Below are 41,019 nucleotides of genomic sequence, written 5' to 3'. Positions count from 1 at the left end.
CCCAACCAGGTCAACAACGTGCTGGGCTTTCCCTACATCTTCCGCGGGGCCCTGGACGTGCGCGCCACCGAAATCAACGAGGCCATGAAGCTGGCCGCCGTGAAGGCACTTTCGGATCTGGCGAAGGAGCCAGTGCCGGATATGGTAAACAAGGCTTACGGTGACAACACGCTCACCTTTGGTCGTACCTACCTCATTCCCAAACCCCTGGACCCGCGCCTGATTACGGCGGTCAGCCCGGCGGTAGCCAAAGCCGCCATGGAAAGCGGCGTGGCCCGCGTGCAGATTCCCGACTGGTTTGCGTATGAAGATGAGTTGCGTGCTCGTCTGGGCGTCAATCAGAAGCTGATGAACCGCATTACGCAGGCCGCCCGCAACAACCCCAAGCGCGTCGTATTCGCCGAAGGCGACACCTATAAGATTCTCAAGGCGGCGCAAATCCTGCATGATGAAGGCATTGCCTTGCCCATTCTGTTAGGAAACCGCCAGAAGATTGAGCGCTTGGCCCTTGAAAATAACCTCGACCTAGAGGGCTGTCAGATTATTGATATTCTGCAGGAAGAAGCTAAGCGGGAGGAGTACGCTGAGTTGCTGTACCAGAAGCGCCAACGCCGCGGTATTACGCTCTACGAAGGCCGCCGCCTACTACGGGAGCGGAACTACTACGGCTCAATGATGCTAGAAACCGGCGAAGCTGATGCTTTCATCACGGGTTTGAGTAAGGACTACGGCAAGAGCATTGTGCCGGCACTGCAAGTGATTGGTGTGGCCGATGACGTGAAGCGGGTAGCTTCCATGTACATTATCCAGCACAAGAAGGGCCCATACTTCTTCGCCGATACCACCGTGAACATTGACCCTTCGGCCGAAGAAATGGTGGGCATCATTGGTCTTACGGCGGGTGCCGTGCGGTTCTTCGATGTGGAGCCCCGCGTGGCGGTCATCAGCTACTCCAACTTTGGCTCGAACCCCGGCGACCTGCCTGATAAGGCTCGGCGGGCAACTGAGCTAGCCAAGCAACGCTACCCCGAGCTGATTCTGGATGGCGAGATGCAGGCCAACACCGCTCTCAACCCCGAGCTGCTACGGGAACAGTACCCCTTCTCGCCTTTGGCTGAAACAGGTGGCGCCAACACGCTCATTTTTCCGAACGTGATTAGTGGCAACATTGCCTACAAGGTAATCCAAGAGATTGGCGGCGCCGAAGTAATCGGGCCGATCTTGATGGGCATGCGCAAACCAGTGCACATTCTGCAGCTCGGCGCCTCTGTACGCGAAATCGTGAACATGGCTTCCATTGCCGTGGTAGATGCCCAGCAGCCCGGCGGCAAAGGGTTGTAGGCAGTAGTAGACCTGCACAGCGCGAGGAATCTGAGTTGGCCTTCTCTCAAGAAAGGCCATTCAGGTTCCTCGCGTTTTTGTTTGCGGCGCGGTGGCTGGCTTCCCTCAACTTGCAGAGCAGCACGTAATCGTTGTATTAAGTTTCTCTCTACTCTTATCTGAGCAGTACCTACCCTACTTCGACTACCAGATGTGAGGACAGGGAATAAGAACCTCAAAGCGCACCTGCTAGCCGCAACGTGCCTGCTGTTCTTCCCCGAGGCCGTGCTAAAAGGCGTTGCTATCCTTTGCAGTCTATTAGCGCAAGTAGAAGACAGCCATATAGCTACTATACAGTCTGTTACATCTAGCATAAGCACCTCCCTATTAGCCTCTTATTACGCAAGAATACTCAGGTTGGCGAAGGCGACGATTCTTTGGTAAAACCAATTTCTTTGAGCAAAAAGCCAGTAGATTTGGGAAAGAATCCGGGGTACGCGGTGTTGCTTATACAGACCAGTACGAGGCTCTTGCCTGTACTCCAGGTACTATTGTTGTGCGGCTCCGGACCTTTGGAGCAGTGCCTGCCCTTTACACATATCTTGCATGATTGCCTACATCGACGGTACGCTCGCCTATAAGGACCACGCCCAAGCCATTCTTGACGTCAGCGGAATTGGCTACGAAGTAAAGATTTCTCTCGCCACCTACTCTAAGTTACCCGCCGAGGGTGAGAAGGCGAAGCTGTACACGTATCAGCACATCAAAGAGGATGGCCAAACCCTGTATGGCTTCCTTGATCCTAACGAGAAGGCTCTGTTTTTACAGCTGATTTCGGTGTCGGGCATTGGCCCTGGTACGGGCATTGTGATGGTAAGCAGCATGAGCGTAGGTGAGATTCGCCAGGCCATTGTGCAGGAGGATGTGCGCGCCATTCAAAGCATTAAAGGGGTAGGCCCCAAGACGGCGCAACGCGTAGTGCTGGAGCTGAAAGACAAGCTCCGCAAAGACGAACTATTGGCAAAAGCCGGCATCGATACGGTGCCGCTGGCGAAGGCACACAATACCAACCGCTCGGAAGCGTTAGCCGCATTGGTAACACTAGGCTTTGCGCGAGCAGCGGCCGAGAAAACCCTCGACCAAATTCAGCATAAGCACGGTAACGACCTGAGCGTAGAGGAATTGATTAAATTTGCTCTTAAGTCTCACTAGAAAAGTAGCGGCCGTGGCAGGTTGTTGTTGGCTTTGCACAGGGGTGCCTTGGTGCCCTTGCGCAGAACCCGACTGCCTGCTGCAAACCGAACTTCCCTCCCCTTTCCCGACGGTTTATTGACTCTTGAATACCGGTAAGAAGTCCCTAGCTACCTCTATAGTGGCGGTTGTGTCGTTGGTGGCCTGGTGGTCGCAGGCAAAGCCGCTCGACTCGGGAGCCCAGCCGTTTGCCATGCGCCAGCTTTGGGCATGGTTGCCTGGTTCGCAGCGCAGTACCCGGTTCTGGCCCATCATGCCCGATACCCCGCGCACCGATACCACTCGCTACCAGCCTAGTTCGCGGCCACGCGTGGGCCCTCAGGACCGCATTGGCACGCCGTTTTCGCCGCAACGGCGCCGTTCTCCGCTGGTGTTGCCCTTGCCGAACAACGTACAGCTAGATGTGCGCCCCGATGACAGCCTCAAGAACTTCGACGTACAAGAGCGGGTAGGGCAAGAAGTAGACTTCCGGGACCCCAGCCGCATGACGTTCGAGGAGTACTCGCGCTGGCAGCAACAACAGGCAGTACGTAATTACTTCCGACAACGTTCGGCCGGCGGAGTAGCTGGTGATGCAAATACGCCGCAAAGCCGCCGCTTGATTCCCAAAATCTACCTCGGCCCCATGGCCGACCGCATTTTTGGGGGGAGCTACGTAGACATCCGGCCCCAGGGCTCGGTGACGTTGCGCATGGGCGCGCGCTTCAACCGCAACGAAAACCCAACCCTCACCCTTCGCCAACAGCGCATAGGTGACTTCCAGTACGACCAGAACCTTAACCTCAACCTGACGGGGCAGATTGGGGAGAAACTGAAGATTACCTTTAACTACGACACCCGCGCGGCCTTCGATTTCGAGAACAACATGAAGCTCGACTATACGGGCTACGAAACCGATATTATCCGTAAGGTGGAGCTTGGTAATGTATCGTTGCCGCTCAACAACTCGCTGATTACGGGTGGCCAGAACCTATTTGGCATCAAGACCCAACTGCAATTTGGTCGTTTGGGGGTGACGGCAGTAGCTAGCACCCTACGCGGGCAAGCCGATGAAGTGCGCATACAGAATGGGGGACAAAGCCGGCAGTTTGAAATCAAGGCCAGCCAGTACGAGCGAGACCGGCACTACTTCCTGTCGCAGTATTTCCGCGACCGGTACGATGCGGCCTTGCGCAGCCTGCCTACGGTGCAAAGTGGCGTGGAGATTACGCGCTTGGATGTATACGTAACCAACGACAACCGCCAAAGCGACAACCTACGCAACGTAGTGCCGCTTATGGACTTGGCCGAGCCCTCGCGTACTTACCGCGGCACCTACCTGCAAACGCCAGTTCCTGGCCCGAATGCGCCCGCTCAGAACTCGGCTAACAACCTGTTTAGCACGATTCTGGCAAATCCGCTGCAAGCTCGCGGTGACCTGACGGTAGATAGCTACCTGAATACGCTGGGCCTGCAGAAAAACGTAGATTTTGAGCACGTGCGGGCCCGCAAGCTTGATGCGCGCGAGTACACCTACAACGCGCAGCTGGGCTACATATCCTTGAACACCCAACTGTTGCCTGAGCAGGTATTGGGCGTTGCGTACCAGTACATCTACAACGGTAAAACCTATCGGGTAGGTGAACTGCTAGATGACAACAGCGGCGTAGCCCAGGACCAGGTAATTTTCCTGAAGCTGCTGAAAGCTACTAACCCTGCTGTAGGACTGGTTTCTACCTCCGACCCCAGCGTAAACCAGAATAACGCCAACCTGCAGACGCGCAACCTGCCGACCTGGGACTTGATGATGAAAAACATCTATCCCCTGAACGCTAGTCAGCTCAACCGCGACAACTTCCAGCTGCAGATAGTTTATAAGGACGACGTAACCGGCGTAGACCAAATTTCCTTGAAGGAAGGGGCGCGCCTCCAAAACCGGCCGCTGATCGAAGTCTTCAACCTCGATAATGTAAACCCGAACAACGACCGGAACCCAGACGGTAACTTTGACTTCTTTCCGGGTATTACCATTGATACTGAGCTAGGCAAGATCATCTTCCCTGAGGTGCAGCCTTTTGGCAATTACCTGGCGTCGCAGTTTGCGGATACGGTTTCCAACTCCGCCGAACGCGACCTAGCCCGCAAGTATGTGTACCGGGAGTTGTACACGCAAGTGCAGAGCGACGCCCAGCAACGGCAGGAGAAAGACAAGTTTTTCCTGCGGGGCCGCTTTCAGGCTACTGCTACCAACGAAATTAACCTGCCGGGCATTGGCATTGCCCAAGGCTCAGTTCGAGTGTACGCCGGTAGCACCTTGCTTACGGAAGGCGCCGACTACCAAGTATTCTACGACCAAGCCATTGTCAAAATTCTCAACCCCAGCTACCTGAACTCAGCCAATGAGCTCCGGGTGCAGTTTGAGAAAACAGCCCTGGTGCAAGTGCAACCCCGCAAGCTGCTGGGAGCCCGCTTTGATTACCGCTTGAATTCCGACGTCAACTTTGGCGCTACGGTATTGCACCTGACGGAGAACCAAGCCCCTGGCATCAACCGGGTAAACATCGGCGACGAACCCGGCAACAATACCATCTATGGTTTCGACGTGAATGCCCGCCGCGAGTCACGAGCCATCACGAAGTACCTGGATATGTTGCCCCTGATTTCCACCAAGGAGCCATCGTCGGTGGCGTTCAGCGGGGAGTTTGCCCAGTTACTTCCCGGTCAGTCGAAGCTTGGGCGCGGCGAAAATGGAGTTTCTTACCTTGATGACTTTGAAAACTCCCGCACTCCCTACGTTCTGGGTGGGCAGAACGCCGCTACCGTGTGGCGTCTTGCCTCTACCCCACCAGCGTTGGGCGGCACCCTACCCGACCGCACCTCGGCCTACAGCCGCGCCAAACTGGCTTGGTACACCATTGACCAGACATATTACACCGGTGGCCAGAGCCGCCCGCAAAACATTGGCACCGGTGATTTGCGGAACCACTTCATCCGGGGGGTGCAGCGCACGGAAGTGTTCCCTAACCGCGACGTAGGTACCACTGGCAACGCCTACGAGTACACCCTAGACCTGGCATATTTCCCCGATGAGCGCGGGCAGTACAACTACACGCCTGACGTGGACCCGGCTACTAACGGGCGACGCTTCAGCAACGTTAGCCCATCGGCCAATGCCAGACGCTACGGGGGCATCTCCCGCGAAATCACTTTCGACACGGACTTTGACAATGCCAACGTAGAATACCTGGAGTTCTGGCTCATGGACCCCTTCATTGACAGCCCGGACGGATTGGCCAATATCACGGACTCCGATGGCCATGATGCCCCTAATACCACCGGTGGCGACCTGTTCATCAACCTGGGTTCGGTATCGGAAGATGTGCTGAAGGACGGCAACCAACACGAGTTTGAGAACGGCCTACCCGTAACCGATACTCCTAACCCCGACGACACGAACCCGACGCCGTGGGGACTAGCTACGCGCCAGCAATTCCTGACGGATGCCTTTAATGCGGCATCGGGTGCCCGCGCCCGCCAAGACGTTGGCCTGGATGGTATCAACAGTGCCCAAGAAAAAGCCCTGACGGGAGTTGCTCCTACCTACGCGGGGTTCGACGACCCAGCCGCCGATAACTTCTTACACCACTTGGCGGAGGCCTATGACCAGGCCAACGCTAAAATTCTGGCCCGCTACAAGAACTTCAACGGGTTAGAAAACAACTCGCCCGAGGGCAGCCAGCTTAGCTCTACTGCTTACCCCGACAAAGAAGACCTGAACCGCGACAACGTGATTTCTGACACGGAGCGGTACTACGAGTACAAGCTCTCGGTGCGCAAGCAGGACCTCACGGTGGGGCAAAACTTCATTGTGGATAAGATTACCCGAGAGGTAAACGGTGACCAGGTAAGCTGGTATCAGTTCCGGGTGCCAATTCGCCAGCCGGACGCCGTTGTGGGCAACAACAACCAAAACTTTGGCTACAAGTCCATCCGCTTCCTGCGCATGTACCTCACCCAATGGCAGCAGCCCGTGGTACTGCGCATGGTGCAGCCTCAGTTTGTGGCTAATCAGTGGCGCCGCTACCTCAACAAGATTACTGATCCTTCCCAGCCTATCATCAGCCCCGACACGGATGCTGATGCCTTCGATATTTCGACGGTAAGCCTTGAAGAGAACGGTAGCACGGATGGTAACACCACCGATGCTATTCCCTACGTACTGCCGCCAAACATTCAGCGCGACCGGGAGTATGGCTCGGGTACTGTGAACCGCGAACAAAACGAGCAAAGCCTACGCTTAACAGTAGATGGTCTCCGGGATGGTTTTGCCAAAGCGGCCTACAAAAACGTAAGCCTGAACCTGCTCCGCTACCAAAAGCTGCGCATGTTTATGCACGCGGAAAGCAATGACCGTAGCGTACGGAGTGGACAGGTCCGGGGCTTTGTGCGCATTGGCACCGACTACACCCAGAACTACTACGAGTACTCGGTGCCCTTGGAAATCACCCCTCCCAACGCCACTGCAACAGAGGTAGACAGAATTTGGCCGGTAGCAAACCGCATCGACCTCACGCTGCAAGACCTCATCGATACAAAAGCCGCACGCTCTGAAGGGGCGGCAAGCTCGGCGGCGTATGCCGTGCCGTTCGTTCGGACGCTGCCCAATGGGGCTACCATTACGGTGGTGGGTAACCCTGATCTTTCGGCAGTGCAGGGGGTAATGATTGGCATGCTGAACCCGCGCGACGATAATGCTCCCAAGTCGTTGACGTTGTGGGCCGACGAACTGCGCGTGTTTGGCTTTGAAAATGAAAAAGGCTGGGCGGCCACGGCCCGCTTCAATGCCAAGCTGGCCGATCTTGCCAACGTAACGGCCAGCGGCAGCTACATCACTACCGGCTTTGGTGGGCTTCAGGACAAAGCACAGCAACGCTCCATCGATAACATTGCCCGTGGAGATGTGAATGCCACAATTGCGGCCGACAAGTTCTTCCCTGAGAAGCTTGGCTTGCGCGTGCCAGTGCTCGTGCAGGCGGGGGTAGAAAGTCGTGCGCCGAAGTACGACCCCTTGAATCCTGATACCAGACTCGACCAGTCGTTGCAGAAGTTTGAGACGCAGAGTGAGAAAGCTGCGTACCGCAAAGAAGTCATCGACCAAACCAGCCAGCGCAGCATCAGCCTGCTGAACGTACGTAAGGAGCGCACGAACCCCGATAAAAAAGTACGCCCCTACGACGTTGAAAACCTGGCGCTCAGCTACTCCTACACCGAGCGCCTGCACTCCGACATTAATACGGACCGCGACTACACGCGTACCTATACGGGGGCGTTGGCCTATGTGTACCAAACAACGCCTAAGAACTACACGCCGCTGGCGAAGGTAAAGGCCTTCGACTCGCCCTACCTGAAGATGTTGCAGGAAGTGAACTTCACACCCTTGCCTTCCCGCTTCTCCTTCCGGGCCGACTTGGACCGCCGCTACAACGAACGGTTCTTGCAACGGGCACTAGAGCCGGGCCAGGTACCTACTACTGATGGTATTGCTCCCATCTTCCAGAAGTCGTTCTTTCTAAACCGGGTGTATGATATGCGCTGGGACTTAACCCAGGCCCTGGCCCTGGACTACACGGCCACGAACCGCTCGGTGATTGACGAAGGACTGGGCCGCTCTATTGGCGACGATGCTATTTCGCGGCAGAACCGAGACATCATCCGCGACAACCTGCTAAAGGGTGGGCGTACGACTAATTTCTTCCAGACCGTAGCGGCTACCTACCGGTTACCACTGGAAAAATTTCCCCTCACCGATTGGCTTTCGTCCGATATTCGATACCAGGCCAACTACACGTGGCAGGCGGCATCTACCGCTCTCATCAACCCCATTGACAGCACCAACCTACGGCTGGGTAATACTATCCAAAACAACGGGGAGCTAACGGCCAATGGCAAGATTGATTTGGTGAAGCTCTACAATAAAGTGCGCTTCCTTAACATCATCAACAACGCGCCGGTCCCGGCGCCACGGGGTCAGGAGGCAGGCGTAGCCAAGCAGCCGGGGCGTACTCCTGGTCAAGCACCAGGCACAGCTGCGCAGGACTCGGCCAAGGGCCCGGAGCTACGCGTGCTGAAAGCTATTCTTCGCTCCCTAATGACAGCTCGCTCGCTCAACTTCACGTATGCGCGCAGCAATGGCACCTTGCTCCCGGGCTACCTACCGGGCACTAGCTTCTTTGGGATGAACCGTGATTTCAACGCGCCTGGCGTACCCTTCCTATTAGGCAGGCAGTACGATCTTGACGCACTGTATAACCGCGCCAGCGACAACGGGTGGTACACGCGCGAGAGCCAGTACCTGAACACGCCGCTTAGCTCCCTACTTACCGAAAACCTCACGCTACGCACTACCCTAGAGCCCATTCGCGACTTCAACATTCAGCTGGATGCTCGCCGTAACTTGGTGCGCAACCGGGAAGTTTTCTACCGGCGAGTGGTAGATGAAAACACGCTGCTGCCCATTAGCGACGAGGCCACGCCAAGCAGCCCACTAGGGTCAGGCACGTTCAGCACTTCGTTCATTTCCATCCAAACGCTGTTTGGCGACTTGAGCGCGAATGGGGAAACGTCTAAAGCCTTCCAGCGCTTCGTTAATAACCGGGGCACCATACAGCAACGGCTAGAGAGTGAGAATACCAATCCCGGTTCCTACAGCTTCAATTCCCAGGACGTACTTATCCCAGCTTTTATAGATGCCTACCGGGGTAAGTCTTCGGATGGGTATAAGGCGAAGGGCTTCGACCCGTTCTCGTTGCTACCCATCCCCAACTGGAATATTCAGTACAACGGACTAGCCAATCTGCCCTTCATGCAGCGCTACTTCCGCTCCATTGCTATTAAACATGCTTACACCTCCAACTATAACATCAATGGCTATAACACAGCCGCTGACTATACAAACGAGCTGGATGGAGACGACTTCCCTTACTTAACGAATAATAGCGGGCAGTTTATCCCGTACTACGTAGTAGGCCAGGTAACCATTGCGGAGCGTCTTGCCCCTCTCATTGGTTTAAACTTCCAGACCAACGGCAAAACCACGGGCAACCTAGAATACCGCGTTGACCGGACAATTGGCTTGAGCACGACCAATGCGCAGGTAACCGAGCTCCACTCTTCTGAAATTATTGTAGGCTTTGGATATGCCACCAACCGCCTCAAGCTGCCCTTCCGCATTGGGGGCGAGCAACGGGTACTTCGCAATGAAATCAATGCTCGTCTGGACCTCAGCATCCGGGACACCTACACCGTGCAGCGTACCATTCTCGATGTGACGACTACTAGCGTTGGCCGGGCCTCTAGTCAAACCACCAACGGCACCCGTCAGCTACAGCTACGTCCCACTATCGATTACATCTTGAATCAGCGCCTGAACCTGCAGTTTTACTTCACCCAGAACATCACTACGCCGCGGGTGGCTAATGCCTTCCGCAATACGGCTACGGAGGGCGGCGTGCAGTTGCGCTACAGCCTTTCGCAATAAGGCTTTTAGAGTAGCGACAACCAAACAGGCTTCCGGGAAACCAGAAGCCTGTTTGCTGTATAGTCGGGTTAGTAGTTTACTCCCGCACACTTGGTTCAGGACTACTAATAATTCCGGGCTCAACTATTTCGGCGGTCAGGTATTTAAGTTTTACTTTTGACCCACGCGCCAGAGCGCAACTCACCCCAACTTCTCCAAACTCGCACCCCATGAACTTGCCCGCTGACCTGAAATACACGAAAGAACACGAATGGATTCGTGTAGAAGGTGACGTTGCCTACGTTGGCATCACTGACCACGCTCAGAGAGAGCTCGGTGACATTGTGTACGTAGACATCGACACGCTTGATAAGGAAGTAGCTGAGAATGAAGTATTCGGAACAGTAGAGGCCGTAAAAACGGTATCCGACTTGTTCAGCCCCATCAGCGGCACAGTTCTGGAAATCAACGACAAGCTGGATGGTAGCCCTGAGCTAGTGAACTCTGATCCTTACGGTGATGGCTGGATGATCAAGATTTCGATAGCCAACCCAGCAGAAGTAGAAACGCTGCTTACCGCCGAAGCGTACGGCGAACTAGTAGGCGCCTAAGCTTTCCGGCTATGTTCATTACCGCGCCGCCTACCTCCCGCCGACCTTTCATGGTTCTACCGCTGGGGTGGGCGGCGCTGGTATTAGTGCTAACCCTCACTCCGTCGGATGAAATGCCAGAAACGCCCCACTGGGAGCTGCTGGCATTTGATACTGCTGCTCACGCGGCCGTCTTTGTTGTATTGGCCGCGCTGAGCGTCTTCTCGCTGCGGCGCCAGCTTCAGTGGCCAGCATTACGCCGTTGGGCCTATAGCTTCGTGCTGCTCACCAACATAGCCTTCGGCGCTCTGATTGAGTTTTTACAGATGACAATGGACCTAGGCCGTCATGGTGAGTGGTCTGATCTTCTTAGCGATTCACTAGGAGTAGTAGCTGGCCTAGCTGGTATGTGGCTGCTGCGTCGGTGGTGGCAGTAGTAACATTCTTTTCCCAATGGCTCTTCTATCCTGCGGCCGCCGCTACCAACGAGTTGTAACGAGCGTTGGTACCGCGGGAGCAGTGCTGGCACTTGCTACTGCAGCAGCGGCGCAGGATATGGTTCGCGTCCGCCAGACTATACAGAGACTAAGTTCGCCGGCCTTTCATGGGCGCGGCTACGTACACCAAGGCGACCATATTGCCGCTGATTACCTGCGGGCTCAGTTTTCAGCTTCCGGTCTTCAGCCACTATCTACTAATTATACCCAAGCCTTTCCGCTTCCTATTAATACCTTCCCCGGCCGTGCCAGTTTACAGGTCGGTAGCCAACGGCTTACGCCAGGTATCGATTTTATTGCGGATCCAAGTTCGGGTACGGGTCATGTCAAGGGCAACATTCTCGCCTTTGATACTCTCTTGTTTTCTCACCCCGAGCGCCACTCCGCTTTCTTAGCAACGGATTTATGCCGCCGGGTACTAGTGCTACGGCAGCACGACGCAGCGCGACTGAGCCAACTACCAGTGGCCCTGCAGGCACATGTTCTGACGGCAGCTGCCCGGGTTACCTTACTGCCGAGTAAGCTCACAGCTTCCTTAGCCAGCAAACAAGACCCTCAACCCCATTTACAGGTACTAGCTAGCAAGTGGCCTGCGAAGGCTCGAACTGTCATAGTCCATCTAGATGCTGTATTTCAACCAGCCTACCCAACGCAAAACGTCATTGGGTACCTACCTGGTCGCACCCAACCCGATTCGTTTCTGGTAGTCACAGCCCATTACGACCACTTAGGTAGGCTCGGCCGCAGCACTTATTTTCCGGGAGCAAATGATAATGCCAGCGGGGTAGCTATGTTGCTGGAGCTAGCTAGACACTTCTCCCAACCTCAAAACCGGCCGGATTACTCCTTGGTGTTTATTGGTTTCGGAGCCGAAGAAGCTGGGCTGGTTGGGTCACGCTACTTTGTAGAGCACCCATTGTTCCCCTTGGAGCGCATTCACTTTCTGGTGAATCTGGATTTGGTAGGTACGGGCAGCCAGGGAGCAACGGTAGTCAACGGCAAGATATTCGAGCCTCAGTTTCAGTTGCTCACTCAGTTGAACTCAGCCGGACATTACCTGCCTAGTTTGGTAGCTCGCGGCCGCGCAGCCAACTCTGACCACTACTTCTTTTCAGAACATGGAGTCCCCTCCTTCTTTCTATATACGAGGGGAGGACCTACCGCCTACCACGATGTGCAAGACCAAGCTGACGCGTTGCCGCTCACAGCCTTTCAACAGGTGTTTGCCTTACTAAGCGAGTTCCTTTTGCACCTCTGATATGTTTTAGTGTATTAGTAGCTACTCACTGCACTAATGCTAAGCAGACTTTTCAACTAGCTAAAACACAACAAACCCAGAATAATACGATTCAATTCGTATTATTCTGGGTTTGTTGTGTTTTAGCTAGCGAAGTAGCCCTAACCGTTTGTCTTGAACGAGCTCATGATTTGCTTTGCTACGTTCTCCCATTCAGGCTTCTGACGGTCAGCGCAAGTGAAGTTGCACATGAGCAATTTACCTTCTACATCCGTGAAAAACACGAGGTTATATACTTCATGGCCGAGCTCAGGCTTCATGAGTTCTAGATAACCAATTTTACGGCCGTTCACTTCTTTTACACCGTGGTTGAACCACTTCGCCTCTTTGAACTGCTTGGTGTAGGTCTTGTAGAAATTATCGGCATACATGTCGATCATGTCCTGATCGGCCGTGTTATCTGTGTATGAAAAAGCAATACTAGCTTCTTTGCTGTTGGTATAAATAACGCTAGGACGGCTTTGTGCTTTGGCGTAATTGAAGTCCATCTGCTGCTCGCTCATCACCTCAAACCCCTTAGGGATAAGGATTTCTACACGCTCGCTAAGAACGCGCTTCTTGATCAGCTCTACTTCCGCGAAGGGACGAGCAGCCATCAGCAAAAGCATCAGGCAGAAAACGGGGGCAACGAGTAGTACTTTTTTCATAGTCGTAGCTGAAAAAAGAGTGAAAATCAGAAGGAGTCAGTAACTAAGCAACCGAGAGGTGTGCTGTTTGGATAACACAATTTACGCACAAATACCGAAGACGCAAGTTGTTTACCCAAAAATAACACCTAACTCAAAATGAGAAAGCGCCAATAAGCTACTAAATCATACGTAGCAATGCATATAAGCGGTTTCACTACGATAAAATTAAAATGACATTTTCAGTGCAATTTCTAAAATTCTCAATATGGGATTAAAAATACCCTATCCAAGATGTTATTCGTAAAGTTCAATTTACAGCGCTTTTGGCTCTACTACCTATATACTGGACTTAAAGAATATTGTTGATTTGTTCCTTGATTTTCTCAAGCTCTTCTTTCATCCCTACCACTAAGTGTTGAATGGTTGAATCGTTAGCTTTTGAGCCAATCGTATTTATTTCCCGGCCTATTTCCTGCGAAATAAAGGCAAGTTTCTTTCCGGTGGGTTCGGGTAGGTATACCGTTTCGGTGAAGTAGTGCAAGTGGTTGACCAACCGCACTTTTTCCTCGGCGATGTCAAGCTTCTCAATGTAGTACAGCACTTCCTGTTCGAACCGAGTAGGGTTAAAGTGCTCATTACTGGTTAAGTCAGCCAGATGTCCTTGCAGGCGCTGTCTTACTTGCTCAATACGTGTAGGGTCGTGCCGCTCAACATCCGCAAGAAAAATCCGGATACGGTCGATGTAACCGACTATCTCGTTGGTTAACGCTTGTCCTTCGTCGCGTCGAAACTGATTAACCCCTTGCAATGCCTCCTGTAATAAAGGAGCCAACTCTTCCCAAGGAATATTCTCTTCTTCTTCGGTAGCCGCCGTGGCATCGGCCGGAATGCGGAGAGAACCGGGTAGGGCATGTGCAATGGCAGTTAGCTGCTCTAAAGTGGCACCAGTGGTATGCGTAAGTTCCTGTAGCTCACGGAAGGCCAGCGCTACCGCATCTTTGTTCACTATAGAACCCTGCGCGCCCGTCGCGCGCGGGCGCGCGAAGTCAAAGTTCAGATTGACTTTACCGCGAACCAGGCTCTTAGTAACCAAGTTGCGGATTTCTAGCTCTCGATCCTGCAGGAAGCGAGGCAAGCGCAGGCTCAAATCCAGCGTCTTGGAATTGAGCGACTTTATTTCAACGGTGGCGGTGTAGCGGTCGGTATCGCGGTGAGCAATTCCGTAGCCGGTCATGGACTGAAGCATAGCAGATTTTGGGAAAGTGGGCGCAAAAGTAGCGGTTTCTAGCAGACGGTGAGTTGGTTAGCTAGGCCGTAACATAAGCATAATGATGGGGCAATATTAGCATAATAGGCTCGGTCTAGCTTTGCGAAACCATAAACCAACCCGGTATGCGGCGTTCATTTTTACTGTTGTTTTTCCTGACGCTGAGTCACTTACTCTTAGCCCAGCAAGGTACGCTGACTGGCAAAGTCACGGAAAAGAAATCTGGCGAGGGAGCCATCGGAGCCACTGTGCTAGTGACGGGTACCACGCAAGCAGCGCCAGTGAATATTGATGGCACTTACCTGCTGCAACTTACTCCTGGTACCTACGGCATCACCATCCAATCTATCGGGCTGAAGCCACTCACCTTCACCGGCATCGTTATCAAAGCCGACGAGAAGACGGTACTCAACGGAGTATTAGAAGAAAGCGCCCAAGCACTGAAAGAAGTAGTCGTAACCGGTCAGAAGCAAACTGGGACGGAGGTAACTATGATTCAGGACTTGAAGAAGTCTGAAGTGGTAGTAAGTGGCATGAGCAACGACCAGATAGTGAAGACCCTGGACCGCGATGCTGCCGAAGTAGTAAAGCGTATTCCGGGGGTAACGGTGCAGAGCAATAACTTCATTGTTATTCGGGGGCTAGCCGAGCGGTACAACACAGTGATGCTGAACGATGCCTTGACGCCTTCGGCCGAAGTAGATACTCGTTCCTTTTCGTTTGACATATTACCCAGCTCGGTAATTGACCGCATTCTGATCTTTAAGTCTGGCTCGCCAGAACTGCCCGGCGAAATGGGTGGTGGAGTCGTGAAAGTATACACCAGAAACTCAGTGCTTGAAAATGCGACGAGCATTAGCGTGTCGGGGTGGGCGCGGAGCAGCACTACTTTTCAGAACAACTACCAAGTAAGTCCTGGCCGTAGCTCCGACTGGCTAGGCTTCGACAATGGCAACCGCCAGTTGCCGTCTAATCTGACGGAGCAAATGACTGCGACGGACCAGCCAGCTTTCCGTAATGCGTGGCTTCCCTTGCGTATCAATGCACGCCCTGACTTGCGTTTGTCCTTCGGCCTAAGCCGCAAGTTTGATGTAGGCAAGGCGGCGGTCAGCAACGTCACCTCTGTTTCCTACTCCAATACGCACGAGCAGAACAATATCACCCGCAGCCGCTACCTCATTGAGGAAGATCCTTCTACGGGCTTGCCACGCCAGCAGTACCTATATAATGATGAGCGTGCTATCACGGGTACTCGCTTGGGCATTGTTCACAACTGGCAGGTGCGTCTCAACGACCGTAACCGCATTGAGCTGCGCAACTTCCTGAACCAGTTTGGCACTGACGAAGTAACGCACCGCACCGGCCAGACCTTAGACCAGGGCTTTGACCGCGACGACTACGCCCTGCACTACCAGAGCCGCACCATCTACTCGGGCCAGTTACAAGGCTCTCACGAGGTAGGAGCAGACCTACGCACGAACATCACTTGGGCCGCTGGTTACAACTATGTATTCCGCGACGAGCCGGACTATAGCCGCTACCGTAGCCAACGCATTACGCCCCAACCTGGCGAAACGCCGCGCCCCTTCCTGGTAGTAGTTCCTCCAGATGGCAACCCCTACGACGCTAGCCGCTTCTTTTCTGATCTGAAAGAAAACACTTATATGGCTAGCGGCCAGTGGGAACGTCGGTTTGCCGGCCGCGACACAACTAAGGCAAACGAGTTTAAGCTGCGGGCCGGTTTTTACACGGAACAAAAGGAACGTAACTTCCAGAACCGCTACTTCTCTTACGTAATCGGCAACGGCAGCTCGTTCTACCAAGACCCTGAGCGTGCAAACCGCCTGCTCACCTTGCCCATCGACCAAATCTTTGCTCCCGAAAACCTAGACCCTAAAACAGGCTTCGTACTGGACGAAGGCACCTCTCCGAAAGACCGTTACTCGGCTGAAAATACTCTGGTAGCTGGTTATGTAGGTGGTGTAGCCCCTATCTCGGATCGGTTCAGCCTATCGGGTGGTGTTCGGGTGGAGTACAACCGGAAGTACCTGAAAAATGGCGACCCACAGGATACTGCCTACTTGGAGCGTCGGGTTATCCCAATGCCTTCTTTGAATGCTACTTTCAACTTCAACCAGCGCTCCTTACTGCGCTTTGGTAGTAGCGTAACCGTGAACCGCCCCGAGTTTCGCGAGATTGCCAACTATCCGTACTTCGATTATACCATCAACGCAATTATCACCGGTAACCAAAACCTGAAGACGGCTACCATCTACAACGCCGACCTGCGCTACGAGTTCTACCCCACGCGCTCAGAAATGCTGTCGGTAGGCGTGTTCTACAAGTACTTCCGCGACGCCATTGAGCAAACTACCCAGTCAGTTTCAACGGAGCAGATGTACTTAACCTATCAGAATGCCGATAACGCGTACGATGTAGGCATAGAGGTGGAAGCTCGCAAGTCGTTGATGGAGCTAACGGATAACCCAGTGTTGCAGCGCTTCTCGCTGGTTCTGAATGCTTCACTCATCAAGAGCCGCGTAACCCTAGCTGACAATGCAGTTAACAACAACTTCGCTCTCTCCGACCGTGCGCTGCAAGGCCAGTCGCCGTACGTTGTGAACACGGGTCTATTCTATCAGGACGACGAAGCGCACTGGCAGGTATCGGCCCAATACAACGTAGTAGGCCAGCGCATCCAGTTTGTGGGCGACCGTCAGTTCAACTACTCGGTAATCGAAATGCCCCGCCACGTAGTTGACCTGGCCGTAACCAAGGGCATTGGCCAGCACCTGCAAATTAAGGCAGGTATTCAGGACATCCTGAACCAGAAAGTACGTCAGTACTACGATTTTAACCGAAACGGTAAAATCGGCAGCAACGAGCGGGGCGCCTTTGGAGAGTACCGCCGCGGTACTTACTCTACGCTTGGCCTGACCTACAATTTCTAAACAATACGGTAACACTAGCACAACGAAAGCATAACGCCCATCCTTACGGATGGGCGTTATGCTTTTGGACCTTTGCCTCGTTCAAACTGCCTTCCTCACAAACACCCTATAGACGCATGAAAAAGATTCTACTCCCTGCTTTACTGGCTTGTGCTGTAGCCGCAGTGGCGCCTACCTCTCAGGTGGTAGCGCAAACGGTCTGCCCTGCTGCCCCGACAGCTACAACAGTGTCAACTGACATTACGCAGAACACGACTTGGACTAGCAACAACGTCTATCTGTTATCGCGCTTTATCTATGTGCGGGCAGGAGCTACGCTTACGATTCAGCCCGGCACTATTATTAAAGGAGATAAAACTGGTAAAGGCACGCTGATTGTGGAGCAAGGGGCTCGCCTCATTGCTGAAGGCACTGCCAGCCAGCCCATTGTATTTACGTCTAACGAACCAGCTGGCTCACGGGCACGCGGCGACTGGGGTGGAGTTATTATCTGCGGCCGCGCACCCGTAAACCTCACCGGCAACCCCGTTGTGGAAGGTGGTGTGGGCTCTGCGTATGGCGGCACCGATCCAAACGACAATTCAGGCATCCTGAAGTATGTGCGCATTGAATTCCCTGGTATTGCATTTCAGCCTAACTCCGAAATCAACGGACTGACGCTGGCCGGTGTAGGTGCGGGCACGCAGATTGATTATGTGCAGGTATACGGCTCCGGCGACGATTCCTTCGAATGGTTTGGTGGTACTGTGAATGCCAAGCACTTGGTGGCTGTGGCTGCTACGGATGATGACTTTGACACCGATAACGGCTACCAGGGTAAGGTGCAGTACGGCCTCATTGTACGTGAGCCAAACACCGGCGACGTATCAGGCTCCACTGCTTTCGAGTCGGACAACGATGCGGGTGGTTCTTCCAACTTACCCCAGACGGCTCCTGTTTTCTCGAACGTGACGGCTTTGCTGCGCACGCCCATTGGGGCAGCGGCCAATTTCACCCGGGCCATGCACCTGCGTCGTAACACGGCCATTTCTATCTTCAACTCAGTACTAACAGGCTGGCCTACGGGCTTGACTCTGGACGGTGCCCCTACTCAAGCTAACGCCACTAGTGGTAGCCTTGTGTTGAAAAACAACGTGATGGCTAACATGACGACCCGCAATTTTGAAGCGGCTGGGGTAACCACCTTCGACGTAGCTGGTATTTGGAATAATGCGGCCAATACCTTGTTCACAACGGCTGGCGAGCTTGGCCTGAACGCTGGTAACTACAGCCCTGCCTCCGATATCGTATCGGACTTCACCCTGCCCACTGCTTCTCCCTTGAACACGGGCGCAGGTTTCTCAGATGCGAAGTTGGCGGATGCTTTCTTTGAAAAGACCGGCACCTTCCGTGGTGCTTTTGGCACCAATAACTGGGTGGCTGGCTGGACCAACTTCAATCCTCAGATCACGTGCTACAACCGCCCTGGTCAGACGCTAGCGGCCAAGAGCTCTTCCGATCAGTTGCAGCAACTGGCAGTGTTCCCGAACCCCACGGCTGGCTCCGCTTCGATATCGTTTGAGTTGAAGCGCGGAGGTCAGGCTTCGGTACGTATACTGGACGTAACGGGTCGTCAGGTAGCCACGGTCTTGGCAAACGGCAAGCTCTCGGCTGGTCAGCAGCAGATTGCGTTGCCTGCCAACCTCAAGGCTGGGGTATATGTAGCCACCGTAACGACGAACGAAACAACCCAGTCGGTTCGCTTTGTCGTAGCCAAGTAATTACTGCTGCATCGTATTTGCTTGCTTAAGGGAAAGCCTGTTCCGGGAAGCCGGGGCAGGCTTTTCTACTTCAACCTTACTAGGACACCCGCCTAAAACGTCTAGCTTGCAGTTAATGAAGCTCCGCGTCCTGCATTTGCCCAAGTGGTACCCCAACCGCTACGATAATCAGGATGGTGACTTTGTGGCCCGCCACGTGGCCGCTATTGCACCGCACACTACGGCTGCTGTGCTCTTTGCCACCGTAGCCCGCGGCCCGCTTCCGTCGCTTATTGACTGCGAAGCTGCTCTCACGGGTTCTACTCCTACTCTGCGCTACTACTATCGGGCCCGCATTACGGGCCTTGCTCCGCTAGACAAACTGCTAAAGCTAGGGCTGTACTTCTGGTGCCTGGGGCGGGGCTACCGGCAGTTGGTTCGCTATTGGGGTGGGCACCCGCAACTCGTGCATGTGCACGTATTGTTGCGCACAGGGCTGTTTGCGTGGTGGCTGCGGCTTACTCGAGGCCTACCTTACCTCATCACAGAACACTGGACGCTTTACCTACCCGAGCGGGCCAGTAACATTGGGCGAATACGCCGCCTGCTTACGGGTAGGGTGGTGCGCCATGCAGTGGGCCTGCACACCGTATCAGCTAGCCTACGCGATGCTATGGCCCGCCTTGGCTTCGTGCATCCGCACACAGCCGTCATTGCCAACGTAGTAGACACCGCTGTATTTCGTCCCACGGAACGGCCACGCACAGCAGGGCAGCTCTTGGTGGTGGCTGCATTTCACGATGCAGTAAAAAATATCTCTGGGGTCCTACGCGTGGTAGCGCAGCTGCACTCCTGCTACCCTCATATGCGCCTACGAATTGCGGGCTACGGTCCTGATGAAGCAGTCTTACAACAGTTGGCCGCACAGTTGGGCTTGCTGGAGAATGGCATCGTCACGTTCCTAGGGAAGCTTGCTCACGACGAAGTAGCCCGCGAAATGCAGCAGGCCGCCGCCCTGGTCAGCTTCAGCCGGGCCGAAACATTCGGATGCGTGTTCTTGGAAGCCCGTGCTACCGGATGTGTGGTGGTAGGGCCGGCCACCGGTGGAGTACCCGAGTTGTTTCAGCCGCCCAACACTTTCGGGTTGCTGGTCCGGCCAGATGATGAAGTAGCCTTCGGCGCGGCGCTGATGGCTGTTCTTGATGGCTCATGCACTTACCACCCCGCCGTGCTACGCGCCGATGCTGAGGCGCGCTGCTCCTACCCCAATGTCAGTGCACAATTTGCGGCCCTTTATGCAGCGGTACTACCCGGTGTACCAAGCCGTACTGGTCCAACTGCATTCTAACGGCCTACTCTGCGCCAATTCATGATCCGCCGAATCCTTCACAACGTTGCTACCCGCCTGGCTACAGCCCTGCTAAGCTTTGTAGTGGTGTGGCTTACGGCGCGCTATTTGGGAGCCGCTGGCCGCGGAGCCGTAAGTCTGTTCGTGACCGACTGCGCGGTCTTGCTGCTTTTCATTGGGCTGGTTGGGGGCTCTTCCTTGATTTACTTGGTGCCCCGCCGTAATGTTTGGCATTTGCTACTACCCGCCTACGGATGGGCCACGCTGGTGTGCCTGATAGGTACGGGGGCAGTAGCGCTACTACGTAATGCACCAGGTGCTTACCTGGGACACCTGTTGACCTTGTCTTTACTACAGGCTTTTTTCTCTATCAATTCCTCCTTGCTCCTAGGTCGCCGTCGCGAGGGCATTTACAACATGCTTGCCGCTGCGCAGGTCGCTTTGCTAGCGGTGGGTTTATGGGGTTGCTTTGGCGGTCTGGGCTGGCGCGAAATACCGGTGTACTACTACGCTGCCTACGTTGCGTACGGCTTGCCTCTACTGCTGAGCATCCGGGCACTGCTGCATCTTCCCGACCGGCGCCTACGCCACGGCCGCCGCCTACGAGCAACTACCCGCGAACTAGTACGCCACAGCCGCGGGGCTCACCTTTCCAATATTCTGGCCTTTGCCAACTACCGCCTGGGCTACTACTTCGTAGCGCATTATGCCGATGCTCGCTCTGTGGGCATTCTGTCGGTGGGAGTAGCCTTGACGGAAGCTATCTGGCTGATTCCGCGTAGTACTGCGCTGGTACAGTACGTTGATCTGGTGCATGCGCCAGACCCGGCTGCGTTAGCGGGTGAGGGGCTGCGCGTTGCCCGACTTACGCTACTAGCTACCACGGCCGCTATGGCCGTACTAGCCTTGCTGCCAGTCGGCGTGCTTACGGCCATCTTCGGGCCCGAGTTTGGCCCCGCACGGCCCGTTATCGGGCTACTAGCTCCGGGCGTCGTATGCATAGCAATCCAAATTCTTTGCAGTAGCTACTTCGCCGGGCTGGCCCGCTACCGAATCAACAATGCGGCTTCTATAGTGGGAATGGGAGTGACCATCATGGCCTGCTGGCTCTTGGTTCCGCGGCTAGGTATCCGGGGGGCAGCTTTGGCCAGCACCGCCTCCTACGCCGCTTCCACAGTCTTTTTACTTTATCATTTCTGGCGCGCTACGGGCGCTACGCCCTGGGCGTTCCTACCCACCCCTGCTGATGTATCCTACGGTTTGAGCCTGCTTCGGCGGCAGAAGTCATAGCCTCCGCACTATACCGCTTGTACCGTTACAGCAAAATGCGGGGTTGGGTCCGCGAGTGGCATAGGCTGTTTCGTTTGCAGGAGCTTGGGCGAGTAAAGAGCACACAGTGTATTTTCAACCTGTACCAACTGGCCGCGTGCCGTTGCGGGCAGCCCGTCTACAATGCCGGCTAAGACTTCCCAACGGGGCTGGCCAGGCTGCCGATTAGCGTCGTGCCATACCACTACCGTATCCGGGCCCACCAAGTGCTCAAAAACGCGGCGCGTATCCGTACGCACGGCGTCGTACGCATGGTCGCCATCGATAAAAATTAGGTTGAAGTGCCCCAACGTAGCAAAGTCGAACGTAGCGGAGTTCCCGTGCAAGTGCGTTACGTTGGATAAGGGCTTGGAGAAGAATCCATGCAGTTCCACGTATCGGTCGGGTAGGCCCAGTGCCCGTATTTCGGCTGCCGATAAATTTAGGGTGTGCACGGAAGCTGCCACGGCAGCTACGTTAGCTGCACTTTCGCCGCGCCACGTTCCAATCTCAAAATAACGGCACTGGGGAATTTGGCGCGCCAGGCCTCGCAACAATGCAAGGTCCGTTGGCAGTGAGCCGCCGTCCCGAAACGCGAAAGGGTGTACCGTTTCTCCATGAGCTGGTAGCAACGGAGCCAAAGCCACTACCGGCAATCCATCGGGGGTCACTCCTCGTTGGGAAGCATGCCGCAACGCCCGACGCTGCCACGCAGCTGTGTCTGCCGCCAACACATGGTTTAATAGCCAGGGGTTGCGCACTAGGCTTCCTAAGCCGCGAAGGGTTTTGGTAAGTCGAGACAAGCAGAGAAGACGAATCGTGAGAATGGAAATGTGCCACTTTGCCCCTGGCCCCTTATGGCCTAACCGAGCCACCTTGGTAGGAACTACCTAGCTTAGCTAATCGGCACTTTGCGCAAAATAGCTTCAATCAGGTCCTGGGTGCGAATACCGTCGGCTTCGGCTTCGTACGTGAGCAGAATGCGGTGGTTGAGCACGTCGCCCGCTACATCCTTGATATCCTCGGGCAACACGTAGTCGCGCTCATCCAAGTAGGCTACAGCTTTGGCGGCGCGGTGCAGCGCAATGCTAGCGCGAGGGCTCACTCCAAACTGCACGTACTGCTGAAACTCCGGCAAGTCGTAGTCGGCGGGGCGGCGGGTGGCAAATACCAGCTCAATTATGTACTTCTCTAGGGTCTCCGAAATCTGCACTTGATTAATTTCCTGGCGGATACCAAACACGTCTTCCTTCGTCAAAATCGGGCTTACCTCTCCCACGTAGCTCATGTTGGCCATGCGGCGCATCACTTCTAGCTCGTCGGTTTTCTTGAGGTAGTCCACAAAAACCTTCATCATAAAGCGGTCTACCTGGGCTTCTGGAAGGGGGTAGGTTCCCTCCTGCTCCACGGGGTTTTGGGTGGCCAACACCAGAAAGGGCAGATCGAGCGGGTACGTGGTTTCCCCAATGGTCACCTGTTTTTCCTGCATGGCTTCCAGCAGCGCGCTTTGCACCTTAGCCGGGGAGCGGTTCACTTCATCGGCCAGCACTAGGTTGGCGAATATCGGCCCCTTCTTTACCTCGAATTCCGACTGGTTCTGGTTGTACACCATAGTGCCTACTAGGTCGGAAGGCAGTAGGTCCGGCGTGAACTGCACCCGTTGGAAGTGCAAGTGCAACACCTTAGACAAGGTACTGATAGTTAGTGTCTTGGCTAGGCCTGGCACACCTTCTAGCAGGATATGCCCACCGGTAAACAGCCCAATGAGGAGCCGCCCTACCATGTACTGCTGGCCCACGACAACCTTGCCTACTTCGGCAAAAACCTGCTTAATCTTCTGCTGGTAGTTGGGAGGGGTGGTTGGGGTAGAGGAAGAAAGCGGCATCATACGCGCAGAATCAAGGAAGAAGGCTAAAGGTAGCCAAACGATGGATTTTGTGCCGACAGTACACGGTTTCTATTTCGCGAGGCAAAAGCGCGTGGTTCTAGTACGAACGTCAGGCGCAAACTACTGGGCCTCTCATCTCCAACCCAACAAAAAGGGCTTCTACAACCTGTAGAAGCCCCTAGTACCAGAGACGGGACTCGAACCCGTACGTCCGTGAAGACAAGGGATTTTAAGTCCCTCGTGGCTACCATTACACCACTCTGGCAGCATATCTGTCTACTTCCTGCGGTAGCTAGTCTACCGCGCCCAACAGGTGGGCAAAGTAACTGTAAATTCTCCAAACGGCACATCCTAAGACCAGCATTTATCTTAGAAGCACCTCCGTTTGGTGCCAAATAGCTTAATGGCTACAAGAACTCAGTGCCTAGCTGTGGCAACTGATTCACCTGCGACCAATGAGCCAGCTATATAAACCAAAAGACCCTACCATGTGGCAGGGTCTTTATGGAGCGGGAGACGAGGTTCGAACTCGCGACCTCGACCTTGGCAAGGTCGCGCTCTACCAACTGAGCTACTCTCGCTTTCGATCTTGGCGCCGTAGTGGCGTTTTGATGTGACAAAGGTACTACAAGAATCCTCAGTGTCAAGAGCTGTCCCTAAAAAAAACTGCTTTTACTTTCCTACCATGCCCTTTTTGACTGATTTTCAGGGAGAAAAATTTTCATCAAAAAAGGAGTTTGGTACAGTCTCCTACTAGTTGCAAGCTCTTCTGCGCTCATAACAACCCCGCCTTTTGGTAGCTAGGACTGGTAAAAATCACTCCGTAGCTGCTGAAAGGCGGGGCATACGATGCTACTTGCTACTGGCCGCTAGCTTTAGCTCGTTCAGCTTTAGCAACGCCTCGATTGGGGTGAGCGTGTTTACATCTAGCTTGTCGAGTAGTTCGCGGAGCCGTTCCAGAGCGGGGTCGGCAGGCTCGAACATGCTTAGCTGCAGGCTAGGGCGCGGGGCCGAGTGCATGGCAGCCGCAGGCTGGGCCTTAGGTCCGCGCGCAAAGTGGTCTGTGGTAACTCCCGGCCCGCTCGGCTTTACGTCGAGGCCAGCCAGCACTTCGTCGAACTCGGTGGGAGCTTCCGTATCGAGGCTAGCGCTGGTGCGCTCCTGCTCCAAGTGGTGCATGATTTCATTGGCCCGCAATACCACCGAGGTAGGCATACCAGCCATGCGGGCTACGTGAATGCCAAAGGAGTGCTCGGAGCCACCCTCTTGCAGCTTACGCAGAAATAGAATGCGGCCATCGGCTTCCTTTACGGCCACGTTGTAGTTGCGTACGCGGTGGCAGTCTTCCGCTAGCTGGTTCAGCTCGTGATAATGGGTAGCAAACAGCGTTTTGGCGCGGGCCTTGGGCGAGTTGTGCAGGTGCTCCACAATGGCCCAGGCAATACTAATACCATCGTAGGTGCTGGTGCCGCGCCCAATTTCATCCATCAGTACCAGGCTCCGGTCGGAGAGGTTGTTGAGGATGCTGGCCGTCTCGGTCATCTCCACCATAAAGGTGCTTTCGCCCTTACTTAGGTTATCAGAAGCCCCTACGCGGGTGAATATCTTGTCGATAACACCAATGGTAGCCGCGTCGGCTGGTACAAAGGACCCTATTTGGGCTAATAGTACAATCAGGGCTGTTTGGCGCAGCAAGGCAGATTTGCCGGCCATGTTAGGTCCCGTAATAACTACTATCTGCTGATCTTCCTGATCGAGGCGGATGTCGTTGGGGATGTAGGCTTCACCAGGCGGTAGCTGACGCTCAATAACTGGATGGCGCCCGGCCGTGATGTCAAGCAAGGTGCCATCATTCACGATGGGCTTCACATAGCGGTGTTGGCGGGCCGTGGCAGCAAAAGAAGCGAGGCAGTCTGTTACGCCAATGGCACGGGCATTCTGCTGAATCTGGGCAACGTACTCGGCGGCAAACAGCACCAAGTCGTTGTAAATATTCTGCTCGATGACAAACAGGCGCTCCTCTGCGTGCAGAATCTTCTCCTCGTAGGTTTTCAGCTCCTCCGTAATGTAGCGCTCGGCATTCACCAAGGTTTGCTTCCGAATCCAGGTAGTAGGCACCTTGTCCTTATGCGCATTGGTCACTTCAAGGTAGTAGCCGAACACCTTATTGTAGGCCACCTTCAGGGAGCTGATACCCGTTTCCTGAATGGCCCGCTGCTGCATCTGAAACAGGTAGTCTTTGCCCGAGAAGGCCATACTACGTAGCTCGTCCAGCTCTTTATCCACGCCATCATTCAGCACCCCGCCCTGGTTTGTAAGCAACGGCGCATCGGTCTTGATTTTAGCCACAATCTCGTCTCGGAGCGCGGCGCAGGGGTTGAGCTGGTCGGCTAGCTTTTGCAGGGCCCGCACACCAGAACTGGCCAGTTGCTCGCGCATGGGGGCAATAGCTTCTAAAGCCCGCGCCAGCTGAAGCAGCTCGCGGGGGTTGATGCGGCGCACCGCTACCTTGGAAATCAAGCGCTCCAAGTCATTGATCTGACGCAGATTCTGAAGCAGATTACCCAGTAGCTCTGTATCGTGGAGCAGGGCCTCCACGGTATCTAGGCGGCGCTGAATTTGAGCGGGCTCCTTCAGTGGTAGCACTACCCACTTACGCAACAGGCGGGCGCCCATGGGCGTCACGGTTTGGTCGAGGATGTCGATAAGGGGCACGCCGCCGGGGTGCTGAGCATGCACCAACTCCAAGTTGCGCACCGTGAACCGGTCGAGCCACACGTACTTATCTTCCTCAAGCCGCCCGATGCTGCCAATGTGACCCACATCAGTATGCTTGGTTTCGGCGAGGTAATGCAGAATGCAGCCAGCCGCCGTGATACCCTCCCGGAGGCCATCAATGCCATAGCCTTTGAGAGAGGTAGTATTGAAGTGGCGCGTCAGCGTATCGTGGCAGTAGTCGAACCCGAACACCCATTCATCCAGGGCGAAGTGGCAGTAGTCGGGCCCGAATTGCTCCTCAAACTCCCGGCGGCTTTTCTTACAGAACAGCACTTCGGCCGGCTGAAAATTTTGGAGCAGCTTGCCGAGGTACTCCAGGGTACCCTGAGCCACCAAAAACTCGCCCGTGCTGATATCAAGGAAGCTAATGCCCGCGTCCTGCTTGCCAAAATGCACGGCGCAGAGGTAGTTGTTGCTCTTGCGCTCCAGCACGTTGTCGTGCAGGCTCACGCCGGGCGTGACCAGCTCCGTGATACCGCGCTTTACTAGCCCCTTGGCTTGCTTGGGGTCTTCCAGCTGGTCGCAGATGGCCACGCGCTGCCCCGCTCGCACCAGCTTGGGCAGGTAGGTATCGAGGGCGTGATGCGGAAAGCCCGCTAGCGGCGTTTCGGCGGCGGTGCCGGCCCCGCGTTTGGTGAGCGTAATATCGAGGATGCGGGAAGCCGTGACGGCATCCTCGCCAAAGGTTTCGTAGAAGTCGCCCACCCGAAACAGGAGCACGGCACCAGGGTGGGCCTGCTTGAGTTGGTAGTACTGCTTCATCAGCGGCGTATCAATCACGGGGGCGGGACCGAGAGAGCCGTGCGTGCGGATGGGCTTTTTCGTAGGATCAGCGACTTTCGTTTTCACTAGCAAGAAAAGTAGCGCGTCGCTCCAGCGGCGCGTAACGTGGAATGCGGGGTGCAGGCGCAGCAGCACTACTGGCTGCCGGGCCCGAAGCTGGAGCTTCGCGCGGCGTTTCCCCCCATTCAGTATTGAGCCCAACAGCCGCAGCATGCAGACGCGTTCCTACCTTTGCAGGATGCGCAAACTCTCTATGGAAGAGCTGAACCGGCTGACGGTGGCAGACTTCAAAAATACGCAAAAATTCCCCCTCTGCCTGGTGCTCGACAATGTGCGGAGCCTGCACAACGTGGGGGCCGCTTTTCGCACCGCCGATGCGTTTGCCCTCGAAAAAATCTGGCTCTGCGGCATCACCGGCCGTCCTCCCCAACGCGAAATCACCAAGACTGCCCTGGGCAGTACCGAGTCGGTAACCTGGGAGTACGTGCCTACTACGGTAGAGGCCATTCACCAGCTCAAGGCGGCGGGGTACGTGGTCATTGCCGTGGAGCAAACGACTAGCAGCCTCGCCCTACCGGGCTTTCAGCCCGACCCGCAGCGGCGGTATGCCCTCGTCATGGGCAATGAGGTGTTTGGCGTAGAGGATGAGGTGCTGGCGCTGTGTGATGCTGCCGTGGAGATTCCACAATTTGGAACCAAGCACTCCCTGAATGTAAGTGTAGCAGCCGGGGTAGTGCTCTGGGATTTCATCAGTAAAACGGGCTGGGCTACATCTCAACAATAAATCTGCCTTGCTATTGAAAATCAGGCAAGAAAATCGCCAACTCCTCAGTAAATTTGAAACAGGCCGCTCTGCTGGAGCGGCTTTTGTTTTGCTGGTCTGCTTACTCACTACTTCTACCGCGCCTCTTTGATGCACCTAGTCGCTTCTAAGCCCGCCGCCCGGGCCTTACTTTTCGCTGCTAGCCTGGTCATCCCAGCCATAGCAACTGCCCAACAAGCACCCTTCAATCGGGCCATCCAAGTATTGCAAGCCCGTCGGGCGGCGTATGGGCTGGGAGAGCAAGATGTGACCAATCCGGTGGTTACCAGCCAGCATACTGATGCGCACAATGGCGTTACGCACCTGTACTTGCGCCAGCGCCACGCCGGCATAGAGGTATCGGGTGCCGTAGCCGACGTGCATTTGACAGCGGCGGGCAAGGTAGTGAGTATGTCTAGCAACTTTGTGCCAGCGGTGGCTACTGCTGCGCGCACGACGGCGCCAGCACTTTCAGCCGAGCAGGCAGTAGCTGCCGCTGCCCGCGCCTTGGGCATGCCGGCTCCGCGCAGCCTACGAGTGGTGCAGGCTGGTACTGCTGCCACGGGTATTGTGTTCAACGAGGCAGGCATTTCCCTCGACAATATTCTGGTGAAGCTTATGTACCAGCCCCTGGCCAACGGCTCCATGCCCCTGGCTTGGGACGTTACGCTGGCTCCGCTGGACGGTGAGCATTACTGGAACGTGCGAGTAGACGCAGCCACTGGCACCCTGCTCGACAAAACGGACTACACCGTTTCGGAAAGCCTGCGCTTTGTGCCCCTACACCAGTCGGCACAGTTTGCTGCGGCCAGCGCCCCCACTCCGGCCACTACGGCCAATAAAGTAAACGCGCCCAACAGCTACAACGTGTGGGCCGTGCCGGCAGAAAGCCCTGATCATGGCACCCGCCAAGTGGTTGTAAACCCTGCCGACCCACTGGTATCGCCCTACGGCTGGCACGATACGGATGGAGTAACGGGGGCAGAGTTCACCCGCACCAGCGGCAACAATGTGAATGCCTACGACGACCGCCCAAACCGCAACGCGTACACCACCGGCACCAGCATTAGCCCCGATGGGGGGGCCAACCTGGAATTTGATTTCGCCTTTACGAATGGGCTGACGACTGCTCCCACAAGTAACCTGAATTTGGCCGTAGTCAACTTGTTCTACTGGAACAATATGATTCACGACGTGATGGCCTACAAGGGCTTCGATGAAGTGAGCGGCAACTTCCAGGTGAAGAACTATACTAACCGCGGTGCCGGCGCCGATGCCGTGCAGGCTGAAGCGCAGGACGGCGCTTCGGCTTCACCTGTTCGCCTCAACAATGCAAACTTCTCTACTCCGGTAGAAGGCAGCCGCCCGCGCATGCAAATGTTTCTGTGGACGGCGGAGAGCAAGAGCATTCAAATTACGGCCCCTGCTTCCTTAGCCGGGCCACTCACTGCATTAGAAGGCTCTTTGGGCCGCCGGATATCAGCAGTAGGCCCCATCACGGGCAATCTAGTGGCGGTAGATGATGGCTCGGCCAAGCCTATTCGGGGCTGCAATGCGCCCCTGGTAAACGCGGCGGCCATCAGTGGTAAGATTGCCCTCATTCAGCGGGGCAAGTGCAACTTCGCTGTGAAGATCAGGAACGCCCAGAATGCCGGGGCCAAAATGGTAGTCATGATGGACAGCATACCCAATACAACCACGCTCGTGAACATGGGCTCTACTGTAGCGGCCGATACGGTAGGGCTCCGCATTCCATCCATTTTCATCACGAAAGCGGATGGCGACCGGCTGAAGGCGGCCCTTGACGCTGGCCAAACCGTGTCCTTATCAGCTTCTAGTACAGTTTACTACCGCGACGGCGACTTCGATAACGGCATTATTACCCACGAATATGGTCACGGTATTTCTACCCGCCTCACGGGGGGAGCGGCCAACTCAGGCTGCCTGCCCAACACTACCGGCTATGAGACCATGGGAGAAGGCTGGAGCGACTTCTTTGGCCTGTGGATGACTACCAAGCCCGGCGACGTGGGCACTACGCCCCGCGGCATCGGCACATACGTAGCCTTCCAAACACCCACCGGCACCGGCATCCGCCGCAAGCTCTACACAACCAACTTTGCCGTTAACAACCATACGTATGCTTTCCTTGGTACGGGCGAGGGGCAATACGCTGAAACCCACGACGTGGGAGAAGTGTGGGCGGCTACGCTTTGGGACTTGAACTGGGCCTTAATTGGCCGGTACGGGTACAATGCAGATATGAAAGCCTCGACCGGAGGTAATAACATCTGCCTGCAGTTGGTGCTGGATGGCTTGAAGCTGCAGAAGTGCACACCTGGCTTCATCGACGGCCGCAATGCTATTCTGAAAGCTGATACCCTCAATAATCAGGGGGCCAACTCCGCGTTGATCTGGAGCGTATTCGCCCGCCGCGGTATGGGAGTCAGTGCCACTCAAGGCCTGAGTACCAGTGTGTCTGATCAGGTAGTAGCCTACGATATGCCAGCGGTTTTGAGCACGCAAAAGCAACTCAGCGGGGAACTGCTGGAGGTGTACCCTAACCCAGCCAACAACCAAGTAGTGGTGCGGACGCAGATCAGCAGTTCGGCGCCGGTGCAGATCAGCGTCGTAACGTTGCTGGGCCAAACTGTGCACACCGAACAGGTAGCAGCCGCTCGCCTACAACAAGAGGGCGTAACGCTGAACACCGCCAACCTAGCAGCCGGTGTGTACATTGTGCGCCTAACTACCTCACAAGGAAACATTACGAAGAAAGTAGCGGTACAACACTAAGCAGCCCTCGGCGCCCTAGCTGTTGGTGCTAGAGTGCCTACTGGGCCGTACCAAGCCCACTAGGTCTTGATCTAGTGGGCTTCTTCTTGTATTGTGTTTGCTGGTCCGTCCCACTGGGCCTTTCCTACCTGCTCCGTATGCCATCTGCTACCCCCATCGACGATCCTCATGCCACTGCCCGCCTAGCCTTACGCCCTACCGTGGAGGCTACCTTATCGGCAGAGCCCACCGCTGCAAACTTTCTGCACCGCACCCTGCGCCCGGTGCTTAAGCTCCAGCATGAGCACGTGCTAGCTGCCGTAGCCGACTTTCTAAGCGACCATCACGTGCCATTTCTGCTTGCGCACCGCACTGAGCAGCAACGCCTGATTGGGGAGCTACTTGGCCGCAATACTAAGCTGCGCTACACTATAGTAGGCCTGATAACCGGGCAGTTCACGCGGGAGGAGTATACCTTCTACCGCGCCCACCGCTCCGAGCTTAACCGTCGAATTTTAGAGCTGGCCGTGCAGCGCGCCCACGACAGTACAGAGGCCATTGCTCACTATACTACTCCCGCCGGACCATGAGCACGTACTACCAACTGCTTGAGGTGCCGGAGCAAGCCACATCGGTTGAGTTGCGCCAAGCTTACCGCCGCCTGGTATTTCTCACCCACCCCGACCGCACCTCTGACCCGGAGGCCCACCAGCGTTACCTGCTAATAAACGCCGCCTATGAAGTACTAGGACAGCCCACGAAACGTGCCACCTACGATGCCCAGCTGCGGGCACAGCGCCAGCACCCCCAAGCGGCTACCACGCCCGCACAGCGCGACCCCGCTATTCGCCGCCGATATACGGCTGCCGTTCAGCGTTCTAGCGGCCTGCTTCGCATTCGTCCTATGGACCTGGAAGTATATAATGCCCCCGCCCGCCGCTGGTGCCAAGTACTGCTGGGGCTGGTGCTCGTGGTGATGGTTGATTACTTTCTGCTGGTGCGCTCGGCCACGGGTACGTTTACCAGTATTCACTCTAGCCGTGCCACTAATGGGCGCTTATTAAACTATGTAGATACCGACCGCGGCTCCTTTATCACGAACCAGCACTTCCCCATTACTACGGAGTATTTTCAGTTGAAAACCTCCCTGCTGTTTCGGTTTGTGCGAGAAGCCCGGCTGCCCAATGGCACTCCCTTATCGGTAGAATTTGGGTACGAAAGCTTATTTGGCTTCCTGTTCGTACTTCTCCTCCTCACCTTGCCCGCCCAGCTTCGCAACCTGACGGCGGCCATGCGGATCAACTTAGCCATTATAGCCTCGGTAGTAGGTGTTATTGTGCTGCTAATGGCCCTCACCGCGTAGCCAGCTCTCTTGCTTTACAAGCACAAAGGCCCGTAGCTCTGGAGCTACGGGCCTTTGTGCTTGTAAGACGGATAGGATTGAGGTTAGTCGTACTGTGATTCGCGCAACTGCACAGGAGGCGTCTTTTTGCGCAGGCGCATGTTCAGCGTTTCCACAATGAGGGAGAAGAACATGGCAAAGTAGATGTAGCCTTTCTCAATTTCCTTGTGGAAGGCTTCCATCACCAGCATCACCCCAATCATAATCAGGAAGGACAGCGCAAGCATCTTGATGGTAGGGTTGCGGTTCACAAAGTCGGCCACTACCCCAGAGAAAGCCAGCATTACGCCCATCGACAGGATAACGGCCAGAATCATAATCAGCACGTTATCCACCAGGCCCACGGCCGTTAAAATGGAGTCGAAGCTGAACACAATGTCAATGACGATAATCTGCAAGATGATGCTCTGCATGGTAGCGCCGCCTTTGCTGGCGTGCTCTTCCTCCTCGCCACCTTGTAGCTTGGTGTGAATTTCCGTGGTGCTTTTCCCGATTAGGAACAATCCACCCGCCAGTAAGATCAAGTCGCGACCCGATACGCCGAAGGGTTCATCCAGCCAAGGCAGGTTGAGCGTAAATAAGGCAGCTTTCAGCCCCACAATCCAGGAAATGCTCAGCAGCAAACCAATGCGGCACAATAAAGCCAGCAACAAGCCAATGCTGCGTCCACGCGCCTGCTGCTCCTGCGGCAGCCGGTTGACCACAATGGAAATGAAGATAATGTTGTCGATACCCAACACAATTTCCATGAAGGTCAGCGTGAGCAGGCTCACCCAGGTTTGGGGACTGGAGAAAACGGAGAAGTCGAAATTCATTAGGCGAGATGGTGACGAGGAGGAAAGTAGCGGGACCCGTAGGCAAGCGCACGTACAAATGAAAAGTAGCTACTAGCTGCTTCACTCGTACGCGTATCTGTGCTGCTGAACAGCTAGGACTTCATGTTCACGAACTGCAAGGGCTGACCGATGTCGGCGGAGCGCTGGCGCAGCAATGCAATAACGGCTTGCAGGTCGTCAATCTTCTTGGCCGATACGCGTACTTGGTCGTCTTGCATCTGCGCTTCTACTTTCAGTTTGGCGTCTTTGATAGCCTTAATGATTTTACGGCCCGCTTCCTTATCGACCCCGGCCCGCACCTTGATGGTTTTCTTTACTAGAGCGCCGTTGGCTTGTTCTTCGGCGGTAAAGTCGAGGGCTGTGCCGTCGATACCTTGCTTTACTACCCGGCCCAGCAGAATATCTTCCAGCGCCTTCACGCGCATAGAATTCTCGGAGCTGAGTTGGATAGTGTTAGCTTTTTTATCGAGTTCAATACCGCCTTTGGTATCGCGTAGGTCATAGCGCGTCTGCAGTTCTTTTTTGGCGGTGTTTACTGCGTTTTCGAGGGTTTGCGGGTCTACTTTGCTGACAATATCGAAGGAGGCCATAATGCAGGAATGAGTTGGGTTGGGCTTCCTGTACGCCAAACCATGCGTGCGGTTTGGGCCAGGAAGCCAAAGGTAGGAACTTGGCACTGATTGGATAAAACCAGCCGTATACTCCCGTAGATTAGCTTGTACTTTTACCTCGACTTCGTTCTACGCGTTTCACTGCTGCGCCTATGCCCGTCATTGCCCCTCATACGCCCGATGAATGGGCCGCCTATTACCGCCTGCGCTACGAGGTACTACGCCAGCCTTGGGGCCAGCCGGCGGGGTCAGAGCACGCCGACGATGACGCCGCCCCAACTACTACTCATGCCCTACTGCTGTCTCCCGAAGGGCACGCCATGGCAGTGGGCCGCCTGCATCCGGCCAGCCCTACGCAAGGGCAAGTACGCTTTATGGCCGTTGCTCCCCACCAGCAAGGCCAAGGCCTGGGGCGGCAGGTGCTAACGTACCTCGAAGCAGCCGCTAGTACACAGGGCTTAGAGGAAGTAGTGCTGCATTCTCGTCAGAATGCCGTACCCTTCTACCAGCGGCTGGGCTATGCGGTAGTAGCCCCCTCACACATACTGTTCGGTACCATCCCGCATTTTCTAATGCGCAAGTCCTTAGCCTAGTATCGCGTCATAATAGGGGGCTGGTTGAGGCTAGAACTTCTCTCGGCCCCGTAGCAATTCCCAGTACAGACGAAAGTCGCCGAGCAAGGACCACCAGGGATGTTGAAAAGTAGCTGGTCGATTACGCTCCACAAAAAAGTGACCTACCCAGGCGCAGCCATAGGCCGCAACCACGCCACCCAGTATTAGCCACGGCCGCTGCCATGCCACGGCTAGCCCCGTAGCCGCCAGAAATAGGCTAGTGCCCACGAAATGAAAAATACGAGTACCGCGCTGACTATGCTCGCGCAGGTAGCGGGGATAAAACTCAGCAAACGTATTGGTGCTGGGAGCACTCATGGCGGCGCAGTTTAAAGGTTTTACCTAAAGTAACTACCTTTTCCTACTTGCCTTCCCTTTAGTCATCTTCTGCCATGGACCACTTTCCTGATGTAGCTACGCTGGTGGCTATCTATAATCAAATCAACACTTACGGCCGCACCAACGGGATGGAACTACTACTCCAGCAGCCCGGCGAGGTGCAGTATAGTATGACGGTGAAGGAGGAGCACCTGTCCTCCCCCGGCACGTGCCACGGTGGGGTGCTGGCTGGCTTACTAGACTCGGCACTGGGAGCGGCGGCTTTGTCGTTGGCTTTCACGGCGGGGGAACTGGTTTCTACCGTAGAGTTTAAGATCAACTACCTATACCCGGTGCACCTGCACGACCACCTGATAGCCCACGGCACCGTGGAGCACAGCGGCAAAACGCTAATAGTAAGCAGCGCTGTTATCCGCTGCCCCACCCACGACAACCGAGTAGTAGCACGAGGCTTGGGGACCTTCAACCGCTACCCAGCCACCAAGCGAGACTTCCACGATTTGCTTTTCCCAGCCTCGCCAGAATAGAGTTACGGCTAGGCCAGGACATGAAAAAGCCGGGTATCGTGCGGATACCCGGCTTTTTACAGAACTGCCGAACCAAGGCAAAAAGAGCAGGTTACAGACGTTCGGGTGAGCTAGCAGACTCGTGTTCGGCTTCGCCGTACTCGTCGCCATCCATTTCAGGTGGCGCAACTTTGCGGACCTGACGGGCGCAGTCTTCATCGCGGTGGTTGCGGCCTACGGTAAACTCAACCCAGTCACCTTCGTGCAGGTCGTTGAAGTCACCTTCTGCCATGTCCGCGTAGCTGAAGAACAGGTTGTTCGGGGGCATTACCACGAAGCCGAATCCGTTTTTCAGATTCTTGATGGTGCTGATACCTACCGTACCAACGGGACCAGCAGCCGTAGGACCGGTGGGGCGCACTGGCTTGGCGCTAGGGAATGCGGCTGGCTCGGGCGTGTTCACAAACATGCCTTCGATTACTTCATCGCCGGAGCTCAGGCCCTGGTCAATGATATCGTGCATCTGCGTGGGGTAGGTTACTTGCTCCAGCAGTTGCTGCGAAGCGCGAGTTACGCGGTTTTCGCCTTTGAAGTCAACGTACTTGAAGTCCCAGTTCAGCAGCATCACGCGGGTGCCGATGGTGTTGAGCTTCTTGATCAGAGGTACGTAGTCGGAATCACCAGCAATTAGAACGACTACGTCGAAGCTCTTGTGCAGCGAAAGCTCCAGCGCCTCCAAGGACAGCCATACGTCAATGCCCTTCTCCTGTAAACGACCGTCGCGGGTTTTCAGGGGCATGTAGTGGGTAGTGATACCCAGGTTCATCAAAATATCGTCGAGCAGCCGGTCGTGAAACAGGCGGTCTTTGTCACGGGCTTCAGTTGCAGAAAGACGGCCGCGGAAAAAGTGAGAGTCAATAATTTGCGATAACCGCACGTCAACGTCTTCTTCTTCAGCTACTTGATGCCGAATAAACTCATGCAGGCCTTCCAAGCTAATACGGGCCTTACGATCGTGCTGGAAGTAGTAGTAATCACTGATTTTCAGGAAATAATTGCCGTCATAAAAGACGCCTATCCTAATCAGAGGGCTATTCATCTGATTCATACAAAAACGGTTTGAGCGCAAAAAGGTGTGTTAATAAGAGCGGGGAGCGGTTCGGCAGGACCTGTGCCAGGCATAATCCTGGTCAAAGATACTACGGGAGGTAGTTATTGTATTCCAATAAGTCATGGTTTTAGTTTGTTTATCACGTGGTTAGGTTGTGGAACGTGGAGCAGAGGCGGGTCTGATGGCAGGAAGAGCGAGGAAATATAGCGTACCCTCCAATGAATAAGAGGTGAAGCGGAGGGACATTTAACGTAATTATTCATCATAGTGTAGTAGCTATCCTATAAATATGTATACCTAAATCGAACAACCAAGATACAATATTAAATAACATATATTCCCTTACCTATTAGACTAATACAAACTGCATAAATTTTATCCTACGCTAAACTAGGTAAATCAACAAATAATAGCCATAGTGTACCACACCGGCCTTCTTTAAGTACAATTAAAGAAAGTGCAGCCGTGGTGCAGCATTGAGGCTACTAAACCACTGAACGAAGGTAAAAGTAGCAGTAACTGTGTTGCTGCATGTTTGCCCAAGCTATGTGTTTTGTAGATGAACCAAGACAATTAACAGACCAATTTCGCGTAGTAAACACCAACTTAGGCGTGCAAGTTACATGCGTCCCCAAATTGGGAGCCTGCTAGAACTGAAAGTGTCCAACTACTAAACCCAATACAAGCAGAGCGTAGCCGATACAAATGGCCACTTCCAGAGCATTACCACTAGCTGATCCTGTGCGGATAAGTGGCAGCTTGAAGGACGTATCTAGAAGAGGCATGAACCACTTTACGCCCGCCTTGGTGAGCGTGTCGGCTAGCAAGTGGGACACGTAGCCGCCCCCCGCAAACAAGGCCACTCCGTGCCAGCCCAAGCTTTGATTAGCCAAATGGCCGATGTAGGTCCATAAGCCGGCGGCCCAGAGCGTATGCGTCCAGGAGCGGTGGGAAGTGAAGGGCGCTACCGACACAAACAGCCCCAGCATGCTCAGCCACACGTAGCTAGTGTACAGGCCAGCTACCACAGTGCACAGGCCGGTGAACAGCAGGGCCAGCTTGCGGGTGGAGTCGCCTTGGAGAGCAGCCCCAATTAGTCCAAAGGCCAGCGCCGCCGTGAAGCCCATGCGCCGGTCGGGGCCGGGTGCCACGAGGAAGTGAGTGTAGAGGGCCAAGCCAGCCGCTACTCCTACAAAAGCCCACCGCACATACCGCTGGGCAAAGCCTAGGCGCTTGCTCAGCCGGGACCCAGGATGGTCAAGATCGGGGGCGAGGGAAGAAAAGCCAGCCAAGGCAATACCGGCCGGCGAAAAGGGAATACCCGGGACTAGGCCCGCTACGGCTACGCCGGTAATGAGGCCAATGGCCAAGTGAGAAGAACCGCGCACTAGTTGAATCCAGACTAAGAAATAAAGGTGGCGAAGATACCAGCCGCAGCCGCAATCTACCTATACCAGAAACGTGGACTTATGCCTCTCTCAGTATTACTTTATTGCTAATTATCTCAATAAAATTGTATTATAGCAATATAAATCTACCTTGCGCTTTGAAAACCTTGTGGGAAGGTTTTCTCATGTTCAACTTTTTCTCTTTGACATGCGACAAGGTGTACGGTTACTGACGATGGGAGTCAGTGCGTTTCTACTTCTGGGCAGTTCTCTAACGGCAGAGGCTGGAACTATATCGGGGCGAGTATTTGAGGATGTGAATTACGGAGGCGGCCAAGGCGCGGCGTATGCAACTACTGGCGGTTATGTCGGACGCGGCGGGGCGCGAGTAGAATTTTATAGAAGTACTGGTGCCTATGTAGGAACAGTTACAACTGCTGCTGATGGAACATACTCTTTTACTTACACTGGTGATAATAATTCGTTCATTGTTCGAATCGTAAGCAATACTGTCACATCTAGTAGAGGGGGCAGTGGCTTGGTTCCGGTGGTTACTTATCGAAGTACCTTTTCTGGAACTCCCGGCAGCAGAGTTGATGATTTCGCTTACGTTGGAGGCCAGGCTCCTAATCTAGCAGATGGTGGAGCTAATACTACCAGCGCTACCCTCACTGCTGCTGGTGCTCAAGTGTATACAGCCATACCTGACGCTGACAACAGTGAAAACTTCGTGAATGTCGATTTCGGCTTCAGCTTCGATGTAGTAACGAATACGAACGATTCCGGGCAGGGCTCTTTGCGGCAGTTCGTCATTAATAGCAATGCGCTATCCAACACCAGCCTAGACCAGCGTCCGTTCAATAACAATGGCACCGCTACTGGCACCGACTTTCCGGCCGGGCAAGAAACCTCCATTTTTATGATTTCGGATGGTACCGCTCGACCGGGGTTGCGGGCGGGGCTACCCAATCAGCTAACTAACGCTAGCAACGCTGCCGCCACTTCTGGCAACCGCCGGGCGTTGATTACGCTCACAGCCAGCCTTGATGCCATTACGGACGCAGGTACCGCCCTTGATGGCACTACCCAAACCACGCTCCTAGACTCCAACACCGGCGCCCTTGGCAGTAGCGGTACTGTTGGCACTACCAACATCACTTTCAGAACGTTTTCCGCCCCTGAAGTAGAAGTTTCGGTGCCCAACACGAATGGGGCATCAGCTATTACAAGTTCAGCCAACAACATCATTCTGCGAGGCATAGCCGTGCACGGGGGTGGGGCTAACTTTGGCGATGCAACAATAGAAGCCACGGCGGGTACTAGCCTGCTGATAGAAGGCTGTGGCATTGGCATCAGTGCCTTCTCGCTTGCGGCTCCGGCTAACCCCACGGCCGGAGTAGGCGTGTACTTGCAGAACCCTTCGGGCACTGTTCGTAACAGCATTGTGGCCGAGTGCGGCCGTTCGTGCATCAACTACTCCGCTGGGTTTAACGTGACGGGTAGTGGCTACACAATTACGCAAAATGAGCTACTACAAGGTGGCCGGGTTACGGCGGGCGGCGACAATATTACGGTAGGGCGAGCCGACGGTGCGCCGGGAGCCGCTGGCCCAGTGACAATTACTGAGAACCTGATACGGGATGCTAATAGCAGCGGCATTCAGCTGGAGATTGGGTCTATCAGCAACAACACCATCAGCAACAACACCATTACTGGCAACGGCAAAGGTGGGGCACCTACTCGCTTGGAAGGTTCGGGCATTCACTACTTGCTCCGTAGAGACCCAACCAACAACCCCATTCTCAGCACCAACTCTGACCGGATTACCCTTAATGTCATTTCCAACAACCAGTCGTCGGCAGTAGTAATCAATTATGGGCAGCGCAACGTGCGCGTCACGCGGAATTCCATTTACGGTAATGGTGACGGTACTACCGGCGGCGAAGGCCTCATTGCCGTTGACTATACCCCTGCCACGTACTATGCGGGCGGAAACCCTGCATACGGCCAGGGCGACGGGGTAACTCCTAACGACGGTACTACCAGCAGTGAGAAGCCCAACTTTGGGATGAATTACCCCATCATCACGAAGAAGAATGTAACCATCAACGGGGCTACTACTACGCTGCACATGGAGGGCTTTGTAGGACGCACCGCCGGGCAAACAGCTTTTGCCAATACCGAAATTGAGTTTTACCGCGGCGACAACTCTACGGATACCAACCAGAACGGTGAGATTTTCGCGGGCGACGGACAGAACTTCCCGCACGGGGAGCCCCGCACTTACTTGGGCAACACCCTCACTGGCTCAACGGGCTCTTTCTCAGCAGACATTGTTATTCCCTCTAACTCTATTTCGCCGGCGCTGCTAACCACTGACCCCATCAATGCCCTCGCATATAAGGCAGACATGGGCACCTCGGAAGCCGGTATCAACCTGATTCCGAATACGATTCCGGCGGGAGCCTTGCCAGTAGAGCTAGTACGCTTTGATGCCCGGGCGGCGGGCAGCAACGCCCTAGTGACGTGGGCCACGGCCATGGAGAAAAATAACGACCACTTTGAGGTGCAGCGCAGCCGCGACGGCCGCGAGTTTGTAACGACTGGTACGGTGAAAGGCCGCGGCACCACGCAGGTAGGCTACGCCTATAGCTTCACGGATGCCCTTGCCGATGCGACGGGCCTGTACTACTACCGCCTGCGGCAGGTAGACACCGATGGCACTGATTCTTACACGGCCGTGCAAACGGTAAGCTTTATTGGTAGCACATCGGAGGCAAGCCAGGCACTACGGTTCTACCCAAACCCGACTACGAACACAATCACCCTCGACCAGAACGCGCTGGCCGCTGGTACCTATCAGCTCACCGTGACCAACTTGCTGGGAGGCGTAGTAGCAACCCAAACGATTACGGGTGGCCGACGCAACACCGTTGATCTGCAGCGCCTACCTGCGGGTAGCTACTTAGTGCATGTGCGCAACAACGCTGTGCAGCTAACGCAAAAGGTAGTGAAGAACTAACCCTACGTAGTCATAGGGCTGCCACTGCCCGGCTACCCGTTACTTTCTGATCAGGAAGTAGCGGGTAGCCGGGCAGTGGCGCGTTTAGCGCCAGCTACCACTGGCCGGAGCTGCCTTTTATTTCGCCTTCAATATCGCGCACCTGGTTTTCCAGCAGGGCCAGGCCGCGGCGAAATGCATCGGCTACTTCTTCTTTTTCGTGGTCGGGCAAGGGGCCCTGCTCGCGCACTTGCTCGCGAATTTGTCGCAGGTGGTGTAGGAGGTTGTCCCACTCCTCCGCACCGTTCTGCTGTTGGTTCTCCGTCATAGCCTTATACCCACCGGGGCTACTTGTACTGCGTGAATTAGGAAGATACGGGAGTGTTACCGAAAAGTGTCGGAAACTTTCGCGCGCCAGCAGCGGTATTGACTAGCGCGTATTCCTCTCGAAGAACGCCAGCTGGCTTCTCTCCTGCGTGGAGGTGAAACCAAG

The 41,019-nt window shown here is 54.9% G+C and carries 28 protein-coding genes and 2 tRNA genes; 17 read left to right on the top strand and 13 right to left on the bottom strand.

Annotated features, from left to right (window positions below; translation table 11 throughout):
• The 6 genes from CHB83_RS10060 to CHB83_RS10035 all read left to right on the top strand — a co-directional run.
• The coding region (locus tag CHB83_RS10060) for a phosphate acyltransferase (protein ID WP_262490730.1) at positions 1–1,341 on the top strand (1,341 nt) is incomplete at its 5' end.
• A 585-nt stretch (positions 1,342–1,926) separates the two neighbouring features.
• The gene (ruvA, locus tag CHB83_RS10055; protein WP_045689031.1) at positions 1,927–2,532 is read left to right on the top strand and encodes a Holliday junction branch migration protein RuvA; all 606 of its coding nucleotides are present in this window, start codon (positions 1,927–1,929) and stop codon (positions 2,530–2,532) included.
• A 124-nt stretch (positions 2,533–2,656) separates the two neighbouring features.
• On the top strand, positions 2,657–10,087 hold the full coding sequence (gene sov / locus CHB83_RS10050) for a T9SS outer membrane translocon Sov/SprA (protein ID WP_245855316.1): 7,431 nt from the start codon (positions 2,657–2,659) through the stop codon (positions 10,085–10,087).
• 209 nt (positions 10,088–10,296) lie between these two features.
• Positions 10,297–10,677: a glycine cleavage system protein GcvH gene (gcvH, locus tag CHB83_RS10045; RefSeq protein ID WP_045689032.1), complete on the top strand. Its 381-nt coding sequence runs from the start codon at positions 10,297–10,299 to the stop codon at positions 10,675–10,677.
• An 11-nt stretch (positions 10,678–10,688) separates the two neighbouring features.
• A complete protein-coding gene (locus CHB83_RS10040) occupies positions 10,689–11,093 on the top strand; it encodes a VanZ family protein (RefSeq protein ID WP_052695299.1) in 405 nt (134 codons plus the stop codon).
• Positions 11,094–11,109: 16 nt separating this feature from the next.
• Positions 11,110–12,411 (top strand): M28 family metallopeptidase, encoded by a 1,302-nt coding sequence (locus CHB83_RS10035; protein WP_089332530.1) that lies wholly within the window; start codon positions 11,110–11,112, stop codon positions 12,409–12,411.
• A 140-nt stretch (positions 12,412–12,551) separates the two neighbouring features.
• On the opposite strand, the gene CHB83_RS10030 is transcribed toward CHB83_RS10035, so the two are convergent.
• Together CHB83_RS10030 and CHB83_RS10025 are read right to left on the bottom strand one after the other, a co-directional pair.
• Complete coding sequence (locus tag CHB83_RS10030) at positions 12,552–13,097, bottom strand: hypothetical protein (RefSeq protein ID WP_045687066.1); 546 nt, start codon at positions 13,095–13,097, stop codon at positions 12,552–12,554.
• 331 nt (positions 13,098–13,428) lie between these two features.
• Entirely contained in the window at positions 13,429–14,325 is an 897-nt protein-coding gene (locus CHB83_RS10025) for a YicC/YloC family endoribonuclease (RefSeq protein ID WP_089332529.1), read from the bottom strand.
• A gap of 146 nt (positions 14,326–14,471) precedes the next feature.
• Between CHB83_RS10025 and CHB83_RS10020 the strand changes: the two genes are divergently transcribed.
• From CHB83_RS10020 to CHB83_RS10005, 4 genes are all read left to right on the top strand, one after another.
• Positions 14,472–17,297, top strand: a complete 2,826-nt coding sequence (locus CHB83_RS10020; protein WP_089332528.1) for a TonB-dependent receptor — start codon at positions 14,472–14,474, stop codon at positions 17,295–17,297.
• Between the two features lie 116 nt (positions 17,298–17,413).
• Positions 17,414–19,057, top strand: a complete 1,644-nt coding sequence (locus CHB83_RS10015) for a T9SS type A sorting domain-containing protein (protein WP_089332527.1) — start codon at positions 17,414–17,416, stop codon at positions 19,055–19,057.
• Between the two features lie 115 nt (positions 19,058–19,172).
• Positions 19,173–20,384, top strand: a complete 1,212-nt coding sequence (locus CHB83_RS10010; protein WP_089332526.1) for a glycosyltransferase — start codon at positions 19,173–19,175, stop codon at positions 20,382–20,384.
• Between the two features lie 21 nt (positions 20,385–20,405).
• Positions 20,406–21,674: a lipopolysaccharide biosynthesis protein gene (locus tag CHB83_RS10005; RefSeq protein ID WP_089332525.1), complete on the top strand. Its 1,269-nt coding sequence runs from the start codon at positions 20,406–20,408 to the stop codon at positions 21,672–21,674.
• Between the two features lie 8 nt (positions 21,675–21,682).
• Here CHB83_RS10005 and CHB83_RS10000 read toward each other — a convergent pair whose 3' ends face one another.
• The 5 genes from CHB83_RS10000 to mutS all read right to left on the bottom strand — a co-directional run bounded on the left by CHB83_RS10000 (position 21,683) and on the right by mutS (position 27,120).
• The gene (locus CHB83_RS10000; RefSeq protein WP_161806927.1) at positions 21,683–22,495 is read right to left on the bottom strand and encodes a class I SAM-dependent methyltransferase; all 813 of its coding nucleotides are present in this window, start codon (positions 22,493–22,495) and stop codon (positions 21,683–21,685) included.
• Between the two features lie 92 nt (positions 22,496–22,587).
• On the bottom strand, positions 22,588–23,577 hold the full coding sequence (locus CHB83_RS09995; RefSeq protein ID WP_045687073.1) for an AAA family ATPase: 990 nt from the start codon (positions 23,575–23,577) through the stop codon (positions 22,588–22,590).
• A 185-nt stretch (positions 23,578–23,762) separates the two neighbouring features.
• Positions 23,763–23,845: transfer RNA gene (locus tag CHB83_RS09990), tRNA-Leu, on the bottom strand.
• 240 nt (positions 23,846–24,085) lie between these two features.
• Positions 24,086–24,161, bottom strand: a tRNA-Gly gene (locus tag CHB83_RS09985).
• A 271-nt stretch (positions 24,162–24,432) separates the two neighbouring features.
• Positions 24,433–27,120: a DNA mismatch repair protein MutS gene (mutS, locus tag CHB83_RS09980; protein WP_089332553.1), complete on the bottom strand. Its 2,688-nt coding sequence runs from the start codon at positions 27,118–27,120 to the stop codon at positions 24,433–24,435.
• 259 nt (positions 27,121–27,379) lie between these two features.
• On the opposite strand from mutS, the gene CHB83_RS09975 reads away from it, so the two are divergent.
• The 4 genes from CHB83_RS09975 (at position 27,380) to CHB83_RS09960 (ending at position 32,081) form a co-directional block, all read left to right on the top strand.
• Positions 27,380–27,925, top strand: coding sequence for an RNA methyltransferase (locus CHB83_RS09975; protein WP_045687060.1), 546 nt, complete (start codon positions 27,380–27,382; stop codon positions 27,923–27,925).
• A gap of 129 nt (positions 27,926–28,054) precedes the next feature.
• Complete coding sequence (locus tag CHB83_RS09970) at positions 28,055–30,739, top strand: T9SS-dependent M36 family metallopeptidase (RefSeq protein WP_089332523.1); 2,685 nt, start codon at positions 28,055–28,057, stop codon at positions 30,737–30,739.
• A gap of 137 nt (positions 30,740–30,876) precedes the next feature.
• The gene (locus CHB83_RS09965; RefSeq protein WP_089332522.1) at positions 30,877–31,308 is read left to right on the top strand and encodes a hypothetical protein; all 432 of its coding nucleotides are present in this window, start codon (positions 30,877–30,879) and stop codon (positions 31,306–31,308) included.
• Positions 31,305–32,081 (top strand): J domain-containing protein, encoded by a 777-nt coding sequence (locus CHB83_RS09960; RefSeq protein WP_052694908.1) that lies wholly within the window; start codon positions 31,305–31,307, stop codon positions 32,079–32,081. Before CHB83_RS09965 ends, CHB83_RS09960 begins: the two co-directional genes overlap by 4 nt.
• 83 nt (positions 32,082–32,164) lie before the next feature.
• Here the strand turns inward: CHB83_RS09960 and CHB83_RS09955 are convergent, their stop codons facing one another.
• Entirely contained in the window at positions 32,165–32,935 is a 771-nt protein-coding gene (locus CHB83_RS09955) for a TerC family protein (RefSeq protein ID WP_089332521.1), read from the bottom strand.
• A gap of 113 nt (positions 32,936–33,048) precedes the next feature.
• Positions 33,049–33,546, bottom strand: a complete 498-nt coding sequence (locus tag CHB83_RS09950) for a YajQ family cyclic di-GMP-binding protein (protein WP_045687057.1) — start codon at positions 33,544–33,546, stop codon at positions 33,049–33,051.
• A gap of 173 nt (positions 33,547–33,719) precedes the next feature.
• Between CHB83_RS09950 and CHB83_RS09945 the strand changes: the two genes are divergently transcribed.
• On the top strand, positions 33,720–34,160 hold the full coding sequence (locus CHB83_RS09945) for a GNAT family N-acetyltransferase (RefSeq protein WP_089332520.1): 441 nt from the start codon (positions 33,720–33,722) through the stop codon (positions 34,158–34,160).
• Between the two features lie 30 nt (positions 34,161–34,190).
• Here CHB83_RS09945 and CHB83_RS09940 read toward each other — a convergent pair whose 3' ends face one another.
• A complete protein-coding gene (locus CHB83_RS09940) occupies positions 34,191–34,499 on the bottom strand; it encodes a DUF962 domain-containing protein (RefSeq protein WP_089332519.1) in 309 nt (102 codons plus the stop codon).
• Positions 34,500–34,573: 74 nt separating this feature from the next.
• On the opposite strand from CHB83_RS09940, the gene CHB83_RS09935 reads away from it, so the two are divergent.
• Positions 34,574–35,047, top strand: coding sequence for a PaaI family thioesterase (locus CHB83_RS09935; protein ID WP_089332518.1), 474 nt, complete (start codon positions 34,574–34,576; stop codon positions 35,045–35,047).
• A 91-nt stretch (positions 35,048–35,138) separates the two neighbouring features.
• On the opposite strand, the gene CHB83_RS09930 is transcribed toward CHB83_RS09935, so the two are convergent.
• Positions 35,139–36,134 carry an NYN domain-containing protein gene (locus CHB83_RS09930; protein WP_045687053.1) on the bottom strand — a complete coding sequence of 332 codons (996 nt, stop codon included), beginning with the start codon at positions 36,132–36,134 and terminating at the stop codon, positions 35,139–35,141.
• 650 nt (positions 36,135–36,784) lie between these two features.
• Positions 36,785–37,525, bottom strand: a complete 741-nt coding sequence (locus CHB83_RS09925; RefSeq protein ID WP_179225506.1) for a metal-dependent hydrolase — start codon at positions 37,523–37,525, stop codon at positions 36,785–36,787.
• A 688-nt stretch (positions 37,526–38,213) separates the two neighbouring features.
• Here CHB83_RS09925 and CHB83_RS09920 point away from each other — a divergent pair.
• Positions 38,214–40,547: a T9SS type A sorting domain-containing protein gene (locus CHB83_RS09920; protein ID WP_179225505.1), complete on the top strand. Its 2,334-nt coding sequence runs from the start codon at positions 38,214–38,216 to the stop codon at positions 40,545–40,547.
• 94 nt (positions 40,548–40,641) lie between these two features.
• On the opposite strand, the gene CHB83_RS09915 is transcribed toward CHB83_RS09920, so the two are convergent.
• Complete coding sequence (locus CHB83_RS09915; RefSeq protein ID WP_089332515.1) at positions 40,642–40,854, bottom strand: hypothetical protein; 213 nt, start codon at positions 40,852–40,854, stop codon at positions 40,642–40,644.
• Between the last annotated feature and the right edge of the window lie 165 nt (positions 40,855–41,019).

It is taken from the genome of Hymenobacter mucosus (genome assembly GCF_900188255.1).
GTDB lineage: Bacteria > Bacteroidota > Bacteroidia > Cytophagales > Hymenobacteraceae > Hymenobacter > Hymenobacter mucosus.
The sequence above is the reverse complement of the archived record's forward strand: the minus strand, read 5'-3'. Positions and strand labels throughout refer to the sequence as shown.

Bases quoted from the DNA above. Each gene is read 5' to 3' on its own strand.
- ruvA (WP_045689031.1), top strand. From the start codon at position 1,927: ATGATTGCCTACATCGACGGTACGCTCGCCTATAAGGACCACGCCCAA.
- gcvH (WP_045689032.1), top strand. From the start codon at position 10,297: ATGAACTTGCCCGCTGACCTGAAATACACGAAAGAACACGAATGGATT.
- CHB83_RS10040 (WP_052695299.1), top strand. From the start codon at position 10,689: ATGTTCATTACCGCGCCGCCTACCTCCCGCCGACCTTTCATGGTTCTA.
- CHB83_RS10035 (WP_089332530.1), top strand. From the start codon at position 11,110: ATGGCTCTTCTATCCTGCGGCCGCCGCTACCAACGAGTTGTAACGAGC.
- CHB83_RS10030 (WP_045687066.1), bottom strand. From the start codon at position 13,097: ATGAAAAAAGTACTACTCGTTGCCCCCGTTTTCTGCCTGATGCTTTTG.
- CHB83_RS10025 (WP_089332529.1), bottom strand. From the start codon at position 14,325: ATGCTTCAGTCCATGACCGGCTACGGAATTGCTCACCGCGATACCGAC.
- CHB83_RS10020 (WP_089332528.1), top strand. From the start codon at position 14,472: ATGCGGCGTTCATTTTTACTGTTGTTTTTCCTGACGCTGAGTCACTTA.
- CHB83_RS10015 (WP_089332527.1), top strand. From the start codon at position 17,414: ATGAAAAAGATTCTACTCCCTGCTTTACTGGCTTGTGCTGTAGCCGCA.
- CHB83_RS10010 (WP_089332526.1), top strand. From the start codon at position 19,173: ATGAAGCTCCGCGTCCTGCATTTGCCCAAGTGGTACCCCAACCGCTAC.
- CHB83_RS10005 (WP_089332525.1), top strand. From the start codon at position 20,406: ATGATCCGCCGAATCCTTCACAACGTTGCTACCCGCCTGGCTACAGCC.
- CHB83_RS09995 (WP_045687073.1), bottom strand. From the start codon at position 23,577: ATGCCGCTTTCTTCCTCTACCCCAACCACCCCTCCCAACTACCAGCAG.
- mutS (WP_089332553.1), bottom strand. From the start codon at position 27,120: ATGAAGCAGTACTACCAACTCAAGCAGGCCCACCCTGGTGCCGTGCTC.
- CHB83_RS09975 (WP_045687060.1), top strand. From the start codon at position 27,380: ATGCGCAAACTCTCTATGGAAGAGCTGAACCGGCTGACGGTGGCAGAC.
- CHB83_RS09970 (WP_089332523.1), top strand. From the start codon at position 28,055: ATGCACCTAGTCGCTTCTAAGCCCGCCGCCCGGGCCTTACTTTTCGCT.
- CHB83_RS09965 (WP_089332522.1), top strand. From the start codon at position 30,877: ATGCCATCTGCTACCCCCATCGACGATCCTCATGCCACTGCCCGCCTA.
- CHB83_RS09960 (WP_052694908.1), top strand. From the start codon at position 31,305: ATGAGCACGTACTACCAACTGCTTGAGGTGCCGGAGCAAGCCACATCG.
- CHB83_RS09955 (WP_089332521.1), bottom strand. From the start codon at position 32,935: ATGAATTTCGACTTCTCCGTTTTCTCCAGTCCCCAAACCTGGGTGAGC.
- CHB83_RS09950 (WP_045687057.1), bottom strand. From the start codon at position 33,546: ATGGCCTCCTTCGATATTGTCAGCAAAGTAGACCCGCAAACCCTCGAA.
- CHB83_RS09945 (WP_089332520.1), top strand. From the start codon at position 33,720: ATGCCCGTCATTGCCCCTCATACGCCCGATGAATGGGCCGCCTATTAC.
- CHB83_RS09940 (WP_089332519.1), bottom strand. From the start codon at position 34,499: ATGAGTGCTCCCAGCACCAATACGTTTGCTGAGTTTTATCCCCGCTAC.
- CHB83_RS09935 (WP_089332518.1), top strand. From the start codon at position 34,574: ATGGACCACTTTCCTGATGTAGCTACGCTGGTGGCTATCTATAATCAA.
- CHB83_RS09930 (WP_045687053.1), bottom strand. From the start codon at position 36,134: ATGAATCAGATGAATAGCCCTCTGATTAGGATAGGCGTCTTTTATGAC.
- CHB83_RS09915 (WP_089332515.1), bottom strand. From the start codon at position 40,854: ATGACGGAGAACCAACAGCAGAACGGTGCGGAGGAGTGGGACAACCTC.